Below are 56036 nucleotides of genomic sequence, written 5' to 3'. Positions count from 1 at the left end.
CTCCGCCTTCTTCATCGCGGGCATCATCGTCGTCTCCCTGGTCTCGCACGTCTCCCGGACCACCGAGCTGCGCGCCGACCGCATCGTCTTCGACCAGGAGGCCCGCCGGTTCATCGACGACACCCTGGCCTTCGACAGCGCCATCAACCTCATCGCCAACCGCCGTCAGGCCGGCGACGCCGCCGAGTACGCCGACAAGGAGCGCGAGCAGCGCGGCGCCAACCCGGTCCCGGGCACGGCCGACGTGATCTTCCTGGAGATCGACGTGGTGGACCCGTCCGACTTCAGCGACACGCTGACCGTCCGCGGCGTCGAGGTCGACGGGTACCGGGTCCTGCGCGCCGACGCGCCCGCCGCCCCGAACGCCATCGCCGCGGTCCTGCTGGCCCTGCGGGACGCCACGGGTGTGCAGCCGCAGTGCCACTTCGCCTGGGCGGAGGGCAGCCCGCTGGTGCACATGGTCCGCTACTTCCTCCTCGGGCGCGGCGACACGGCCCCGGTGACCCGCGAGATCATCCGCAGCCACGAGCCGGACCCGGACCGCCGCCCCGGCATCCACGTCGGCGGCTGAGCACCCGTACGGGCCCGGCGCCGGCCGAACGCGGGGGGCGGCCCCCCCCGGGCCCCCGCCCCGCACCACCGCGGCCGCCCCTGTCCCTGCCCCGGCCCCGCCGCCCGGAGCGCCGCTCACGCCAGCAGGTTCACCGCACGCGCGAACACCCCGGGGAACCGCGCCGCCGCCGGGGCGATCAGGGGCGCCAGCCGCGGCTGGTTGCGGGCCCACAGCAGGGACCGCGTCAGCACCCGGTAGCTCCGCGACAGCCGGCACCAGGCCCCCTCGTACGCCTCCGGGCGCCCCTCGCGCACGCAGCGCACCAGCTCGCCCGCCGAGGCCAGGGCCAGGGCGAGCCCCTCCCCGGTCAGCGCGTCGACGTACCCGGCGGCGTCGCCCACGAACAGCACCCGGCCGGCCACCCGGGTCCGGGCCTCCTGACGCAGCGGGCCCGCGCCCCGCACCGGCGTCCGCCCGGCCCCGCCCAGCCGGGACAGCAGCAGCGGGAAGGCCGCGAGCTGGGCGTCGTACGGGCCCTGCTCCGAGGTCAGGACGGCGATCCCCACCTCCCGCGGGCCCACCGGCGTCACGTACGCCTCCCGCCCCGCCGACCAGTGCACCTCCACCAGGTCGCTCCACGGCTCGACCGCGTAGTGGCGGCGCAGCCCGTACCGCGCCGGCCGCGCCCGCCCCCCGGGGCGCACCTCCAGCCCGAGGGAGCGGCGGACCGGCGAGTGCAGGCCGTCCGCGGCCACCAGGTAGCGGGCCGCGGTCCCGTCCGCCTCGACGTGCGTCGCGTAGCGGCTGACCCGGGCCACCCGGCGGGGGAGGACCGTGACGCCCAGCTCGGCGGCCCGCGCGGCGAGTGCCCCGTGCAGCAGCGTGCGCCGCACCCCGAGGCCGGGTCCCGCCCGGAACTCCGCCTCGGCGCACCGGTCGCCGGCCGCGTCCAGGTAACGGATGCCGCGCAGCGGCCGGCCCGGCGCCGCCACGCCGAGCGCGTCCAGCGCGCGGACCGCACCGGGCATCAGGCCCTCGCCGCACGCCTTGTCGACCGGGACGGCACGCGGCTCGGCGACCACCACCTCCAACCCGGCGAGCGCACCGTGGATCGCGGTGGCCAGCCCCGCCGGGCCGCCGCCCACGACGAACAGGTCGATCACCGCGCCGCGCCGGCGGCCGGCAGCGCACGGGCGGACGCCAGCGCGTCGTCCTCGCAGCGGATGCGCACGGACAGCAGCGCGGCGTTCAGCACCGAGAAGCCGACCGCGGTCACCCAGGCGGAGTGCACCAGCGGCAGCGCCGCGCCCTCGACGACGACCGCGAGGTAGTTCGGGTGGCGGAGGAGGCGGTACGGGCCCGAGGCGACCAGCGGCAGACCCGGGACGATCAGCACCCGGGTGTGCCAGCGCCGCCCGAGCGTGGCGATGCACCACCAGCGCAGCCCCTGGGCCGCCAGGACCAGGGCCAGCGCGGGCCAGCCGAGCAGCGGCTGGAAGGGCCGGTCCGCCACCCAGGGCTCGACCAGGCAGCCGGCCAGCAGCGCCGTGTGCAGGGCCACCATCACCGGGTAGTGGCCCGCCCCGTGCTCCAGCCCGCCCCGCGCCCGGCTCCAGGCGCCGTTGCGGCGGGCCACGGAGAGTTCCGCGAACCGCTCGGCGACGACCAGCAGGACCAGTACGACGTACGCCGTCATCCGCGCCTCACCAGCCCAGCAGCACGAGCTCGGAGGAGAACCCCGGCCCGAACGCGATCATCAGACCGGCCGCGCCGGGCGGCGGCCCCGCGGCGCGGGCGTCGCGCAGGATCTGCAGCACCGAGGCGGAGGACAGGTTCCCGGTCGCGGCCAGCGCCCGCCGGGAGGGGGCCAGCGCGGAGTCCGGCAGCCCGAGGGCATCGGCGAGCGCGTCCAGGACCTTCGGACCCCCGGGATGGCAGATCCAGGCGGCGACGTCCCGCGGCTTGAGGTCGTGACCGGCGAGGAAGGACTCGACCTCCTCGGCCACGTGCAGCCGGACGAGTTCGGGGACCTCCCGCCCCAGGACCATGCGGAACCCCCAGTCGCCGACCTCCCAGCCCAGCAGGTGCTCCGTGCCCGGGTACAGGCGGCTGCGCGTGGCCCTGACCACCGGTCCCGGCGCGGCGGCCGCGGCCCCGGCGTCCCGCCCGTCGCCCACCGCCACCAGCGCGGCGGCGCCGTCCCCGAAGAGGCTCCCCGCCACCAGGTTCGCCGTCGACGTGTCCGACGGCTGGAGGGTGAGCGAGCACAGCTCCGTGGACAGCAGCAGCGCCTTGCGCCCCGGCCGGCCGTCCAGCAGGCCGTGTACGCGGGCCAGCCCGGCGGCACCGCCCGCGCAGCCGAGGCCGAAAAGCGGCACCCGCTCGACGTCCGGCCGCAGCCCGACCCGCGCGGCGAGCCGGGCCTCCACGGAGGGCGCCGCGATGCCGGTCACGGTCGTGGAGACGACGACGTCGATCTCCTCGGCCCGCACCGCGGCCTCGTCGAGGGCCCGCTCCACCGCCTCGGCGCCCAGCGCGACGGCCAGGTCCACGAACAGCCGGTTGGTGTGCCCGAACCCGCCCAGCTCCCGGTACCGGTCCAGGGGGAGGGCCAGGTGCCGGGTCGCCACTCCGGCCGCCGCGTGCAGCCGGCGCAGGAGGGCGGCGTCGGCCCCGGACGGCAGGCGGGAGGCGAGGACCTCGGTGATCTCCTGCTGCGTGTGGCGGTGCGGCGGGAACGCCGTGGCCACCGCGAGGACGCGTGTCATCGCTCCAACATAGGGACCGGGGCCCGCCGCACCCCTGAACACGGCCGCGCCGGGCGCGCCGGGCCTCTTTCCCGGCCCTTCGGCGCGTACCGTGGCGCGGTGCCCGCCACCACCGACGAAGGTGCCGCAGAAGCGGCCGGGCCCGCTGTGGCCGCCGGCCCGGCGCCCGCCCCACGGCCGTCCGGCACCGCCCTCCTCCGGGGCGCGGGCGACCTCCTGCGGGCCTGTCATCCGGTGCCCGCCGCGGGGGTGACCCTGCTCGCCGCCCTGCTGGCCGCCGCCTTCGGGCTCACCCTCAGGACCGGTGCGGGCGCGGTGGCCGCGGTCGCCGCCGGTCAGCTGTCGGTGGGCTGGAGCAACGACCGGCTGGACCTCGGCCGCGACCGCGCGGCCCGCCGCCGTGACAAGCCCCTCGCCGCGGGCACGGTACGGCCCGCGGTGGTGACCGCGGCCGCCTCCGCCGCGCTCTTCGCCTGTGTGCCGCTGTCGCTCGCCTGCGGCACCCGGGCCGGGCTGGTCCACCTCGGCTGCGTGGCCGCCGCCTGGGCGTACAACCTGTGGCTCAAGCACACCGCCGCCTCCTGGCTGCCCTACGCCCTCGCCTTCGGCCTGCTGCCGGCCTTCCTGAGCCTGGCCTGCGCGCCCGGCCGCTGGCCCCCGCCCTGGCTGACGGCCGCGGCGGCCCTGCTGGGGACCGCGGCCCACTTCGCCAACACCCTGCCGGACATCGACGCGGACCGCGCCGCAGGCGTCCGCGGGCTGCCGCAGCGGCTGGGGCGGCGCGGTTCCCTCGCCGCGGCCGCCGGACTGGCCTTCGCCTCCGGTGCCGCACTGGCCCTCGGCCCGCCCGGGCCGGTGAGCCCCGCGGGACGGCTGCTGCTCCTGCTGACCGCCGCGCTGTCCCTCGGCGCGGCGGCGGCGCCCCCCGCCCTCGCACGCAGCCGGCTGCCCTTCCTCGCCGTCCTGGCCCTGGCCGGCGCGGACGCCGTACTCCTCGTCCTCGCGAGCCGGGACCTGGCCGCCCCCTGAAGCCCGGCGCGGCCCGGAGCGCGCAGCCGCCCCGGGCGATCCGGAGCAGCGCGGCGCTCCCGCGCCCCGCGGGCGTGATCCCGCCGGTTCCACGCCGAATCGAGCCGGCTCCGGCCGCCTGGTGGCAGAGTGGGCCACATGTGCGGCCGTTATGCATCCTCTCGTGCCCCCGAGGACCTCGCGGGCCTGTTCGACGCCGAGCTGGACCCCGCCCGCGGACTGCTGGGGCCCTCGTGGAACGTCGCCCCGACCGACGACGTGTGGGCGGTGCTGGAACGCGTCGACAAGGGTTCCGGCGAGGTGCTCCGGTCGCTGCGGCCGGTGCGGTGGGGGCTGGTGCCGTCCTGGGCGAAGGACCCGTCCGTGGGCTCCCGGATGATCAACGCCCGGATGGAGACCGTCCACGAGAAGCCCGCGTACCGCAAGGCCTTCGGCCGCAGGCGGTGCCTGCTGCCCGCGGACGGCTTCTACGAGTGGGTCGCCGTCCCCGCCACCGGGACCGCGAAGGCGTACAAGCAGCCCTACTTCATCCGGCCCGAGGACCAGGGCGTGATGGCGATGGCGGGCCTGTACGAGTTCTGGCGCGACGCCGGCGTCGAGGACGACGACGATCCCGCGGCCTGGCTCACCACGGCCACCATCATCACCACCGAGGCCACCGACGCCGCGGGGCGCATCCACCCCCGGATGCCGCTCGCCCTCCACCCGGACGACTTCGGCACCTGGCTGGACCCGGCCCACCACGACACCGAGGACCTGCGCGCCCTCCTGCACACCCCCGCCGACGGCGTCCTCACCACCACCGCCGTGACGACGGCCGTCAACAGCGTCCGCAACAACGGCCCCCACCTCCTGGACCCGGCCCCGCAGGCAGGCTGAACCCACGCCCGGCCCGGCCGGCGCGGCCCCACGCGAACGAGCCGGCCGCTCACCGGGGGCGAGCGGCCGGCTCCTGCAGGGGGGACTCCGCGGAAAGGTTTCTCCCTCCGCCCCTGCCCACCTTCGTCCACCCCATGCGTCACCTCCGCAGACGCGCTCCGGGGCGCCGCCCGGCAGCCCCCGCGGGGCGCCGGGGCACGCGCGGCACCGCACGGGCCCTGGCCGGCCCCGGCCGACAACACTCCGCAGCGGAAGGGAAGTTGGCCGCGGCAATCGGTCCGTGTGAGCTCCGGAGTCATGGGTACATGCGGGCAACGATCCACCGCGAGGCACCCGTCTCCGCGCCGTACCCGGCGCGAGGGTGTCGTCACCGGGCCCGACGGCCCAGGAAGGTTTCGACGATGATTCCGCTGCTCCTCGTCCTGCTCCTCGCCCTCGTCCTCTTCGGTGCCGGCTTCGCCGTGAAGGTGCTGTGGTGGGTGGCCATCGCCGTGCTCGTCCTCTGGCTGCTCGGCTTCGTCGCCCGCCCCGCCGGCCGCGGCGGGCGCTGGTACCGGTGGTAGCGCAGACCGGGATGCATGGCGGGCGGCGGCCGGGACAGACGCGGGGACGTGCTGAAATCACCCCTCCTGCTGTCCGCGGCCGCCGCCGGCGCCGCGGTCACCGCCGCCCTCGCCGCCTCGCCCTGGTGGTGGGCCGCGGCCCTGCCCCTGCTCCTGCTGACCGCCGTCGGCATCCACGACGTCCTCCAGCGACGCCACTCCGTGCTGCGCAACTACCCGCTGCTCGGCCACCTCCGCTTCGCACTGGAGGCCGTGCGCCCGGAGATCCAGCAGTACTTCGTCGAGCGCAACTTCGACGGCCGCCCCTTCGACCGTGACACCCGCAGCATCGTCTACGAGCGGGCCAAGGGCACCGACGCCGAAGAGCCCTTCGGCACGGAACGCGACCTCTACCTGTCCGGCACCGAGTACCTCGCCCCCTCCATGGCGCCCCGCCCGGTGCGCACCGACCCGCCCCGGGTCCGGGTGGGCGGCCCCGACTGCACCCAGCCCTACGACATGGCCCTGCTCAACGTCTCGGCGATGAGCTTCGGCTCCCTCTCGGCCAACGCCATCCGCGCCCTCAACGCCGGCGCCCGGGCCGGCGGTTTCGCCCACGACACGGGCGAGGGCGGCCTCTCCGAGCACCACCTGGGGCCCGGCGGCGACCTGGTCTGGGAGATCGGTACGGGCTACTTCGGCTGCCGCACCGACGACGGCGGCTTCGACGAGCGGCAGTTCGCCCTCAAGGCCGCACACCCGCAGGTCAAGGCGGTGACCCTGAAGATCAGCCAGGGAGCCAAGCCCGGCATCGGCGGCGTCCTGCCGGGCGCCAAGGTCACCGCCGAGATCGCGCGGGTGCGCGGCGTCCCGCAAGGACGGACCGTGGTCTCGCCGCCCTACCACCGTGTGTACAGCACCCCCCGGGAGCTGGTGCGCTTCCTGCACCGGATGCGGGAGCTGGCCGGTGGCAAGCCCGTCGGGTTCAAGCTCTGCGTCGGTTCGCGCCGCGAGTTCCTCGCCGTGTGCCGGGCCATGCTGGAGGAGGGCACGGCGCCCGACTTCATCGTGGTCGACGGGGCGGAGGGCGGGACCGGCGCGGCACCGCTGGAGTTCGCCGACGCCGTCGGACTGCCGCTCCGCGAAGGCCTGATGACCGTGCACAACGCCCTCGTCGGCACCGGGCTGCGCGACCGTCTGCGCATCGGGGCGAGCGGCAAGGTCGCCACCGGCGGCGACCTCGTCCGCTGCCTCGTCCAGGGAGCCGACTACACCAACGCGGCCCGCGCCATGATGTTCGCCGTCGGCTGCATCCAGGCCCAGCGCTGCCACACCAACACCTGCCCCGTCGGCGTGGCCACCCAGGACGCGCGGCGGGCCCGCGCCCTCGACGTGGCCGACAAGGCGGCGCGGGTACGGCGCTTCCAGGAGGCCACGGTCCGCAGCGCCCTGCAGATCATGGCGGCGATGGGCGTCGACGGCCCGGAAGGGCTGCGCCCGCACATGCTCGTCCAGCGGCTCGACCCGCACACCGTCCGCTCCTACGCCGACCTGCACGAGTGGCCGGCTCCCGGGCAACTCCTCGCATCCCCGCCCGCATCGTGGGCAGCCGACTGGGAGGCGGCCGACCCGGACCGCTTCACCGGCTGAGTCCCCCGCCCGACAACTCCCCGCAAGCCCCCTGGAGGTTCCACCCATGGCCCGCACCGTCGCCCGCGTGATCGTCGAAGCACTGCGGGAGCTGGACGTCCGCCACGTCTTCGGCGTGGTCGGGGACGCCCTGAACCCGCTCACCGAGGCCATCCGCACCACCGACGGCCTGGAGTGGGTCGGCTGCCGGCACGAGGAGGCGGCGGCCTTCGCGGCCGGCGCCCAGGCCCAGCTGTCGGGCACCCTCGGAGTGTGCATGGGCACGGTCGGACCCGGTTCCGTGCACCTCCTCAACGGCCTCTACGACGCCGCCAAGAGCCACGCGCCCGTCCTCGCCGTCTGCGGCCAGGTCCCGCTGGCCGAGATCGGCAGCGACTACTTCCAGGAGGTCGACAACGACCTCCTCTTCCGCGACGTCGCCGTGCACCGCGCCACCGTCACCTCCCCGGACCAGATGCCCCGGGCCCTGGAAGCCGCGGTGCGCGCGGCCGTCACCCGCGGCGGCGTGGCCGTCCTCACCGTGCCCGGCGACATGGGCGGGCAGGAGGTGCCGGAGGACCGGCCGCCCCGCTTCGCCCTGGACCGGGCCGTCACCCGGCCCGACGACGCCTCCCTCGCCCGCGCCGCCGCCCTGCTGAACTCCGCCTCCCGCGTGACCCTGCTTGTCGGCGCCGGCGCCCGAGACGCCCGTACGGAGGTCCTGGACGCGGCGGACCGGCTGGCGGCACCCATGGTGCTCACCCTGAAGGCCAAGGAGGGCTTCGAGGACGACAACCCCCACCAGGTCGGCCAGACCGGCCTCATCGGCAACCCCGCAGCCGTCCACGCCCTCGACGCCGCCGACGCCCTCCTGATGCTCGGCACCGACTTCCCGTACCGCGACTGGTACCCGAAGGACGTCCGCGTCGTCCAGGTCGACGCGCGCGAGGAGCACCTGGGCCGCCGCACCCCCGTGGACGTGGGCCTGGCCGGCGACGTGCGCGTGACCCTGGAGGCCCTGCTGCCGCTGCTGGACCGGGTCGCCGACCGGAAGCACCTGAAGGACGCGCGCGAACGCTTCGAACGCTGGCAGGAGGGGCAGGCCCGGCTGGCCGACCCCGCCGCCGAGCGCCGCCCGGCCCGGCGGCTGCGGGCCGCCCTGGACAACCCCGGCCACGCGGTCCGCCCCGAGGCGCTGGCCGCAGCCGTGGCCGATCTCGCCGCGGACGACGCCGTGTTCACCTCCGACACCGGGATGGCCACGGTCTGGCTGTCCCGCCACGTCCCCATGCGCGGGACCCGGCGCCTGATCGGTTCCTACAACCTCGGCTCCATGGCCAACGCCATGCCGCAGGCCCTCGGCGCCCAGCTGTGGGCACCCGACCGGCAGGTCATCGCCTTCTGCGGCGACGGTGGCCTGAGCATGCTGCTGGGCGACCTCCTGACGATCCGCGCCTACGAGCTGCCGGTGAAGCTGGTGGTGTTCGACAACCGGAGCCTCGGCATGGTCAAGCTGGAGCAGGAGCAGGTGGGGCTGCCCGAGTTCGGTACGCGGCTCGACAACCCCGACTTCGCGGCCGTCGCCACCGCCCTCGGCCTCACGGGCATCCGGGTCACCGACCCCGCGGACCTCCGCGACGGCGTGCGCCGGGCCCTCGAAACGCCCGGCCCGGTGCTCCTGGACGTGCTCACCAACCCCGGCGAGGTGGCCGTCCCCGCCAAGCCCACCCTGGCCCAGGGCTGGGGGTTCGTACGGGCCAAGGCCAAGGAACTGCTCTGACCCCGGGCGGTGCCCGGCTCCCCGGCCCCCGGCCCCACCGGGGCCCGGCGGGGCCGGGTCCCGCCCGGCGTCAGCCGCTCGCCTCCCAGGCCGAGGTCAGCCCGTCCAGCCACGCCGGCGGCAGCTCCGCGGCGTCCCACTCCTCGCGCAGCGCGGCCTCCGCGGCGGCGAGCCGTTCCAGCACGGCGACGCTGGTCGCGGAGTGGACGAGCGAGTAGCGGCCGTGGACCGCCACGCCGCCGCCGGGCCCGTACGCCGCGTACAGCCGCTCCAGACGGGCCCGGTGCCGCACCGCGAACTCCTCCAGACGTCCGGCGTACGTGGCCCGCTGCCGGGTGTCCAGGGTGCCGAGGGCGGCGGTGAGGACCTCCTCCGTGACCTCCGGGTCGAGGTCGGAGGCGGTGGTGAACGACAGGTAGAGGGCCGTGACGGCCACCTGTGTCCGCTCCACCTCCATCTTCCGCACCGGAGGCAGCCGGTCCGGGTCGGCGTCCGCGAGGCTGGTGGCCAGCGCCCGGCGCAGGGCCGCCTCCGCCAGCTCGCCGAGGGCGTCCGCGGCCGCCCCCGCCCCGTCGAGCCAGCCGTGCGCGTACAGTTCGCCCTTGTCCCGGGGCGCGTCCGGGGCGCCGCCGAGGATCTCCTGGTGCGCCAGGGCCAGGGAACCGGCCTCCACCAGACCGATCAGCTCCTCCGCGTCGCCGGGGACGACGCCGGCCCTGGCGAGGAGCATCAGCAGGGTCCTCCTGGCGTTGACGACGCTGGCCGCGTCCAGCTGCTGCCGTCCCTCTTCGGCGGCGTTCATCAGGTTCTTCCTCCTCGCATGGCAGGTGGCGCCCCCACGAACGTATGCGATGACCACCTCCCGGCGGATCATCAGGGGGCCCCTGAGCCGCCCCGCGCCCCCGTTCACGTCCGTACGCCTCCCCGCCACGCCGTGCCGGAGCCCCGGGCCACGACACCGCCGCGCGACACCCGCCTCCGCTACGCCTCGCGCTCCAGGGACACCTCCAGATCGGCCTCGAACCCGGTGCCCGCGACGCGGAACGTCCACGTGCCCGGCGCGCCCCCGGCGGCCGGCGCCATCCGCTGCACCTCCGCGCCCTCCGCCGCCGCGGCGGCCGCCACCATCGCGGGCGTGATGTCGGGGCCGAGGAAGGTCTCGCCGGTGTGGAGGTAGAGCGCCGGCGTCCCGTCGGCCTCGGCCACGGCCTGCACGTAGTACTGCTTGCCGAAGACCAGGTTGTCGGAGAAGCCCACGCCGAACGAGTCCCGCTCGCCGACGTACACCTCCAGGCGCAGCACCAGGCTGTGGTCCAGGCTGCCCGCCGGCTTGGCCGAGGCGTCCACCCACCCCTCCCAGACCAGCCGGCCGGGGCCGGCCCAGCCGGTGGTGGCGTCACCGGACTCCGACAGTGGGCGGGTCAGCTCCGTGGCGAGGTCGGGGAGCGGATCGGAGAAGTCGTCGGTGTGGAAGGGGCCGTAGCAGTTCTCGGCCTCCTTGCTCTGGTGGAACAGCTCGAAGTCGACATACCGGGGCTTGACGGACACCCCGAAGAAGAACTCGCTCTTCCCGAAGATGTCGTGACCTCGCTTCACCTCGGCCCGCGCCAGCCTCAGCCGGACGTGGTGCGTGCCGTGGAAGAAGCGCATCGCGATCTCGTACGCCTCGCGCGAGGTGACCAGCGAGTCCCGGCCGCCGTGGCACTTGTGGACGAAGGTGCGCGGCGCCCCCGGGATCTGCGCGGAGGCGTGCTTGACCAGTCCGTCACTGCGGTTGTAGGCCAGGGTGCCCTCGTCGATCAGCGTGGCGAGCCGGTTGCCCAGGTTCGCGAATCCGTTGGCGTACTCGCGGTGGTTGGTGCCGACCACGGTCAGGATCCGCGGAGCCGGGAAGGGGATGCCGCGGATGTCCGTACGGCGCGGGTCGAAGGCGGCGATCTCGTCGGCGAGGCCGAGGGGCAGACTCCTGGCCAGGGCCGCGGGCAGGAGCTGGAAGGCGATGCCCCGGTGCGGCGTGCCCAGGGTGACGATCCGGTGGACGAGGTCCCCGCTCCGCCCGCCCAGACGGGTCAGCGCCGCGCGGAGCACCAGTCCGCCCATGCTGTGCGCGACGACGTCCACGCCGGTGAACTCCTCGCCGGCCCGTCGCGCGCCCTCCTCGATGATCTCCAGGAGTCTGACGAGTCCCTCTCCGTAGCGCTCCAGCGAGCGGGGGAGCAGGTCGTAGAAGCGGTACACCCACAGGGTGCCGGCGACTCCCTCCGCGAGGACCGAGCGCGCCGTGGGCACGTCGACGATCACGGTGCCGCGCAGCAGGTCCTCGGGCCAGCCGTCGGTGTGGGGGTACGGGGCCTGCTCCCGCTCGTAGTAGCCGACGACGTTGGTGGCGTCCCGGTACGGGTGCCGGGCCGACTTGAGGCAGCGCAGCACGAAGCCCTCGTAGAGGTAGCCCTCGCCGCGGCGGCCGGGATAGGAGGTGCCGTCGTTGAAGCCCTGGTAGACGTTGCTCCGCTCGTCCTGGACGTCCGCGCCCCCGAAGCCGCGGATCAGGACCAGTGGGCGAGGACGGTTTGTCATCGGGACCACCCCGGGTGTTTCGGTGCACACGTGGCGCGGCGCCGGCCGCACGGACGCGGACCACTGTGCTCGGGTCCTCCGGGAGGGCGGGGGCATTATCGTTTCCACAGGCGTGTCGACCCCCCTCCACCGCCGCGTCGTCCCCCGCTCCGTGCCTTGGTGCCGCCGTGCCTTCGTGTCCCCGCGCCCCTCGGGCCGCCGGACGCCCCGGCCGCCGCCCGCCATCGCACGGTCCCGCTTCACCCGCTCGGGGCGCCTCCGGCCTCCCCACGGTGAGGCGCATCGCGACGGGCCTCCGCCGGGTCCAGGCTCGGTGGGGCCCGGCCGCCCCGACCGGGGCCCGTGCGGAACGCAGGAGGCGATGGATGCCCGGACGTCGGATCGGTGCCCGTGCCTTCGTCGTCGCGGCCCTCGGCGGCGTCCTCGTCGGCCTGGTCGGCGGTGCCTTCCGCTGGTGCCTCGCGCACGCCGACGCCCTGCGTGCCGAGCTCCTGGAGTCCGGCGCCGGGCTCGGCCCCGCCGGCCGGCTGCTGCCCGTCGTGGTCACGGCCGCCGGTGCCGCCCTCGCCTGTGCTATCGCCCGGCGCGTCCCGTACGCCGCCGGCAGCGGCGTCCAGCACGTCGAGGCCGTCTGGCGCCGGGAGTCGGACGCGCTCGCCCTGTGGCTGCTGCCCGCCAAGTTCGCCGGCGGCGTCGTCGCCATCGGCTCCGGCCTCGTCCTCGGCCGCGAAGGCCCGATCGTCCACATGGGCGCCTCCGTCGGGGCCCTCGCGGGCCACCACACCCGCCAGGACCCCGAGGACACCCGCATGCTGCACACCGCCCTCGCCGGCGCCGGCCTGGCCGCCGCGTTCACGGCCCCGCTGGGCGGCCTGCTGTTCGTCTGCGAGGAGGTCACCCGCAGCGTCCGGCCCCGCCTGGTGCTGCTCACCATGGTCGGTACCGTCGCGGCCGCGCTGAGCTGCCGGCTGCTGGTCGGCGACGCCCCGGTCCTGCCGATGCCGGACCTGCCGCTCCCGCCCACCTGGAGCATGCCGCTGTTCCTGCTGCTCGGGGTCGCCGCCGGGGTGCTCGGCCCCGCGTACAGCGCCCTCGTGGTGCACACGCTGGAGACCGTCGAGGGCGTCACCCGGATCCCGCCCGTCGCCAAGGCCGCCGCGATCGGCGCCGTGGTCGGCGCCCTGATGACCGTGGAACCGCTGCTCGCCGGCGGCGGCGACGAACTCAGCGAGCGCCTGCTCACCGGCCACCTCCCCGCCGTGGGCGCCCTGCTCCTCTACTTCGCCGTACGCTTCGTCGCCGGCCCCCTCAGCTACGCCGCCGGCACCCCCGGCGGACTGTTCGCCCCGCTGCTGGCCCTCGGCGCCCTCCTGGGCACCCTCACCCAGTCGCTGGCCGCCCCCGCCCTCCCGGCCGGGGCGCCGGGACCGGCCGCTTTCGCCGCCGTCGGCATGGCCGCGCTGTTCACCGGCGTCGTGCGCGCCCCGCTGACCGGCGTCGTCCTCGTCCTGGAGATGACCGCGTCCGCCCCGCTCCTCATCCCCCTGGTGCTGGCCTGCTTCGCGGCCGCGCTCACGGCCACCCGGCTGGACAGCGCCCCCCTCTACGACACCCTGCGCCACCGCATGCTCCAACGGCCCTGAACCCCCGCCACGGAGCCGCCGGAGGGAGCCGCGGGAGAATTTCCGGCCGGCGATGTCGAGATCCCGCGACCGGCTCCGTCCCCGGTGTGAACGCGACCACAATGGCCGTACCAGCGAGGAGAACCACGATGGCCAAGTACCTGCTGCTCAAGCACTACCGCGGCGCCCCGGCGGCGGTCAACGACGTCCCGATGGACCGGTGGACGCCCGAGGAGATCTCCGACCACATCGCCTACATGAGGGCCTTCGCCGCCCGCCTGGAGGAGACCGGCGAGTTCGTCGACGGCCAGGCGCTCGCCCCCGAAGGGACCTGGGTCCGCTACGACGGGGAGGGCCGCCCGCCGGTGACCGACGGACCGTTCGCCGAGACCAAGGACCTCATCGCCGGCTGGATGGTGATCGACGTCGACAGCCACGAGCGCGCCGTCGCGCTGGCCGGCGAGCTGTCGGCCGCGCCCGGCGCCGGAGGGAAGCCGATCCACGAGTGGCTCGAACTGCGTCCGTTCCTGGCCGAGCCGCCCACCGTCACGGAGTGACGCCCGCGATGGACGAGGCCCTGCTCCGCAGCCTCACGCCGGGCGTGCTCGCCGTCCTCGTCCGCCGCGGAGCCGATTTCGCGGCGGCCGAGGACGCCGTCCAGGACGCCCTCGTGGAGGCGCTCCGCGTCTGGCCGGCCGACCCTCCGCGTGACGCGAAGGGCTGGCTGGTCACCGTGGCCTGGCGCCGCCACCTCGACGCGGTGCGGGCCGACGCCGCCCGCCGCCGGCGCGAGGACCGCGTCGACGAGGAGCCGGCACCGGGACCCGCCGCGGCGGTCGACGACACCCTGGCGCTCTACTTCCTGTGCGCCCACCCGTCGCTCACCCCGTCGTCCGCCGTGGCCCTCACGCTCCGCGCCGTCGGCGGGCTGACCACCCGCCAGATCGCCCGGGCCTACCTGGTGCCCGAGGCGACCATGGCCCAGCGCATCAGCCGGGCCAAGCGCACCGTGTCCGGCGTGCGCCTCGACCGGCCCGGCGACGTCGCGACCGTCCTGCGCGTCCTCTACCTGGTCTTCAACGAGGGCTACTCCGGCGACGTCGACCTCGCCGCCGAGGCCATCCGGCTCACCCGGCAGCTCGCGGCCGCCGTCGACCATCCCGAGGTGGCGGGGCTGCTCGCGCTGATGCTGCTCCACCACGCCCGGCGCGCCGCCCGCACCGCGGCCGACGGCAGCCTGGTGCCACTCGCCGAGCAGGACCGCGGCCGGTGGGACACCGCGCTGATCGCCGAGGGCACCGGGATCCTCCAGCGGGCCCTCGCCCGCGACCGGCTGGGCGAGTTCCAGGCCCAGGCAGCCGTCGCGGCCCTGCACGCCGACGCGCCCACCGCCGAGGAGACCGACTGGGTGCAGATCGTCGAGTGGTACGACGAGCTCGCCCGCCTGACCGACAGCCCCGTCGTCCGGCTCAACCGCGCGGTCGCCGTGGGGGAGGCCGACGGACCGCGGGCCGGCCTGGCGGCGCTCGCGGAGCTGGACCCGTCCCTGCCCCGCCACGCCGCGGTGGCGGCGTACCTCCACGAGCGCGACGGCGACCTGGCGACGGCGGCCCGGCTGTACGCCGAGGCGGCCCACCTGGCGCCCAGCCTCGCCGAGCGCGACCACCTGACCCGCCGGGCCGCGCGGTTGAACGTACGGCTCGACGCCGGTCGCGACGGCGGCCGCGAGTCCTGACGCCCCCGCTCCCTACGCCTTCCGGGCGTGCAGCGTGTGCGCGCCGAGGGGCAGCGGGGTGTGGCCGGCGAGTTCGAGGCCGCACTCGCCGAACAGCCGGGCGTAGTGGCCCGCGGTCCGCTCCCGCCCGCCGGTGTTGCACAGCATGTGCAGGTCCCACGCGGTGGCCAGGGACGGGCTGCCGTCCTCGGGCAGGAGGCGCTCGACGACCAGGAGGTCCGCGTGCCGGGGCATGGCCTCCGCGCAGTGGCGCAGGATGGTCCGGCACCGGTCGTCGTCCCAGTCGTGCAGGACACGGGAGAGGACGTACACGTCGCCGCCCGGGGGTACGTCGGCGAACGTGCCCGCCGCGAAGGTGCAGCGGCCGGCGGCCGCGGTGCCGGCCAGGGCCGCGCGGGCCGCCTCGGCGACCTCGGGACGTTCCAGCAGGATCCCCCGCAGGGCGGGGTGGGCGGTCAGGATGCGTCCGAGGAGCTCACCGGTCCCGCCCGCGACGTCCACGACGGTACGGGGCGTGCCGGCGGCTGCCGCGGCCCCGGCGGCCCTGAGCACCGGATGGTCGGGCAGGGGCTCGAAGAGGGCGGCGCCGGCCGCCATGGACTGGTCGAAGAGGGCGGCGAGTTCGGGGTGCCGGACGAAGTAGTCGAAGTGGTTCTCGCCGTAGAGGTGGTCGAAGCCGGGGCGTCCGGTGCGCACGCTGTGGGCCAGGTGCGCGAACGACTGGTAGAACGCACCGCCGTACATCAGGGCCAGTGGCCGCATCGAGGCCGGCGCCGCCGAGTCCAGCAGCGCGCCGACGGGGGTCAGCCGGAAGCCGTCCGGGCCCTCCGCCACCACCCCCAGCATGGCGAGGTACCGCAGCAGGGTCGCCAGACTCTGCGGGTGGGCGCCGACGGTGCGCGCCAGCTCCGCCGCTCCGATGGCGGTGTGGAGGTCCATCGCCTCGGGCAGCCGGAGCCGGGCGCAGGTGGCCAGGGCCTGCGTGGTCCAGGCGCCGGTCAGCAGCCGCAGGAGTGTCTCGGCCGGCGGGGAGGCCTCCGGCTGCCTGACGGCGGGACGGGCTTCCGGAACCTGGCCCCGCTCGGCCGCCGCTTCACCGGAGCGTCCGGCGGGCAGCGCCGCGTACCGGCCCGCGAGGTGCTCGGCCAGCACGTCGCGGTGGTCGCCGCTCGCGTAGAGCTCCACCCGCCGGTACGCCGTCTTCGTACCCGCCGGGGCGGTGAGGTAGAACACCGTCCCGTCCTCGTGCGGGTTGTAGCCGCCGCCGTCGGCCGCCGCCCCGTGCCGCACGAAGCTGGCCAGCAGGCCGCGCAGCACCAGCGGGTCGGGCCGGGTCACGTCGAAGGCCAGGTGCGCCTCGTGGTCCGCGCTGCGCTCGTGCGCGGCGACGCCGGACAGGTCCGAACCCGGCGGGGTGGTCAGCGCGAAGACCTCCACCGCCCGCCGCTCGCCGGCCGGACCGTGTACGGCCGGGCGGAGAATCCTTACGTCAAGATCGGCGGCAGCGAGCCGGTGACGGGTGGCCAGGCGACGGCGGACGACGACGCTCGGCTGCGGAGGCGCGTCCGGCGCCAGGCCGCACGAGGTGAGCTGCGTCCGCAGCGTGTGCTCGTCCGGCGGGAAGACCAGCACCGCGGCGTGCGCGAAGGAGCACTGGTCGGTCAGCGCCCGCAGTTCGGGTCCGTCGAGGCCGGGCAGCACCCGCGACAGCAGGGCGGACGTGTCCTGCTCCCGGACGAATCCGGCCGTCGCGCGCAGTCGTGCCGTGTCGTCGACGGCGCTCACCGTCGACGACGGCGCGGGAATCGTGAAGGTATCCATGGAACGCGTTCACCGTCCGTGTGGGGAGGAAGGGGGCAGAGGAACAGCGCGGGCCGCCGGGCGGGCAGCGGTGAGCGGCACGGCGCTCCGCGAGGTGCGGGGACGCCGGGCGGTGACGAAGGAAGGGGGAACGGGGCTGCGGGGGAGGGGATCAGACCCCGACGTAGTGCTCCGCGAACCAGTCCTGCCGGCTGCGCGAGTCGCGCAGCGAGGCGATGCGGGTACGCCGCAGACGCTCCAGGAAGGGCGAGGGCCCCTGGGTGTGCGGTGCTTCGTGCAGCAGGCCGATCATCCAGTGGGAGAACTCCTGCGCCCGCCAGATGTGGGCCAGGCACCGCTCCGAATAGCGGTCGAGCGGGCCGGGGTCGCCCTGGCGCAGGGCCGCGGTGAGGGCCTGGGCGAGGATCTCCGCCTCCAGCACCGCGAGGTTCGCGCCCTTGGCCGCGGACGGGCTGATCAGGGCGGCGGCGTCACCGACGAGGAAGAGGGAGCCGTGGCGCAACGGTTCGAGCACGTCGGACTCGTGGTGGACGACGGCGCGCTGCGCGACCGGGCCGCGCAGCAGCGGACCGTACTCGTCCGCCCGCATGCGCAGGGCGAGTTCGTCCCAGACGCGTTCGTCGGCCCACTCGTCGGGGCGGGCGTCGCGCGGGACTTGGAGGTAGTAGCGGGTGACCTCCGCGGAGCGGGCCATGTGGCCGGCGAAGCCGCGGGGGTGGACGGCGTACCCGACGGCGTCGATGCTGGGCGGGGCCTCGGCCAGCAGGCCGAGCCAGGACACGCCGTGGTCCCGGTGGTGGCGGCGTACGGTGCCGGGCGGGAGCGATCGCCGGCCCGCGCCGTGGCGGCCGTCGCAGGCGGCGACGTACCGGCCGCGCCACCGCTCGGGGCGCCCGTCCGCGCCGCGTACGGTCACGGACGGGGCCGGACCGTCCGGGCCGGAGACGGCGACGGCTTCCGTCTCGAAGCGGATCCGGCCGCCGGCGCCGACGTAGGCCGCGAGCAGATCGGTGACCAGCTCGTGCTGGGGGTACACGGTGTGCGGCTCGCCGCGGCCGAGCCGGCGGTAGTCCAGGCGGAACCGGCCGTCCTCGGTGCGGAACTCGCAGAGGCCGTGCTGCCGTCCGCGTAACCGCAGCCCCTCGTCGAGGCCGTTGCGCTCCAGGACGCGCACCGTGTGGGGGGCGAGGAAGCCGGCTCGCGCGCGGGTCTGGACCTGCTCGCGCCCGGCGCGCTCCAGGACCACGCAGTCGATCCCGGCCCGGAGTAAGAGGTTCCCCAGCACCAGCCCCGCGGGCCCCGCCCCGAGGATGACCACATCAGCCGAGTCGTGGGCGACCCGGTCGTACTGACTCTCTGTCACAACAGTGGATCATAGGCAGCGAATCCCGCCCACCCCGACCAAGATCACCCGTATGCCCCACACCAAGAGAAAAGGATTCTTCCGGGCCGTCGGGCCGTGCCGGCCCGGTCACGGCCGCACCCCGGCCGGCCGGGGCGGGGACCCGGCGGACCGGGCCACGGTGTGCGGAATGGCGGTCGGGGGCCGAGCATGGCAGGGGTACGCCCCGGTCAGATGCTCCCGCGCCCTGGAGGAACCCCATGTCGGACCTCAAGTTCGAGCACAAGCGCTCGCTGTCCCGTGTCGAGGCCGCCGATCAGCTCGCGGCGCTCGCCGAGGCGCTCCGGGAGGGCGGGAAGACCGACGTCCCGCTCGGCTCGGGCGTACTGAGCCTGCGCGTCCCCGACGAACTCCGCAGCGAGGTGGAGATCGAGGTGGACGGCGACGAGATCGAGCTCGAGATCGAGCTGAAGTGGCGCACCGGCCGGCCCCGGACCTCCGCAGCCGCCCCCGCGGCGCAGAAGGCGGAGCAGGCCGGGGAGCCGGAGCCCGGGGCGGCCCCCGCGAAGCAGAAGCAGACGCCGGCCGCCCCCGCCAGGACCAAGAAGGCCACCGCCCCGTCCCGGGCCCGGCGCTCCGCCGCGAAGCGCGCCTGAGGCGGGACCGCCCCGTCAGACCGGGAGGGGCGCGAAGCGGTGGAGCGAGTCGGCGCCCGGGTGCACCACGCCGTAGCTGTGCTCGGGCACCTCGTTCCACGCCCCGGGAAGGTCGCCGAGCGGCTCCGACACCACGAGCCTGGTCTCGTCGGACACCTCCTGGAGGAAGGTCAGGTCGGGGTGCAGCGCGCGCAGGGAGTCCACCCGCGTGCTGTAGTACAGCGACCTGGCCTTGCCCGCGCTGGCGTAGCGGAACGCCCAGACCGTCGTGCCGTCCGTCACGGCCACGGTCATCTGCATCGGGCTCTCCACGCCGTGCGCCCGGCCGGTCTTCTCCACCAGCCCGACCATCCTGGCCACCGCGCCGGGCGGGTCCTCCTCCAGGCCGAAGGTCAGGGCGAGGTAGAACATCGCCTCGGAGTCGGTGGTCCCCTCCATCTCCAGGTACAGGGCGGGATCGACCGCCATGTTCAGTTCCCTGCGCATGCCGTGGAAGCCGGCGATGGAGCCGTTGTGCATCCACATCCACCGGCCGTGCCGGAAGGGGTGGCAGTTGGTCTGCTGCACCGCCGTGCCCGTCGACGCCCTGATGTGCGCGAACATCAGGGGGGACTTCACGTGCTGCGCGATCTCCCGCAGGTTGCGGTTGTTCCAGGCCGGGCCGACGTCCCGGAGGATCGCGGGTGTGTCCAGCTCCGCTTCCCGGGCGTACCAGCCGATGCCGAACCCGTCACCGTTCGTCGTCTCCACGCCGAGCCGCGAGTGCAGGCTCTGGTCGATCAGGGAGTGCGCGGGTCTGTACAGGATGGTGTCGAGGAGGATGGGCGTACCCGAGTAGGCCAGCCACCGGCACATGGGCGATCACCTCTTCCTGGCACGTGCCGCCGCCCGGGCGAGAGCTCCCCGGGCGCGTACGTCACCCATCGAGCGTAACCGCCGGCGCCGGGGCCGGCTCGGTACGCGGCCGGGGCGGCGGTGTGCGGGGCGAGCGGGGTCCCGTACCCGGCGCGGCCCCGCACCGGGGTCAGACCTGGCGGGCCCCGCCGTCCACGAAGAGCTCGGCGCCGGTGACGTAGCTGCTCTCGGACGAGGCGAGGAACAGCGCGGCGGCCGCGACCTCCTCGGGCCGGCCGGGCCGGCCGAGCGGCACCCGGCGCGCCGCCTCCTCCACGACCCCGGCGGGGGCCCGGTCCAGGGACGGGGTGGCGATCGGGCCCGGGCTGAGCGCGTTGACCCGGATGCCGCGGCCGGCCAGCTCCAGGGCCAGGCTGCGGGCCAGCGACCGTACGGCGGCCTTGGTGGCGGCGTAGACGCCGAAACGCGCCGACCCGCCGGAGCCGGCCGCCGAGCCCAGCAGGACGATCGAGCCGCCGTCCGCGAGGAGCGGCAGGGCACCCTGGACGGTGAACAGGGTCCCCCTGAGGTTCAGGTCCACCGTCGCGTCGAACCCGTCCCGGGTGACGTCGGCCAGCGCGGCCGGACGGGCGCCGCCCGCGTTCGCCACCAGGACGTCCAGCCCGCCACCCGCCGCCTCCACCACCCCGTAGAGGCGCGCCAGGTCGGACTCCCGGGTCACGTCCCCGGGGACGGCCGTCACCGCACTGCCCAACTCCGCTGCTGCCATGCGGAGTTCTACTTCCCGGCGCCCGCTGATGAAGACCCGCGCCCCTTCCCGGACGAAGCGCCGGGCCGTGGCCAGCCCGATCCCGGCCGAAGCGCCCGTGACCACCGCGACCTTGCCGTCGAGCTGTCCCATCCCCGGCTCGTCCTCCGCGTCGTGTGGGGCCGCCGGCGCAGCGCGCGGGGCGGGTGCGCCGAGGGTGGGTCAGCGGCCCGGCGAAGTCAAGGAGCAAGCGGGGCGCACGCGGCGGCCGGTCGCCCGGGGCCTTCCGGCCGACCGGGTGAAGCCCGGGGGCGGCACGGCGATGAGTCCGGCCACTCCCGGCGGTCTACTCCTTGATGGAGGACGACCAACGTCTCGGGAGAACACCATGGGCCTCATCCACATCGCGCTGTTCGCGACCCTCGACCTCGTCGGGCAGGCGCCCGGCGGCCCCGACGAGGACCCCGAGGGGTTCCCGTTCGGCGGCTGGCAGGCGCCCCTGCTGGACGAGGTCTCCGGCGCGCAGATCGCCGCCGCGTACGAGGGCACGGACGCCCTCCTGCTGGGCCGGCGCACGTACGACATCTTCGCCTCCTACTGGCCGCACCAGGAGGGCGGCGAGGACGACGGGTTCGCCAGGCTCTTCAACCGGATCCCCAAGTACGTCGCCTCCCGCGGCCGGCCCGACCTGAGCTGGGCCGGTTCCACGCAGCTCGGCCCGGACCTGGCGGGTGCGGTGCGCGAGATCCGCGACCGGCACGAGCACGTGAAGGTCGTGGGCAGCCTGGACCTGGTGCAGAGCCTGCTCCGCGAGAAGCTCTTCGACCGCCTCGACCTCTGGGTGCACCCGATCGTGCTGGGGGTCGGCAAGAAGGTCTTCGACGGCGGCGAGGTGCCGACCAACCTGACCCTCCTCGAACCCCCGGCGGCCGGCTCCAAGGGCGCCGTGCACCTCCGCTACGGGATCGCCGGGGGGACGCCCGCGACGGGGGACATGAGCGCACCGGACCGCGGGCTCGGGGACGGCGCCTGAGGCGCCGGCGGGCGCCTCCTGCCGGGACGCCCGCCGCGTCACCCGCCGGCGTCACCCGCCGGCGTCGCCCCCGAGGTCCGTCACGCGCGGTCCGTCACGCGCGGCCCAGCAGGGCGGTGCCGGCCGTGCTGTCGCCGCGCGCCGTGAAGAAGTCGGTGAAGGCGGCCACGAACTCGTCCTCGGAGATCCGGCCGTCGCCATCGGCGTCCAGTTCGCGGAACCCGTCGTTCAGTTCGGCCGGGTGCACCCGTGACCCGCCGAACAGCACGCGGTACTCGTCGGCGCACAGGTGACCGCTGCCGTCCGCGTCGGCCGCGCGGAACAGCACCCGCATCGCCTGGCCGAGCCCGGCTTCGAGGTACTGCGGGTCACGGTCGAGTCCGGCCGTCATCGCGGCCACGAACTCGGCGCAGTCCACCGCGCCGTCCCCGTCCCGGTCCACGTCCGCGCAGAGCTGCTTCCACCAGGTCTCGAAGGCCGCGTACAGCAGGTCCTCGCGCTCGGTGGGCAGTTCGAGCCGCCAGCAGACGTTGTGCGCCATGGCCTGCAGGTCGTGCGTGTCCACCCGGCCGTTGCCCGTCTGGTCGAGCACCTGGCGGAAGAAGGTCTCCAGGCGGGCCTGCCGGGTGTCCGCGCTGCGGGCCCGGGGCAGTCGGGCCGCCGGCGCCCGCCGCGGGCCGGACCGCTGCCCGTCCTCCGACCTGTGCCGGTAGCGCAGGTGGTCCGGCAGCCGGGTCATCACCACGCGCAGGCCGCGGTGGAGCGTCCACGACAGGGCGGCGGCCGTACGGGGCCTGCGCGTCCCGAAGCGCTCGTGCCAGGCCGGCGGCAGGTCGGCGACGGTGAGGGCGGTCAGCGCACGGGCCGTGATGGCCCGCAGCAGCGGCCAGGCCGGCCCCAGCAGGCCGAGCCGGCGGGGCGCGGGCGCCTCGTGGAGCATCTCGTGGAGCAGGTACCGGACCTCGTCGCCGTGCTCCAGCACCTCGCGGACCGTCCGCTCGACGTACGCCGGCACGTCCGCGGCCGTGGGCGGGAGGACCTCGCCGGGGATCCGGAGGTCCGTGCACACCTCCCTGAACTGGCCGTACAGCAGGTCCTGTTCGGCGGGGCCGAGGGGAGTGCCGGCCAGCTCGTGCATCGCGGTCATCGCCTCGTACAGCGTGACCATCACCCAGGCCCGGACCTCGGGGTCCTCCGCGCTGTACGCGCGGCCGGCGCCGTCGGTGCCCCGGATGCGGCGGTGCGTCCGCTCCAGACGGGCGATCTCCAGGGCGCGCTCCTCGGGCCCGGCGAAGAACAGCCGGCTGCCGCTGTCCATGGTGTGCTCGATGCGGCGCCAGGGGTGTGCGCGGTAGGTGGAGTAGCGGCTCATGCCGGCCGCGACGGCCGGGTGCGCGATCTGCAGGACGAGCAGCCGCCACGCCACCAGTCCGATCCGGCGTTCGGCCAGGGTCCGGCGCAGGGCGCGGTCGGCAGCGGGCGGTAAGGGGCTCGTCACGTGGGTCTCCCGGGGCTGTGGTGTGGTGGTCGTGTGATCGTCTGCACCTACAACGTCACGAACGCCCCCCGGGCCCGCGGACGGGCCCGGGATCACCCACACGGGTGCGTCGCCCCGGGGAGCCTCAGCCGGCGGCCGGTCCGCTCGTCACGTACGTCCAGCGGCCGCCGCTCACCGTGTACACCGTCAGCCGGCGGTTGACCGTGTCCCCGCTCGCGTCGAAGGCCACGGGCCCGGTGACGCCGTCGAAGCGCAGCCGTGCCACGGCCGGGGGCAGTTTCGTGCGGGCGTCGTCCGGGAGGGTGCCGCGGTGGGCCGCCACGACCGCCTTCACCGCCTCGATGAGGGACCAGGCGGCGTCGTAGGCGTACGGCCCGTACCAGCCGGCCGCCTCCGGGTACCCGGCCTTCCGGTACCGGGTCAGGAAGTCCTGTCCGGCCGCCGATTCCTCCGCGGCCACGCCGATGTTCGTCGCGAGGTCGCCGTCCGCCGTCGGGTTCATGGTGAGGTACTGCTGGTCGTAGATGCCGTCGCCGGCCATGAAGGGGACGCGTACGCCGGCCTGCTTGAGCTGCTGGGAGAGCGCGGCCGCGGTGTCGTAGTAGCCGCCGAAGTAGACCGCGTCGGCGCCCGAGGACCGCACCTTCGCGACGAGGCCGGCGAAGTCGCGTTCCGTGGGGTCGACGTGCTCGGCACCCACGACGGTGCCGCCCAGCCGGGTGAGCTCGGCGGCGAGACCGGAGGTGAGGGAGGTGCCGTGGGCGCTCCCGTCGTCCACCGCGTACACCTTGGACTTCTTCGCCTCGCCGTGCAGGTACCGGGCGGCGAACGGCCCCTGGTCCACGTCCGTGGCGACCGTGCGGAAGTACGAGGAGTGCGGGCGCGTCCTGGTGCCGGCCGCCCAGTCGGGGCCGAGCGTCAGCACGGGGTCGGTGTTGCCGGGTGACACGACGGCCAGGTTCGCCCGTACCAGCGGCCCCACCATGGTCTTGGCGACGCTGGAGTTGAGCGGGCCGACCACGCCCAGCACCTTCTCGTCGGCCGCGAGGAGGGCGGCGTTGGACGCGCCCTTGGCGGGGTCGGCCCCGTCGTCCACGGCCTTGATCTCGAACTTCACGCCGGGGACGTGCCGGGTCTCGTTCGCGGTCCTGACCGCCAGTTCCGCCGAGTTCCTGATCCCGGCTCCCATGACGGACATCCCGCCGCTCAGCGGTGCGTCCACTCCGATCACCACCGTGACGGAGGAGGCCGCCCCGCCCTTGCCTGCCGCCTTGTCCCCGCGGGGCGAGCCCTCGTCACCGCTGAGGGTCCAGGCCAGGACGGAGCCGGTGGCGAGCGTCGCGAGCACCGTGGCCAGCACCACGGCGCGCCGGGCCAGGGGCCGCCGGGGTGCGGCGGCCGGCTCGCCGTCCGCCATCCGCCGGGTCCGTTCGAGCGTGACCGGCTCCTCGGCCGGGGGCACGGTCACGGGCGGGACGGTCGGCCGGTCGGGTTCGGGGAGCTCCGGCGTACCCGCGTCGGCGGCGCCGGGGTCGAGGACCGTCGGGGGGTGTGAGGGAGCCGGCCCGGGCCCGTCCTCGACCGGTGTTCCGCCACCGGGCGCGGCGGTTCCGGGCACGGGGGTTGCGGACGCGGCGGTACGCAGCACCTCCGCCAGCATCTCGGCCGCCTCCGCGGCCCCGGCCCGCTCCGCGGGGTCCTTGGTGAGCAGCGCGTCCAGCACGGGCGCCAGCGGGCCGGCGTGGACGGCCGGCCGGTGCGGCCGGGTGAAGACGGCCACGGCCAGGGCGTGCAGCCCCTCCGCGTCGAACGGCGGGCGCCCCTCGATGGCGTGGTACAGCGTCGCACCCAGCGCCCACAGGTCGTTGGCGGGCGTGGGGCGCTTGCCCTCCAACTGCTCGGGCGGCATGTAGTGCGGCGTGCCGATGACGCTCCCGCTGTGGCTCAGCCGGGTCGTGGCGTCCGCGAGGTGGGCGATGCCGAAGTCGGTCAGGACGACGCGGTCCCGGGTCAGCAGCACGTTGTCGGGCTTGATGTCCCGGTGGACGATGCCCGCCGCGTGCGCCTCCGCCAGCGCGTCGAGCACGGCGGCGCCGATCTCGGCCACCCGCCGCACCGGCAGCCGGCCGCCGGCCCGCACGACCGCGGCCAGGGACTCGCCCCGGACCAGTTCCATCACGATGACCGGAGCGCCCGCGTGCTCCACGACGTCGTGGATGGTGATGATCCCGGGATGGCTGAGCGTGACCGCCGCGCGGGCCTCGCCGATGAACCGGCGGACCAGCGCGGCGCGGTCCTCGTCGTCCATCCCTGGCGGGAAAAGGATCTCCTTGACCGCGACCTCGCGTCCGAACAGGTGCCGGTCGAGGCCGCGCCACACCCGGCCCATGCCGCCCTGTCCGATGCGTTCCACCAGCTCGTACCGGCCGGCGACGAGTTCGGGATTCTGCTCGCTCACGCGCACACTCTAGGTCCTGCTGACCCGTTCAGGTGACGAGACCCTGGCTTGATCACGCCTACGGGGCGGGGCAACCCGAACCTCCGCACCGGCGTCTTCCCCCGTGCCGGAGACGATCAAGCACAGACGGGGGAGCGGCGGACGATGCGCGACCGGGTGGCCGACCACGGCACGGCCTCGGGGCCGAAGGGCGGAGACGGGACCGGACCGGGCGGGCCCGTCCGTGGGGCGTCGGTCGGCGGCAACACCTGGCCCGTCCTGTTCCTGGGACCGGCCCTGGCGCTGCTCCGCTTCTTCGGCGAGCAGACCTGGGCGTACCGGAGCGCCGTCGCACTCGCCGCGGTGGGCGTGCCGGCCGCGGCGGTCGGCATCGCCGTCACCGTCCGGGCGCTGGCGCGCGGGCGGCAGCCGCTGGTGGCCCTGTGGGTCATCGGCCTGCTGGCCGGCGGCTCCTGGGTCCTGCTCCACCGGCTCGTCTCGGCCTGACCCGGCCCGCCAGGGCCCCGGCCCCGCCCGGACCCCCGTCCCCGGCCCGCCGGGGCCCCGGCCCCGTCCCCCGTCCGCCACGTTCCCGGCCCCCCCGGCGGCCACCCCGTGACGGGGGGAAATCCGCAGGCCGTCGGGGACGCGGCCCGCTAGCATCGGCACCCACCCCGATCACCACGGTCCGCCGGAGGCACCGATGACCCAGGCCCCGTCGCGGCCCCCCCGCCGATCCCGCGGCCCCTCCACCGGCGCACCCCGGCCACCCAGGCCATCCCGAACTCCTGGACGCCGGACACCCCTTCCGGCAGTGGAAGACCTGGCGGATACCCGGGACCGGGCTCACGCTCACCGGGTACTCGCGGGCCAACGACAAGACGTTCTTCCACGTACCGGAACTGCGCTGCGCGCTCGATGCCGGACTGGCCGAGGGGCGCCGGCCGGAGACCGTCTTCCTCACCCACACCCACAACGACCACTCCAAGGACCTCGACCACCTCGCGGCCCGGCCCGGCGGAGTCGACGTCCACCTGCCCGCGGCCTCGGTCCCGTACGCCGAGGCCTTCCTGAAGGCCTCGGCCGAGCTGAACCACGGCCCCGCCTACGACCCCGGCCTGGCCGCCGGCTGCCGGCTCCACGGGGTGCGCGGCGGCGACGAGTTCACCTTCGGCCGCGCCGGCCACCACGTACGCGTGGTCGACTGCGTCCACAAGGTGCCGTGCGTGGGCTACGCGTTCTCCGAGCGCCGCAAGGCGCTGCTGCCCGAGTACCAGGAGCTCCGCCGGGAACTCGTCGAACAGGGGCGGGGCCGGGAGTTCGGCCGTCTCGTGGCCGAGCGCCGCGCGGCGGGCGTCGAGACCGAACGCGAGGTGCGCAGACCGCTGTTCGCCTTCCTCGGGGACACCCACGTGAGCGTCTTCGAGGACAACCCCTGGCTCTTCGACTACCCGGTGGTCGTCACCGAGTGCACGTACCTCGACGACGCCGAGGCGGAGCGGGCCGACCGGGTCGGGCACACCGTGTGGAGCCGGCTGCGGCCCGTGGTCGAGGCGCACCCGGACACCCTCTTCGTCCTCACCCACTTCAGCCTGCGCCACTCGGACCGCGAGGTCCTCGACTTCTTCGGCGACGACCGGCCGGGCAACGTCCTGCTGTGGGCCCACCCGCAGAGCCGGCTGCCCGAACAGCACCGCCACGGCGGCTCCGGATGAGCGGCGGTCACGGCCGGTGGCAGCCGTACCCGAAGATCCCCTCCCGCACCCGCCTGGCCGAGTCGGCCGGGGTACGGGAGTGGGTCGCGCTGGAGAAGGTCCACGGCGCCAACTTCGCCGTCGTCTCCGACCGGACCGGCGTACGGCCCGCCAAGCGCCGTGAACTGCTCGGCGAGGGCGGCCTCGACGACTTCTTCGGCGTGGCCAGGATCTGGCCCGCCCTGGCCGTCGCCGCCGGCCGCTGCGCCGACGCCCTGCGCCGCCGGTACGGTGCCAACCCCGCCGCCCCGGTCACCGTGTACGGCGAACTGGCCGGCGGCGGCTACCCGCACCCCGACGTACCGCCGGCGCCCGCGGCGGAGCCGGTGCAGACCGGCGTCTGGTACGCCCCGGACCTGCTCTGGCTGCCCTTCGACGCCACGGTCACCGGCGCCGCGGACGCCCCGGACGGCATGCTGTGGGCCGGCGACCGCGAGCTGCGGCAGGCCGCCGGTGCCGCGGGCCTGCACTGCGCCCCGCTGATCGCGCGGGGACGGCTCGGCCGGCTCCAGGAGGCGAGCGCGGAGTTCACGACCCGGGTGCCGGCGCTGCTGGGGCTGCCCGAGCTGCCCGGAAACCTCGCCGAAGGCCTCGTGATCAGGCCGGCCGGGGCCTGGTCACCCGCCCCGGGCACCGCGGCTCCCGCGGCCCGCCCGGTGGCCAAGCTGAAGCACCCCGCCTTCGCGGAGGACGCGCGCTACGACGGTGCCCGCCCGTACCGGGCCCCGTCCGGCGGCGCGGCGGGCGTGCCGGGCTGGCTGCTGGGCGAGGTCACCGCGCTCCTCACCCCGAACCGCGCGGCGGCCGCCGTGAGCAAGCTCGGCCCGCGCACCTCCGAGGAGGAGCTGGCCGCCGAGATCGCCCAGGACGTGGTCGAGGAGGTCACGGAGGCCCTCGGCGGCCTGGAGGACGACCTGGCCCCGGCCCTGCACGAAGCCGTCCGGGCCGGCGCCCTGACCCTGGCCCGCTTCGAACTCGCCGACCGCCGCACCCCGCCCCGCCGCACCCCCTGACCCCCGCCCGCCGCCCGCACCCGGGGGGCCCGCCACGCCCCGCCCGCGGAGCCCACGGCCTCAGCGCGCGTCCAGTCGTACCGCGAGGGCGGCGATGTCGTCGTCCAGGCGGCCCCTGCTGTAGCGGAGGAGGTCGCTGTGGAGGGCCGCGAGGAGTTCACGCGGCGGCGTCGGCGGCTGCCGGCCCATCCAGGCCGCGAGCGGGAAGAACTCCCCGTCGCGGGCGCGGGCCTCGGCGATCCCGTCGGTGTAGAGCAGCAGCAGGTCGCCGGGGCAGAAGTCGAAGGAGTCCACGTTGTAGTGATCGCCTATCAGTTCCGCGAGGCTCAGCAGCGGGGAGGGGGTGGCGGACTGGAGGATCCGCACCCCGCCGGGACGCAGGAGCAGCGGAGGGGGATGGCCGCAGTTGAGGATGTCGATGCGCCCGCCCTCGTGCGGGATCTCGGCCAGCAGCGCGGTGGCGAAGCGCTCCATCGGACCCTCCGGGGGGAAGGCGGAGTTGTAGCGCGTGCTGCTGGCGTCCAGTCTGCGGGCCACGTCGACCATGTCGGCCTCGGCGAAGGCCGCCTCCCGGAAGGCGTTGACGATCGCCGCCGCGGCTCCCACCGCGGGCAGCCCCTTGCCCCGCACGTCGCCGATGAGCAGCCTGACCCCGTACGGGGTGTCGACCACCTCGTAGAAGTCCCCGCCGATCCGGGCCTCCGCCGCGGCGGCGAGGTACAGCGACTCGATCTCGACCCTGCCGATCCGGCGCGGCATCGGGCTCAGCACCACCTGCTGCGCCGCGTCGGCGACGAGCCGTACCTGGAAGAGGGTGCGCTCGCGCTGGAGCCGTACGTGGCTGCCGTACGCCGCCGCCACGGTGACCGCGATGATCCCTGCGGCCGTCCACCACGTGCCCAGGTCGGGGAAGACCAGGCTCAGGCCGATCATCAGGATGAGGCAGACCGTCCCGATCAGCACGGTCGGCAGGACCGGCCACATGGAGGCGGCCAGGGCCGGCGCCGCGGGCAGGAGGCGGCTGAAGGCCATTTCCGGCGGCGTGGTGTACGCCAGGCTGGCGATGACGACGGTCAGGATGACCGGCGACAGCCGCACGAGCGTTCCCGGGCCGGGGTGCCGACGGTGCCGCGGCCGTCCGGACTCGATCACATGTCACAGAATATCCAGGTAATCGGCTCATAGCGCTCCGACGTCCGCCCGCGCTCGCCCCCGCAACCCCCTGGCCAGCGACGATCCCCGCCGCACCCCCTCGAATCAAACGTGCGTACGAAATCGATCGGGCGTACGGCCCTCCGCCCCGGGGCGGAGTCGATCACCGCACGACATCGCCCCGGGCCCTCGCGACGGGTGGGGGTCCCGGCCGCCGGGCCGCGGCCGGCGGGACTTGACGACCTCCTGCGACGCCGCTTCCTTCCGGGAACCATCCTGCCTTTAACCTGCGTGTTCACAAGGGCGTTGAGGGGGAGCGAGGCCGGGTGCGGCCGTGCCGGGTTCCCCGTCACACCCGTCTCTCCCGTCCTCTAGACCTCCGAGGTGTTCATGTATCCGCCGACGTCGCGCTCCGCTCCGCATCCGGTACCCACACCGGACGGCACCGCCGTCCCGGGCACCGGGACGGTCCGCGGGAGACTCGACGGTTTCGCCGATCCCGCCACGCGGCTGCTCCTCTGCAGCGACGGCCTGACCACCCCCCTCCTGGAGGCGTGGGTCGGCGCCGGCGTCTCGGTGCGCGAGATGAGCACCCGCCTGGTCCGGGCGGCCGAGGCCCCGACGGAGTCGGTCGAGCTGCTGGCGGCCGACCCCGGGGAAGTCCTGCTGGAACGCCGCTCCGTTCTGGCCTCGTCCGCCGGCGTGGACCTCTCCCGGAACGTGGTGCTGGCCCGGTGCGGGCTCACCGACGCCGTGGAACGCTGCCTCACCGACGGTTCGGCCACCATAGGCAGGCTGCTCCGCGAGGCCGGTACCGGCCACCGCCGCACGATCGTCGAAGCCGGCCTGGGCGCCTGGGGCGGTGCGCCCGCTGCCTTCAAGACGTACGTCCTGTGGCACGGCGAGCAGCCCCTCGCCACGGTCACCGAGCTGTTCAACCCGGAGGTCGTCCCCGCCGTCCTCCGGTCCGTCCCGGCCCTGGCGGGCCGGTCGTGAGCGCCCCCCGCCGCCGCGTGCAGGTGGCCGTCGTCGGCGCCGGTCCCGCCGGGCTCGTCCTGGCCAACGTGCTGCACCGGGCCGGGATCCCGGTCGAGGTGCGCGAACGCCTGGGCCGGGCCGAGCTGGAGCAGCAGGCCCGCGCGGGCCTCATCGAGCACCGCGTCGTCGAGTACCTGCGCGAACAGGGCCTCGCCGACCGGCTGCTGGCCGAGGGCGGCCGCCACGAGTGGTGCGAGTTCACCGTCGCGGGGGAGCGGATCCACATCCCGTACGGCGCGCGGTCCGGCGGCGCCGGGCACTGGGTGTACCCGCAGCAGCTGCTGGTCCGGGACCTGATCGCCGCGTACGAGAAGGCGGGCGGCGCGATCCGGTTCGACTGCCCCGTCCTCGACGTGGACACCTCCGGTCCGGTCGCGCTCGTCCGGTGCGAGGACGACGTCCTGGAGGCCGGGCACGTCGTGGGCTGCGACGGCCCGCGCAGCACCGTCGCCCGTGCGTTCCCCGCCGGGCTGGACGGCGCGCTCGAACGGCGTTACCCCTACGACTGGCTGACCGTGCTCGCCGAGGTGGACCGCCCGGTCGAGGGCATCCGGTACGCCCTCCACGAGGCCGGCTTCGCCGGGATGATGCCCCGCACGTCCCGGCTGGCGCGCTTCTACCTCCAGGTGCCGGCCGACGCGGACCTCGCCGAGTGGCCCGAGCCGCGGATCCGCGCACAGCTGGCGCTCCGGCTGGGACTGCGGCCCGAGTCGGGCGACCCGGACGTGGGCGCGCTGACCGAGGTCGGCATGCTACGGCTGCGCGGGCGCGTCCGGGACCACGTGCAGGCCGGCCCGCTGCTGCTGGCGGGCGACGCGGCCCACGTGCTGACCCCCTCGGGCGCCAAGGGACTCAACCTCGCCGTGGCCGACGTCGCCGACCTCGCCGACAGCCTCCTGCGGTACCACCGCGACGGCGACACGCAGACGCTGGCGGGCTACCAGGCGCGCCGCCACGAGGCCGCCTGGACGACGCAGGAGTTCTCCGACCGGCTGCTGGACCTGATGCACCTCCCGCCGGGCGACGCCGCGGAGTCCGCCTTCGGCCTGCGGCTGCGGCGCGAGCGGCTCGCCCGGCTGGCCGCACCCGGCCCGGAGGGCGGGACGTTCGCCCGCGCCTACGGCGGCGCGGGCCGCCTGCACACGGGGCCGGCACCCGCGGCGGCGCCGTAGCACCCCGTCCGTCCTTCCGCCGTGCCGGAGCCCGGGCCGAACCCGGGCTCCGGCACGCGGGCCGCATCAGTCCGCGTCGACGACCTTCACGGTGACCGGCGTCCCCGCCTCCACCGTGCGGCTCACCGTGCACAGCCTGTCGTGCGAGGTCTTCACGGCGCGCGGCAGGATCGCGCGGGCACGGTCGCCGCCCTCGCCCTCGGGGAAGGCGACCGAGAACACGACCTCCAGGTCCGTCATGCTGTTGCCGCCCTCGTCCTGGACCTTGTGGCCGGCGGCGACGAGCGAGAAGGTGCTGGGCTCCGCGTGCCGGCCCGTCGCGGCGTCCACGTCGGCCGCGGAACATCCGGCGATCGCCGCGAGGAAGAGCTCCACCGGGGTGAAGCCCTCCCCGGAGCCGGTGCCGAAGGTGAGCTTCTCGCCGCGCGAGTTGGTCGCGGTGAACCGGCCGGGGCCGGTCCGCTCGACGGTCACGGAGCGGAGTGAATCGGTAGTCATGGACCTGACGTTAACCCGCCCGGCGTCTCCCCGCCCGCCCCTCCCGCCCCGCGTCACCGCCCGGCGGGGTCCGGCGCCGACCAGCTGCCCAGCAGACGCAGCGCGTGCGCGGACGGGCTGTCGGGCTCCGCGGTGTAGAGGTGCAGGGCCTGGTCGGGGTCGTCGGGGAGGGTGAGGCACTCGTAGTCGAGGGCCAGTTCGCCGACGAGCGGGTGGCGGTGATGCCGGGGGCCGTGGGTGTGCTCCAGGACGTCCTGGTCGGCCCACCACCGGCGGAAGTGCTCGTCGTGCACGGACAGCTCCCCGACCAGTTCGGCCAGCCGGGCGTCGTGCGCCTGCCGGCCCGCGTACCGGCGCAGGGCCGCGACCGTGCCGCGCGCCGCGGTCTCCCAGTCCGTCAGCAGGTCGCGGGCGGCGGGGTCGAGGAAGACGAACCGGGCGAGGTTGCGCCCGCGGAACGGCAGCGCGTCGAAGTCGGTGTACAGCGCCTTGGCGAGGGCGTTGGCCGCCAGTACGTCCAGCCGGCGCCCCACGATCATCGCGGGGGATTCGGGCAGCGAGTCCAGCAGCCTGCGCAGCCCGGGGCGCACCCGCTGGGGCGCCGCCGTACGCCGCCGCCCGGCACGCGGCCCGGACCGTGCCAGATCGAAGAGGTGGGCACGCTCCGCGGTGTCCAGGCCGAGGGCCCGGGCCACGGCCTCCAGCACCGGCGCCGGGGCGTTCGGATGGCGCCCGCGTTCCAGCCGTACGTAGTGGTCCACGCTGATCCCGGCCAGCCGGGCCACGTCCTCGCGGCGCAGCCCCGCGACGCGCCGGCGGGCGGGCTCCTCGCCCAGGCCGACGTCCGACGGTCTGGTCCGGGCCCGCCGGGAGCGCAGGAAGTCGCGCAGCTCCAGGTTGGGCTCGCGCCCCGCCGACGTGGTCATCCACCCAGGCTAGGGCGCGCCCCGGCCCTCCCGCGCGCCGGAAGCGGAGTACGGCGTACGCCCCCGCCCCGCCCCATCCCGCTCCCGCGCCTACGCCCCGCCGCCGGCCGCACCACGCCACCAGCCGCGGGATCGGTGGTGCCGCCACGGGCCAGGAGGCCTGACCCCCACCGCGCCCTCCCCGCCTCTCCCAGCGCTTCCCCGCCCCTCCCCGCGCCTTCTCTGTCCCTCCCCGCGCCGCGGCCGGTCCCGGGCCCGTCACCGGACCCACGCGCCCCCGGCCACCTTCCCGCACCCTGCCCTGCCCCCTTCCCGTGCCGCGGTCGGCGCCCGGCCCGTCATCGGACCGGGCACCGCGGCTTCCCAGGCGCCCGGCGCGGTGGGAGCATGTGCCCACCGGCGGCACCCGCCAACGTGGGGGTGTGCCCGCCCGGAGTCACCGTCCTGGAGTCCCCGTGAACCTTCGGCTCCGGCCCACCCGCCCCACCCGCCTCCTCCTCGCCGCCGCGACGGCCGGGCTGCTGCTCGCCGGCTGCGGAGCCGCGCCCACGACCCCGGCGCCGACCACCGCGCCGCCCGCCACCCCCCGTACGACCTCGGGGCCCGGTGCGGGAACCCCGCCGCCCGCCCCTCCCACTCCCGCACCCGCCACCGCGGCACCGGGCGCCGCCGAACCGGCCCTGGGGCCCGGCCTGCAGCCGGTCTGGCCGTTCACCACGCTCGCGCAGGCCCAGGCGTGGCAGCGCGCCCACCGCGAGGGCGGCCACCAGCCCTGGCACCTGGACGCGGAACAGACCGCCCTCTCCTTCGTCCAGGGCTACCTCGGCTTCCGGGAGATCGACCGCGTCTCCTCACGTTCCGTCAGCGGCCGGCACGCCCGGATCGGCGTGGGCCTGGGGAACCCCGAGGAGGCGCGCCGCGGCACCGCCGCGGTCATCCACCTGGTCCGGTACGGCACCGGAGCGGACGCCCCCTGGGAGGTCGTCGGCACCGACGACACCACGTTCTCCCTGACCCGGCCCGCGTACGGCTCCCGGGCGTCCTCCCCGCTCAGGGCGGGCGGCCGGATCACGGGAGTCGACGAGAGCATCAGGGTGGAGGTGCGCCAGCCGTCGTCGCCACGCCCCCTCGGCACCTCCTGCTGCACCCCCGCGGGCGGCTCCGGCACCGCGTGGAACGCCACGGTCCCCTTCACCCGTCCGACCGATCCGGTCCTCACGGTCGTGGCCTCGACCGGGGGCCACCTCGCGGAGGTCGAACGCTTCACCGTCACCGCCGTACGCACCCGCTGACCCGGGGTCACCCGGCGGCGGTGCCTCCCGCGAGCCGTTCGCGGAGCCGGTTCCGGTCGGGCTTGCCGGCCGGCGTGAGGGGGAGCCGGGGGACGGCGTGCACGAACCCGGGGACGTGCACCGGGCCCATGCGCCCCGCGACGAACCGCCGCAGCCCCTCCGGGTCGGGCCGGTGGCCGGGGGCGTGCACGACGGCGGCGTGCACGTGCTCCGTCTCGTCCGCGTCACGGGCACCGAACACCGCGCACTGGGCGACCGAGGGATGGGCCAGGAGGACCTCCTCCACCTCCGACGGGTACACGTGCCCGCCGGGCACGATGATCACGTCCGAGAGCCGGTCGACGAGGTACAGGTAACCGTCCTCGTCGAGGTACCCGACGTCCCCGGTGCGCAGCCAGCCGTCGCGCAGGACCCGGGCGGTCAGCTCGGGCTGCTTCCAGTAGCCGCGCATGACGCCCGCCGAGCGCACCTGGATCTCGCCCTCCCGGCCGGGCGGCAGGTCCCGCCCGGCGGGGTCGCGGATGGCGATCTCGACGCCCGGCAGGGCCCGGCCCACGGTGATCCGGCCGCCCGCCCCGGTGTGCGTGTGCTCGTGCGGGGCGAGGGCGGTGATGCTCTGCGCCTCCGACTGTCCGTAACCGCCCGTCAGGACGGGTCCGAAGACCTCCAGCGCCCGGCGCAGCCGGCTCGCCGAGGCGGTGCAGCCGCCGTACAGGATCCGGCGCAGGCTGGACACGTCGGTCCCGGGCAGGGCGGGATGGTCCAGGAGCTGGTGGAGCAGCGGCGGCAGCAGCCACAGGTGGGTGATCCGCTCGCGCTCCACGGCCGCGAGGACCTCGCCCGCCTCGAAACCGTTCTGCAGCACGACCGAACCACCCCGGTACAGGTGCAGATCGGCGTGGAAGCCGGCGAGGTGGGCCAGCGGCGTGCAGGCCAGGAACCGGGACGGACCGTCCTCGGCGAGGGGCGAGTCCAGGGCCCGCCGGTACGGGCCGTGCAGGCTGAGGATCCCCTTGGGCACGCCGGTGGTGCCGCCCGTGTGGCGGATCGCGAGCTCGTCGTCGGGACCGATCCGCACCTCCGGGACCGTGGCCGGCTGCCCGGCCGAGGCGGCCAGCACGTCCGGGCCCGCCGGCCCCGGGCCCAGACCCAGGACGGCCGGCACCTCGACCAGCGGCAGCAACCGCCGGGCGGACTCGTGCCGTTCGGCGTCGACGAGCAGCATCCGGGTCTCCGCGCCGCGGACGGCGGCGGCCATGGCCTGCGGGCCCGGCCCGTCGTGGAGGGCGACGACCCGGGCACCCGTGAGGCTCGCGGCGTACCGGGCGGCGAGCCCCTCGGCCGTGTTGCCGGTCAGCAGCGTCACGGTCACGCCCCGGCCCGCGCCGCGCGCCGCCAGCTCCCTGGCGAGCCGGCAGGTGGTCCCGTGGAACTCGTGCGCCGTGATCCGCCTTCCGCCGGCCGTCGTCAGCACGGTGCGTTCCGGCGTCGCGGCCAGCCTCTCCAGGACGGCCGCGGCGTACGGCGTGAACCCGGCGGTCACCGCCCGCACTCCGCCGCCGCACCGGCCGGGACGGACGGCCGACCGGCCGGCCCCGGTGCTGCCCACGCGGTGTGCCGCGGCACGGATACCTCCACGCAACCCTCCCACGGGAACGAGCCGGCCGGCGGGCCCGGTGGGAGACGTCCGCCGGGCCCCGCGTCCGCCTCCACCATCGTCCGCCTTCACCATGCCCAGCGCGACGACCCGGCCAACCCGGTTCCGCGGACGGGCTGCCGCGGGTCCGGCCGGGCACCGCGGGCCGCCCGGCGGGTCTGCCGTACGTGCGCGGCCGAACGCCGTTGCGTCAGCGGTTGGGCGGACCCACCGGACGCCAGGGGGACAGGGCCGCGCCGGGACCGGGGGAGGCGGTGGCCCAGTACAGCCGCGCGTCGGGGCCGACGGCGGCCACGCCCACCGAGCGGTCCGCGCCCACGGCCGCGGACGGCGAGCCGTCGAACAGCACCACCGGTGCCTGCTGCCAGGGCAGCCCCGCGCCCAGCGACGCGCCGAGGCCGCCGCCGGACGACCGCCCGGCCACCACGTCGCCGGCCGCGGTGACCGGCCCGTAGCCGCCGGCGCTGCCGTCCACGTCGGTGACCGGCGAGAGCGCCAGGATCTTCTGCACGACCGAGGCCACCGCGGTACGGACCGTGCCCGAGCCGGGCTTGCGGAACCACAGCCGCACCCCGGATCCGTCCGGCACCGCCGTCAGCGGCAGGGTCGTCGCCGGCAGGCCGGTCGCCCCGGGCCCGGTGAGCCGGCCCGCCTCGCCGTCCCACACCCAGCCCAGCACCGTCGCGGGCGTGTTGACGAACACGTAGCTCCGGCCGTCCGCGTCCACCGCGGCGGCCGGGTTGCCCTGCAACCCCTCCCCGCCCAGGTGCTCCCAGGGACCCCAGGTCCCGTCCGGGGCCTGGACCGCGGCGCGCAGAGTGTGGGCGCCGTCGCGCACGTACACCGTCGCACGGCCCGAGGCGTCGAGCGTGACCGCGGGGGCGCTGATGTCGGACGTCCACTTCGCGTCGTCCGGCTCCGGCGAGCCCAGGGACCGCCATTCGCCGAACGCCCCGCCGGGCGCGGTCTGCACGGCGGTCACGACCTCGCGCCGGTAGTCCGCCCCGGTGAGCCCGAGGACGGTACGGGTGCCGTACACCGCGATCCGCCCGTCGGGGAGCCGTACCGCCGTCGCGCCCTGGTCCATGCCGGCGCCGGGGAGGAACGACGGACCGGCCCAACGGGCGTTCGCGTCCGCGGAGTCGGGGCGCCGCCAGACGGCCATCCGCCCGTCGAGGACGGCGAAGGCCGTGGCGGATCGGCCGGGTCCGGGGACCAGCCACCCGGTGCCGTTGTCGCGCGCGTAACGGATGGTCTCCGCCCAGCGGTTGCCGCCCGGACGCGCGGCGACGTTCAGGTCGCCGCAGCCCGACGGGCTGTGGCAGTAGTTCTGCCGGTCCATCCAGGCGTACGTCTCCAGGACGTCCAGCTTGCTCCGGTGCAGCTCGGGGGCGAGCGCGCCGGGCAGGGAGCCGGTGAGGTAGCCGAGGTAGTTCTGCACCGTGAAGTGGGTGCGCCGCCCGGCGTCCGACGCGTACCGGGCCAGCGCCGCCTGGAGGAAGCGCGCCCCGTACATGTGGTCCTGGTGGTCCGTGAGGCGCCCGGTGTCCGGGTGGCGGCCCGGGGTGGGGTCCTGGGAGCGGACGAGGGTGGGCCGGAACCGCTCCAGGAGGCCGACCAGGGTGCTGACGACCTGGTCCTTGGTGTACGAGAAGGTGCCGGTCACCGGGGTGCCGGCGGACAGCTGCGTGCCGAGCGAGCCGGTCGCGCCGTCCCAGAGGCCGGTGAGGCTCTCCGGCTTCGGCCGGTACGGGTCGCCGGCCTCGCGTATCTGGAGCCACACGAGCTGGACCGTGGGCTTCGCGGTGAGGACGTCCAGCTCGGCCTGCCCGCCGCCGGCGGTCGGGATGACGGTACGGGTCCAGCGCGCGGCGCGGTCGCCGGTGGCCATGCGGGCGTAGGCGGCGCGTATGCCGTTCTGGCGGGCCTCGGCGTACGCGGCCTTGTCGGCGGCGGGCCGGACCGCGACGGCCTGGCGGGGTATGCCGGCCCCGCGGCCGCCCTCCCGGGTACGGGCGGCCCGGCCACCGGCCTGAGCGGGCACGGAAGCCCCGGGCTGCGCGGCGCGGGAAGCTCCGGGCTGCGCGGCGCGGGAAGCTCCGGTGTCCCCGGGAGCGGCCTCCCCGGCAGCGGCCGTACCGGCTCCGCCGGTCGCCGCCTCACCCGAGCCGGCGTCCCCTGACCCCGCCTCGCCGGCAGCGGCCTCCCCGCTCCGTGCCGCGCCGGAGCGCATGTCACCGGACCCCGGCTTCCCGGAGGCGGCCTCCGCGGCCCCCGCCCCGCCGGAACCGGTGTCTCCGGTCCCCGCCTCTCCGGAGGCGGCCCCGCCGGAACCTGCGCCCCCGGGAACGGCCGCTCCGGCCGCCCCGTCCGCGGCGGCGGGTCCGGCCGGCGCCGGCGGCCTGCCCGTCTCGCCCGCCTGCCCGTTGATCCCGTCCGACTCGCCCGCGGTGAGGAACACGGTGGTCAGCGCGTGGCCGGCGCTGATCGAGCGCTCGATGTCCGGGTTCATGAAGTACAGGTCGTCGTCGGGGTGGGCGACCACCTGGAGCACGGTCCCGGTGCCGGGTATGCCCTCGGGGGAGTCCTGCGCGGCACGCGCGTCGGCGCCCGCGGCGCTGTCCGCCGCCCCGAGACCACCGGTGGCCGAGGCGACCACCATCGCGGCGGCGCCCACGCAGGCCGCGGCCGTCAGCGCGGCGGTCCTCGTGATGCGCTTGCGCCGGTCGGCGGCGGCGCGCTCGCGCCCAGTGGTCATGACGGGTCTCTCCCTGCGGCTGACGGGACCTGTTCCGTCTCCTGGCGCCGCAGAGGGCGCACGAGTATGGGCGTCACACCATATGTGATGTTCGGAATGGGTCATTCCGCCCAGGTGGGCGGAGGGCGGGCGATCCCCAGCGATCACGGGCCTCCCGCCCGGCCCGGTGTGATGCCTTTCACGCGTCGGCCGCCCCCCACGGTGCTCCGCGAACCACGGACTGCGGGGGCGCGACTGGCGGTGCCGTCGCCGCCGGCGGAATCCGGGCGTCCGCCGCCCCACGGCCGACGGCCCTCCGACAGCCCGCCCGGACCGCCCCGTCCGTCCGCGCGCCTGTAGCCCTGGCCCGAGCCTCGCCTGTCCGCCGGACCCAGGTCGCCCCCCCCCGGGGCCTGTCGGGGCGGCGGGCCCCCGGCGGGGGCCCGCCGGTGAGCCGCCGGGGACGGGCGGGGCGCCCCTCGGCTCACCCCAGCCTGCGCGCCACGAGGTACGCGCGTTCCGTGTCCGCCTCGCCGGGGTACGGCCCCCGCATCAGCGTCGCCTCGACCGAGAAGCCGGCAGCGGTGAGGCCCGCGGCCACCTCGTCGGGGCGCAGGGCGAAGAAGTCGAGGGCGACCGGCCGGTCGAACCAGGAGTCCAGGTGCCGGGTCTCCTCGCCCGCGTGGAAGGCGGCGAGGACGAGTCCGCCCGGCCGCAGCACCCGGGCGAACTCCGCGTAGGCCGCGGGCCGTTCGTCGACCTGCAGGTGGATCAGCGAGTAGAAGGCCACGACGCCGGCCAGTTCCCCGTCGCCCAACGGGAGGTCCAGCATCGATCCGACCCGCACGTCCAGTCCGGGCCGGCGGGCCCGGGCCACCTCCACCATGCCCGGCGACACGTCCAGGCCCAGGACCGGAACGCCGAGGTCGGCCAGGTAGCACGCCACCTGGGCGGGCCCGCACCCCACGTCCGCCACCGGAGCCTCCTTCGGGACCTGCTCGGAGAAGGCCGTGAGCATGGCCCGGTCCAGCGGCTTGGAGGCCAGGTCGGCGGTGAAGCCGCGGGCGTACACGTCCGCGACCGCGTCGTAGGAGTTCCGGATCGAGGTGCTGTCCATCCGCCGAGTATCCGACCGGCCTCCGGCCCTCCGGCCCGCGGGGGCCCGCCAGTCGGGCCCCGCCCCGAGGGCGGGCGGGGTCAGGTCAGCACCCACTCCGGCGGGTGGCCGGGGTCGGCCGGGCAGGTGAAGACGTGCAGGTCCCGGTCCCGGCCGAAGCGGAGCCGGGTCGGTCGTACCAGGGACGCCCAGCCCCGTACGGAGGACCTGCCCCGCAGGGTCGGGTCGCGGTCCTCCACCGGCACCCAGCTGTGCGAGTCCGCGTCCGCCTCGTCGCCGCCCGCGGTCAGCAGCAGCCGCGACTCCGCACCGCAGGACCCGCAGCCGATGGACATCGGGCCCGTCGAGGCCCAGCCGGGAAAGCCACCGACCCGCCAGCCGGGCGGGATCGACAGGTCCCCCTGGTAATGGTCAGAGCATCGGCCCGCCGACATGGCTGTCCCGCACACCGGGCCGCCCCGGCCTCGGGTGCAGGCGTGTCGTCCGGCCCCGGTGGCGGGCCAGTTCGGGGAACACGGCCTCCACGGGCACCGGCCTGGCCGGCGTGGTCCTGGTCATCCGCGGACCGTACGCGGACGGCCGGCCACCACGCGACCGCATTCCCGCGCCCCGGTACGGCCCGACCGCCCTCCCGTACGCGGCACAATCACGGCATGATCGGCGAACCCCCCCCGCCGACCGCACCGCATCACCCTCCCCGCCCCAACCGCCAAGGAGACCCGTGGAGTCCGAGCCGTACACCTCCGCCCCCGCCCCGCTGCCCGCCCGGAGCCGGGAGGTGGCGCGCGCCCTGGCGGCCGCAGGCATCCCCGGCCGGGTACGGGAACTCGCCGAGTCCGCCCGGACCGCGGCCGAGGCCGCCTCGGCCCTGCGGTGCGAGGTCGGCGCCATCGCCAACAGCCTGGTGTTCCTCTCGGGCGACCAGCCGGTCCTGGTCCTCACCAGCGGCCGCCACAAGGTGGACACCGCTGCCCTGGCCGCCCGCTGGGAACGCCCCGCGCTCCGCCGCGCCACTCCCGAACAGGTCCGCGAGGCCACGGGCCAGGCCATCGGCGGCGTCGCCCCCGTCGGCCACCCCAGCCGGCTCCCCACCGTCGTGGACGAAGCCCTCACGGAGTACCCCCGCGTCTGGGCGGCCGCGGGCACCCCGCACACCGTGTTCCCCACCACGGCCGAGGAGCTCCTCCACCTCACCGGCGGCCTCCTGCTCCCGGTGGGCCCCACCCCCTGACGGCCGCGCCCGCCGGTCTACAGGTCGACCAGCTCCACGGTCACCGCCGCGATGTCGCCGACGTCGAGGGATTCGGCCCGGCGCACGGCACGCTTGACCGGGAGGACGAAACACCCCCGCGCGCTGTCCGGGAACACAGAGGTCAGCCAGGTGCTCCCCCCGACCGTGACGCGCACCCGCCGCGACCCGAACCCACGGCGGGTCCCGTCGCCCAGATCCCGGATCTCCTCGGACACGTCGCCGGGCAGACTGACGAACACCCAGCTGTCGTCCCGCCGGGCATCCCAGATCCACAACTCGGCCTCGAAGCTGAACTCCACATCCCCAGCATCCCACGCGGCCGCCGGACGGCCCCGAACCCTCCGGAAGGCACGGAGACCCGACATGGACTTCCAGGACCACCAGCAGCTGCACGTGACCGTCGTCGGGGTCGCCCCGGTGGGCTCCAGGGTGGAAGTCGAGGGACTCCCCGGCGTGTTCGGATTCATCGACCGGGTGAAGCCGGGACGGGTCAGCCCCTCGTGACCCCGGGGCCGGTGTTCCAGCCGGTGGCGCGCAGGGTGCGGCGGCCGCCTCGCGCAGGTGGTCGCGTACGGCCGGGCCGGCGTCCAGGGTGGAGTCGGCCGGGAGGCCGGCCAGGGTGCGGGCGATGCGGGGAGGGCGTCGTCCGAGGCGTCGACCAGGCAGGTGGTCCGCTCCAGTGGGCGGACGCGGGTGGCCAGGTGGAGGGCGTGGGCGGGTACGTCGTCGGCCGGGCCCGGGCGGTGGCGACGGCCCGGTGCCGGGTGGGTGCCGCGGACAGCCGTGCGGCGACGTAGGCGCCGGGGCATGACCTGGCCAGGGCGCGCAGCAGCGGCGGCAGGCCGGTGCCCGCGGCGAGCCGGTGACCGCCGGCGTGGCCCCGGGCGCAACGGCCGCCGCCCCTCCCTGCGGGCGGCAGCCGAGCCCCGCGAAAGCCGCCGGCTACCGGCTGAGCGTGCTCAGCGCGGCCGCGTCGTACGGCTTCAGCTCGTCGAAGCGGTTGCCCAGGACCTTGGCCGCCCACTGCGGGTCCTGGAGCAGCGCCCGGCCCACGGCGACCATGTCGAACTCCTCGCGCTCCATGCGGTCCAGCAGGTTCTCGATGTCGCCGAGCGCCGCCCCCTCGCCCGCGAAGGCACGGATGAAGTCGCCGTCGAGGCCGACCGACCCGACCGTGATGGCCGGCCGGCCCGTGAGCTTCTTCGTCCAGCCCGCCAGGTTGAGGTCCGAGCCCTCGAACTCCGGCAGCCAGTAGCGCCGCGTGGACGCGTGGAACGCGTCGACGCCGGCCGCCGCCAGCGGCGCCAGGATCGCCTCCAGCTCCTCCGGGGTCTCCGCGAGCCGGGCGTCGTACGCCTCCTGCTTCCACTGCGAGTAGCGGAAGATCACCGGGAAGCCGGCCGAGACGCGCTCCCGCACGGCGGCCACGATCTCCGCAGCGAACTTCGTACGGGCCACCGCGTCGCCGCCGTAGGCGTCGGTGCGGCGGTTGGTCCGCTCCCACAGGAACTGGTCGAGCAGGTAGCCGTGGGCACCGTGCAGCTCGACGCCGTCGAAGCCGATCCGCTCGGCGTCCGCGGCGGCGTCGGCGAAGGCGCCGATGACGTCGTCGAGGTCGGCGCGGGTCATCGCCCTGCCGGTCCCCTCGGTGCCGTCGACGCGGATGCCGGAGGGGCCGATCGCGGGCGCCTCGGCGTACGGCTCCTGGCCCTGCTTGCGCACCATGCCGATGTGCCACAGCTGGGGCACGATCGTGCCGCCCGCCTCGTGCACGGCCGCGGCCACCTTCGCCCACCCCGCGAGCTGCTCCTCGCCGTGGAACCGCGGCACCCGGTCGCTCTGCCCCGCGGACTCGTGGCCCACGTAGGTGCCCTCGGTGACGATCAGGCCCACTCCCGCGGCGGCCCGGCTGGCGTAGTACGCCCGCACGTCCTCGCCGGGCACGCCGCCGGGGGAGAACATCCGCGTCATCGGGGCCATCGCGATGCGGTTGGGGACGGTCAGGCCGTTCAGCGTGACGGGCCGGGAGAGGATCTCGGCCGCGCGGGAGGCGGTGGACGTGGTGACGGTCATGCGGGTCCTCCGGGTTGAGGCTGTGGCTCGTCGGGTGGCAACGAGAAGTGCATAGTACACACGCTATGTATCATGCATATTGCCGCACCCCGGCGGGGTCCCGGGGCCGCCGGGTCGGCGATAATGGGGCGCCGGAAGGAGCGGGAGGCGTAGTGCTGGAGAGACTGGAGCGGGAGCTGATGCTGCTCTCGCGGCACCAGGTGCTGGCCCGGCGCGAGCGCGACCCCGAGCGCCTGGAGCGGTCCGCGTACCTGCTGCTCAGCCGGATCGACACCCAGGGCCCCATGTCCATCGGGCAGTTGGCCGAGGCCTTCGGGCTCGACACCTCCACCGTGAACCGCCAGACGGCCGCGCTGCTGCGCTGCGGACTGGCCGAGCGCGTCGCCGACCCGGACGGCGGCATGGCCCGCAAGCTGCGCATCACCGACGAAGGCGGCCGCCGGCTCGCCGGAGACCGCGAGGTGAACCGGGCGTGCCTGGCCCGGGTGGTCGCCGACTGGTCCCCCGAGGAGGTGCGCGAGCTGGAGGACGTACTGGTCCGCCTCAATCGCAGCGCCGAGGGCCTCGAAGGCCGCTACTGGCCCCGCCCGGAGGACGCCGAGCCCGGTGCCGTACGTCCCGTGCCGGCCGGGCAGGAACCCGTCACGCCCGCACCCTAGGCGCGCCGCGCGCATCCCGTTGCGGGCCCGCGGCAGTTGACGTGTACCCGTGGCGGGAGAGGTGGGAAACTTGATCATGCCCACGACGAATCCTTGGCTGGCGGGCCCGCCCCCGAAGAAGCCCCTCGACCGCGGCCGCCTGGAAGAACGGATACTCAACCTGCTGTCGTCGCAGAACATGTGCGTGCTCGCGACGGCCGGACCGGACGGGCCGCTCGCCACCCCGGTGCGGTACTTCCACCTCGACTTCGCGGTGATGTTCTCCACGGCCCCCGGCTCGCCGAAGATGCGGAACCTGGCCGCCGATCCCCGCGTGTCGGTGGGAGTCTTCGCCCCCCTGGTCGGCCAGGCGAGCAGCCGGGGCGCCCAGCTCTTCGGCCGGGCCCGTGTCCTGTCCGAGACCGACCCGGAGTACGAGCGCTACTGGCCGGCCTTCCGCTGGCAGTCCGACCACGTCGAACGGTCGCGCTCGCTGGACGAGCCCCCGACCGGCCCGCTCGTCGTCATCGAGGCCGAGCGCATCGTCTACACGGAGCACTGGCTCCGGCGCGAGGGTTTCGCGCCGCGCCAGTTCTGGACCCGAGCGGAGGGGTAGCCGGAACCCTCCGGCCGATCGCGCGGGTGATCAGGGGCAGGTCTCGTCGGTCTTGACGACGGTGAACGCGACGGGCCGCCCGTTGAGCTTCGTCCCCGCCCTGGGGTCCTGCGTGCAGACCTTCCAGTTGGACTCCTGAAGGACCATGCGGCTCTCCAGCGCGTCCGTCACCATGATCGACGCGTTGGAGGGCAGGGAAGCGCGGACGGCCTTCATGCCCTGGCCGACGAAGTTCGGCATGGTCGCGCCGACGGGCTTCGGCCCCGGCGCGTCCACGGCGGGACAGGTCTCCTCCAGCTTGACGGCGCCGAAGTCGATCGTGGTGTCGGTGTCCACAACGCCGCCGCCGGGTGGGGTCTGCGAGCAGACCTTCCAGTTCCGGTCGAGGGCCTGGAGCCGGTCGCGGCCGAGCGCGTCGTGCGACGTCAAGGCGTGGAAGCCGGCGGCCTGCGCCTCGTCCTGAGCGGTCTGGAGCCCCTTCCCGACGAGGTCCGGCAGTGTGTCCGCCTTCGCGCCCGGCGTGGCGGCGCCGGGTGCGGAGGCGGTCGGAGAGGGCGAGCCGGGCTCTGGGGCCTTGCCGTTCCCGTTGGCCTGCGGCGTGCAGGCGGTGATGGCCAGGGCGGCGGCCGCCACGAGCACGCCGGCGGTGTGGTGTGTGCGCATCGCGCCATGGTCGCGGGCGCAGGGCGGCCGTGTGGTGTCCGTGACCGGTCTGTGACGGGGGAGAGGCCGGCGCGGCTGCGCTACTCGTCGCGCGCACCGGCCTCCCGCACGACGTGGCGCCCCACCAGCGGCAGCGCGCGGAACGCGTGGTCCCGCCAGAGCCTGCGCGAGGCCTCCTCCGGGTACGCGGCCACGGCCGGCCCCGTGTCGAGGAGCAGCACGGCGCGCCGCCCCGGGTCGTACGCGGGCCAGCCCGGGTCGCCGCCGGCGGCGAAGGCCGTCCACGCGGCGCGCATGCGCGCGGACAGCTCCTCCGCCTCCGGGTTCGGCCCCTCGCCGATCAGCACCGCCGGCCGGCCGCGGTCGAGGTTGCCGAAGACCAGCGGCACGTCGAGACCGTGGCAGGCGCCGAGGGTGCCGCCCATGCCCGGGGCGGCCCAGGCCAGCTCGTACACGTGCGCCCGGCCCCCGGCGGCGGCCTGCGCCTCCGCGAGATGGAGGGACGGCATGCGGAACAGCCAGTCGGAGCAGACCAGTTCGTACAGTTCCTCCGGCCCCGCGTCGGGGAACGCCTCGCGGTAGCGGAGCGCGGCGTCCGGGCCGGGCCCGTAGACGCGCAGCGCGGCCTCCGCCTGCTCCGGCGTGACCTGGCCGAGCACCCCGTCGAGCGCCGCCAGCAGCCGGGTCTCGTGCCGCGTGTGGCCGACGAGGAGGTCGACGTCCCGGCCGGCGCCGTCCGCCAGGGCCCGCCAGGGCGTGGCGGCCAGGCTCTCGCCGTCGACGACCGGCGAGAAGGGGATCGCCCGGTGGGCGGCCGGCCCCCAACGGTCCGCCCACTGACCGGCCTTGGCGCCGATCGCGTCCCCGGCGGCGGCCAGCCGGGCCGGGTCCACCCCCGAGAGGTCCGCCGCGGTGGGCCGCAGCCCCAGCTCGGCGGCGCAGGCGCCCGCGATGTCGGCGGCCAGCTCCGGTGTGAAGAACGTGCCCTGGACGCTCTGCGCCACGGCCCGCCGGAACAGCCCGGCGGCGCGCCCCGCGCCCAGCAGCGCGGCGACCGATCCGGCACCGGCCGACTGGCCGAAGACGGTGACCCGGCCCGGGTCCCCGCCGAACGCCCCGATGTTCTCGCGCACCCACTCCAGGGCGGCGATCTGGTCCAGCAGGCCCCGGTTCGCGGGCGCCCCTTCGAACAGGCCGTAACCCTCCAGCCCTACGCGGTAGTTGAACGTCACCACCACGACGCCGTCCCGCGCCAGGCGGCCGCCGTCGTACTCGGGAAGCCCGGACGTCCCGATCGAGTACGCGCCGCCCTGGATCCACACCATCACCGGCAGACCCGCGCCCGGGCCGGGATCGGGCGACCAGACGTTGACCGTCAGCCAGTCGTCGCCCGCCGCGTCCGCCGCCAGCGCGTCCATGCCGAAGTGGCCGCCCTGCGGGGGCGGAGGACCGTACGACACCGCGGGCCGCACCCCGTCCCAGCCGCGTACGGGCCGTGGCGCGGCGAACCGCAGCGCTCCGACCGGCGGCTCCGCGAAGGGGATGCCGCGGAACACGGCCACCCCCGCCTCGCGGCACCCCCGCACCAGCCCGCCCGCCACCCGTACTGCGGGCAGCTCTCCCGACGGCTCGGACGCGGCAACGCTCATCACGACGGTGCTCCCTCACTGGGCGGCGCGGACGTGCGGGATCATCCCCCGCCGCCGCGACCCGCGCCAGTCAATTGGCGCCCGCGTCCCCGCGCGGGCGGCAGGCCCTCCTGCACGCACGTTCGAATCGCGGCCGAGTGGGTATAAGGACAAGTTCGGCGCTGCCGACACGCCCTCCCCACCCACCCCCCACTCGGTTCCACCAGGTGAGCAACGATGTCCCAGTGCAAGACCCCCGACTACCGCACCGGCCACCGCGGCCGCCACTGGACCCACGCCCTGCGCAGCGCCCAGAAGTCCGGCGCGGTGATCGTCACCGACGAGACGGGCGAGGTGGTCGGCTACAGCCCGGAGAGCACGGGCCCCGGCCGCTTCCGCCCCTGGATCACCCCGGCGGGCACCCGCTACGACAGCCACGACGTCCACCCGGAGTGGTAGCGCGGCGAGGCGGTAGCGCGGCGAGGCCCGGCCCGCCGCGTCAGGCCAGGAGCGCGGCCGCCTGCTGCCGTGCCTCGGCCAGCCACGCCGCGCGCTCCACGTCCGACGAGTCGGTGACCGTGCGGAACACGGTCCGCCGTACGTCCTCGACCCCCACGTACGGCAGGACGCATGCCGCCCAGATCCGGTGCAGCGGGTCCCCGAACTCGCTCGCCTCGCGGTCCGCGGGCGTGTCGGAGGTGTTCAGCACCAGTGCCCGCCCCGCCCGCAGCAGCCCGGCGGGTTCCCCGTCCGCGGTGCCCAGCTTGTACGCCACACCGGGCGCGAGCACGCGCTGCACCCAGCCGGTGAGCACGGCGGGCGGCATGCCCCACCAGTTCGGGTGGACGAACACCAGGGCGTCGAGCGTGGCCACCTCCGCCCGGTGCAGCGACACCTGGGCGTCGTGTGCCCGCGCCGCCGCCCCGACCGTCTCCGTCTCGTCCGCGGACAGCACCGGCGGGAACCCCTCGGCGCACAGGTCGTGCGCCGACACCGCCGCCCCTCGCGCACGCAGCTCCCCCACCACGGCGTCGAACAGCGCGTGGTTGAAGCTCCCTGCCCGCGGGTGTGCGAGGTAGACCCCTATGTGCATCGTTCCCCCTGTTGACGCGGACATCGCCGGCTCCTGGCGGGACGAGCCTCTCACGGCCGCCCGGCCCGCGTCGGCCCGCGTCCGCCACGTCGCGGGCCTCACCGCCGGCTGCTGATCCGCGGATGGCAGGATGGCGACGCGGATGCCGGTCGTCAGGGGATGGGGAAACACATGCGGCAGCGGCTCAACCTGGTCCTCCTGGGCGTGCGCGACGTCGCCGCCTCGGTCGCGTTCTACGAGGCGCTCGGCTGGCGGAGGTCCGCGGCGGGCTCGGAGGAGTTCGCCCTGTTCGAACTGGGCGGGGTCGCGGTCGCGTTCCAGTCCCGGCCGGCCTTCGCGGCCGACGCCCGCCTGGAGGACGGGGGACCGGGCGGCTTCGCCGGTTTCGCCCTGGCGTACGTGGCCCGCAGCGCCGACGAGGTCTACGAGGTCATGGCCAGGGCCGCCGGGCTGGGGGCCGTGGTCACCCGGCCGGCCGGACCGAACGCCTGGGGGCACAGCGGCTACTTCACCGACCCCGACGGCCACCTGTTCGAGGTGCTGTACGAGGACGGCTGGATCTTCGACGAACACGACGACCTGGTCCTCTGACCGCCCCGCCGTTCCGGCGGTGCGTGCCGCGGGGGCCGGCCCGGCCGGCCCCCGCAGGTGTCTCACCCGGTCCGGGTGGAGACGCTCACCCCGCTGAAGTCCTGCGCGGCGGCGAGGCTGAAGTACACCCAGCCGGACGGCGGGTTGTCGATCGTCAGCGTCTCGCCGTTGCCGGCGGTGACGGACTTCGCCTGGTGGCTGCCGGTCGTGGCCCAGCTGGTGCCGCCCCAGTACAGGTCGGCGTTGCCGGTGCCGCCGCTGCTGGTGATGGTCAGCCGGCGGACGCCGGCCGGCAGGTACACGAAGTGGTAGCTGTAGTTGCCGGCGGAGGCCGACAGGCCGTCCCGGCGGCAGTTCTCGCTGAACTGGCGGGTGTCGGCGAAGGTGCACAGCGGCGCGGACGGCGCCTGCGCCTCCGGCAGCGGGCCGCAGTCGTCCGTCGCGCAGGCGGTCGCCAGCCAGGTGGCGAAGCCGGCGTCGTAGCGGGTGCCGATGGTCTGCTTGAGGAAGGTGCGGGCCCCGCTCCAGTCACCGGCCCGGTACCTGCCGAGCACCGTCTCCACGTCGGCGCGGTGCGCCTGGAGCATGTACCGGACGGCGAGGAAGCCCCAGCGGTAGACCCGGTCCGAGTTCACCTGCGGGTCCTCCTCCTGGCCGTAGACGGTGTCGAACAGCTCGCTGAGCCGGTACGTCTGCCGTCCCGCCGCGGCGATCGCGTCCGCGTTGCGCTCGCCCCGGTATCCGAACGAGATGTTCTCGGCGATCCCCTCGACCCACCAGATGGTGGGCGTGGTGATGCCGGCTTCGAAGTCGCCGGCCATGTTGTGGCGGCCGTCCAGGTAGTGCGTGTGTTCGTGGTTCAGGTTCCAGATCTGGAAGTCCGGGCGCAGCCAGTGGGCCTCGTGGGCGATGAAGCGCGCCTGGTTGCCGGGGACGGTCGGGTTGCCCTCCTCATACATGCCGCCGTTGTCGACATCGATGTCATAGATCGCCCAGGCGTACAGCGCGTACTGGGTGTAGTCGTCGAACACGACCACCTCCAGGTTGGTGTTCACGTCACCCGGGATCGGACCCGCGTCGCCGATGACCCGGTGGAAGTACGCGTCCTGGCCGACCAGGCTGGTACAGGTGCCCGCCAGCTGGCCGGGGGACATGTCCTGGGCGCGGATCCGCAGGCCCGCGTTGCAGGTGTGCTGGATCGGCAGGACCGCCGGGAGCACGCGGGCGCCCAGGTCGCAGAGGGCGTACGCCGCGCAGTTGCCGCGGTCGAAGCGGCGCGTGTACCAGCCCAGGTTCATGGTGATCGGCGCGGTGGGGCCGACGTTGGGGTAGCGGTTGACCAGGTCCTTCAGCAGCGGCCGGACCCGGTCCTTGAGCTCGGGGACGTCGAGGGCGTGACCGAGGTGGCGGCCCACGTTGCTGACCACGTCCAGGCGGTTCAGCTGCGCCCCGTTGCGCGTGATGAAGCCTGCCCAGGTGTCGAGGATCGCGGGGTCGGCCTTGAGGGCGGCGCGCCAGCCGCGGCCGTCGTCCTTCGCCTTGAAGCCGTTCTCGACGACCCACTCGACGTGCTGCATGGCCAGGTTCATCTGGGCCGGCCACGTGCCGTCGTAGGCGCCGAGCATCCACTTGACGACACCGGCGTGGCGGCCGGCCGTGTGGGCGCTGTCGATCAGCGTGACGACCTCGTTGAGGATCTCGCCGTTGGCGTCCGTGACGTCTCTGCTGCGCGGGGAGGCGAAGAAGGCGTCCAGCGCGCCGCGGGCGGCGCCGTCCAGCGCCGTGCCGTAGTCGCCGACCACGTCCGCGTGGTTGTCCTGGACGTAGTAGCCGGCGCGCAGGAACAGCACCAACTGCCCCACGGCGCCGCTGTTGTTGCCCGGGTAGGTGGCGGAGGCGTCGCGCAGGGCGTCCGCGACGGTCACCATCTGGGCTTCGCGGAAGGCCTTCCGCGCGCTCTCGCCGGTGAGGCCGAACAGCGGGTACGTGCAGGTGATCCGGGGGAGGGCCCTGAGCTGCCGGACCAGAGCGGCCCCGGTGGCGTTGACGACGCCCGAGAGGTCGCCGCACTCGTCCGCGGCGACGGCCGAGGACGCCTGGCCCGTCTGGTCGGCCTTCTTCGGCTTGCCGGTCGTGGCGGGCTTCAGGACGGGCGCGGGTGCCGGGGAGGATTCCTCGGCGCTGTCGGCCGCGGAGACCCGGAAGCGGCCGGTGCCCGTGGCGTGGGGCGACCTGGGCACCGGGATCGACCGCGGTGCCGACGCCGCGGCGCCGCCAGCCTTCGTTCCGCCCGGGCCCGCAGGGGCGAATGGAGCGGCGTGGCCCTGCGGTGTGAACAGTCCGAGGGTGAGGAAGACGGCTGCGCCGAGCGCGGGAAGTCTGCGCGCACGAGCCCTCGATATGCGGATGGGGAGCATCGGTGGGGGCCTCCGGGGCCGGGTGGGGCCGCGTGCCGGGGCACGGGCGACTGATGTGTGACATGTAAAATTTCACATGTCGCATCACGCCGGAAGTCTTCCGGCCGGATTGCTCCGGCCGAAATTGAAACGTTGTCAACTTCCGGCCCGCCCACGGGGCCTGTCGTGCGCGTCGACGGCAGACGGGTGGCGCGGGGCGGGGGCCGCCCCGCGCCACCCGAGGGGAGCGCGCCGTCGGGTCAGCCCTTGTCGGGCCGGTCCGTCACGCGCAGGGTGTTCACCAGCGGTTTGCCGAAGCCGCTGTGGGTGACGAAGCGGATGTTCAGCACGCCGTCGGTGACCGTCACCGTGTAACTCCGGCTGACGGCCGCGTACGAGCCCGCCTCCAGCGCGATGTCCAGGGAGGGCAGCACCTGCACGCCCTCGGCCAGGACGTCGAAGACGCGCTTGTCCGGCCTGGTGGACGCGAGCTCCGCGAAGCCCAGCTCCACCGTGTACGTCCCGTTCGGGACGCCGTCGAACCGGTACTCGTACATGCCCTCACGGGCGTTGCGGAACAGCCGCTGGTCGTCCGTGCCCGCGATGGCGCGGCCGGTGGACCGGACCGACGAGCTGCCCTGGTAACCGTAGGAACCCGCCTGGTACTTGCGGTCCGGGGACCAGCCGTCGCCGAGCGCGTCGGTGCCCGGGTAGTCGGAGCCGGCGTCCAGGGCGACCTGGTAGCGCGGCACCACGACCTTGACCGGGACGCTCAGCACCGGCGAGCGGCCGCTGGCGGAGGCGACCTTCAGATCGGCCGTCAGGACCGTGCCGGGGGCCAGGCCCGCGGTGTCGAAGGCGAGGGCGAGCGGGGCCCTTCCGCCGGTGGGCAGGTTCCCGGTCGCGGGTGTGACCGTCAGCCAGGCCGCGTCCTCGGTCACCGTGAAGTCGGTGCCGAGCCCCGGGTTGGTGAGGTCGAGGGTGCGGGTCCGCTTCTGGTCCGGCGGCAGCACCGCCTCCACGGCCGGCCTGGCGGCCGTCACCTTCCCGGTGCGCAGCGACCGCGTCACCGCCGACACGTCGGCCGCCGTGATGTCGACGGTCGCCGTGGCGGACTCGTACGCCGGGGCCGAGAAGGCCACCGCCTGGGAGCCGGAGGGGCTCTGGACGACGTACCCGCCGTCCGCGGCCGTGATCGCGGACACCGCCGTGTCACCGGTGCCGACGGTCACCGTGGCGCCCGCGACGCCCTTGCCGTCGTTCGCGTCGAGGACGCGTCCGGCGACCACACCGCTCTTGGTGGTCCGGAAGGCGATGGACAGGCCGTCCGTGATGACCGCGGTGTTGTACGAGTACTTGAAGGCGTCCGTGCCGGTCGCGTTCTCCACGCCCACGGTGGCCGTCGAGCCGCCCTTGATGCCGGTGCCGCCCGTGCCCTTGTAGGAGTACGTGACGGTGCCGTTCTCGCCGATCGCCGCCGAGAAGGAGAACTTGTCGTTCTGGGTGGACCAGTGCGCGACCTCGCGCCACTCGATCACGAAGCTGCGGTGCGGCGCGGTGCCGGTCACCGCCGTGAAGACGCCCGAGCCGCTGCCGGCCGCGCCGACGACGAGGTCGTCCCAGAACGGGTAGAGGGCCGCGTTCGGGGTGCCGGCGCTCGGGATGTCGCCGTTGATGTCACCGGTGTGGTTGCCGCCGAAGCTCACCGTGCCGTTCGTGCCGATCCACGCCTGCGCGTACGTCTTCCCGTACAGCGGCAGCGGGAAGGGCAGGTCGACGCGCTCGGTGGTGTTGTCGCCGGTCAGCGCGAGCTGCCGCTCGCCGGCCTGGTACGGGCGGTCGCCCGCGGTGGCGCAGGCGTAGCCGTAGCCGTCGGTCCGGGCGGGCAGCACCACCGCGACGGTGGTGTCGCCGGCCACCGTCGCCCGGGCCGTGCCGCCGGTGAGGCAGCGCGAGGAGTGGGCGGCCTTCACCTCGTACGTGCCGTACGGCAGCGTGACCTCGAAGCGGCCCTGCGCGTCCGCGGTGGCGGTCACCGGGGTGTCCACGATGGTGACGGTGGCGCCCGCGGCGGGCCCGCCGGCCGAGGAGACGGTGCCGGTCAGCTTGCCGGTGGCGGCCTGGGCCAGCGCGAAGTCGCTCGTGGTGGTGGCGTTCTCGGTGACCGTGGCGGTCGCGGCCTGCTGCCCGTAGCCGAACTTGGCCGCGGTCAGGGCGTATTCGCCCACCGACAGGGAGCGGAAGCTGTACGTGCCGTCGGCCGCCGTGGTCGTCGTACGGTCGATCGGGCCGTCGGCGGTGATCCTGGCACCGGCGACCGGCTCGCCGGTGCCGGAGCGCACGGTGCCGCCGAGGGCGCCGGTCGCGCCCCGGGGAGCCGCGGTCACCGCGGCGAGCGCGTCGAGCTTGCCCTCGCCGAAGACGTTGTTGTCGGCGGCGTTGCCGCCGCACTGGCCGTTGTCGGTGTCCAGGGCGGTGCCGTCGAGCAGCGCCTCGGTCTGCGCCACGTCGCCCTCGAGGGCCGGGGCGGCGGACCAGATCAGCGCCACGGTCGCCGCGGTGTGCGGCGAGGCCATGGAGGTGCCGGAGAAGGACGCGTACTCACCGCCGGGGACGGAGGAGCGGACGTTCACGCCCGGAGCCGCGATGTCGGGCTTGACGATGCCGCCGGGGCCGGCGCCGCGCGAGGAGAAGGAGGCGATGGTGCCGTTGATGTCGAAGGCGCCGGAGCTGTAGGAGCGCGCGTAGTCGCCCGGCGAGCCGCTGGTCGCGCAGCCCGGGCCGGAGTTGCCGTTGGAGAAGGCCGGGAAGATGCCGGCCGCGCGCCAGGCGTCGACGATCTGCTGGTACCAGTCGTCGTGCACCGAGCTGCCCCAGGAGTTGTTCACCACGTGCGGGGCGAGGTCGGGGCGCGGGTTGCGGCCGCCCAGGTCGGTCGGGGCGACGATCCACTGGCCGGCGGCGAGCAGCGAGGCCTCGGAGCAGCTGCTGCTCTCACAGCCCTTGGCGGCGATCCACTTGGCTCCGGGGGCGACGCCGGTCTTGTTGGCGCCCCCGTCGTCGCCGACCATCGTGCCCATCGTGTGGGTGCCGTGGTCGTTGTTGTCGCAGGGCGCGGCGGTGGCGCAGACGCCGGCGGGGTCGAACCAGTTGTAGTTGTGGTCGTACGAGCCGTCCGCGTTCCGGCCCCGGTACTGGCCGTTGACGGCGGGGTGCGTGTAGTCGACACCGCTGTCGATGTTGGCGACGACGATGCCCTCGCCGCGCACGCCGAGCTGCTCCCACACCTGCGGGGCCTTGATGCGGTCGACGTTCCACTCGACGGCGTCGGTGGCCTTCTCCCGGCGGCCCTCGGCCGGCTTCGGGAGGGTGACGGCGTCGTCGGTTTCGATCCGGGAGACCTCGGGGCGCTCGGCGAGGGTCCCGGCGAGCTTCGCGCTGCCGACGACGCGGACCGCGTTGACGATCCAGTACGAGGTGTAGTCGGCCTTCGCGCCGTCGAGGGCCCTGATCACCTCGGCCTGGCTGCGCGTGGCGTGGTCCTTCTTGAGCCGCAGCACCGTCGCGGCCTTCGCGGCGCGGGTCTGCTGCTCGCCGGCGGCGCTCAGGTCGGCGGCGCTGTCGAGGTAGACCCAGAAGGCGGTCTTGGCCGACTCGTCGAGCTGGGCGCGGAGTTCGGGTTCGATCTTGCGCTCGGCCGCGCTCGGGGCGGGGCCGGGGTCCGGCGCCGCCGCGGCGACGCCCGCGCCGAAGGGCAGGAGCAGGACCGAGGTGAGGGCGGCCAGGGCCGTCCGTAAGGATCGCCTTCTGTTGCGTTGGGGCAATGTCGTCTCCTCGTACGCCGTGTGCAGTTGGTGAAGGAAAGGAGTGTGCGACGTGCGCGGGTCATGGTGAGGGAGTGGTCATGCCCCCTACAAGAGCGCCTCGTCGGCCACCCGGCCCCGCGCGCCCGCGCCCGTGGAAAATCAAGCCTGGGCGCCAGGCTGATGTGACCCGGGAGAGGCTTTCAGTGGCTCTCTGCGGCTGTATGGCGGAACTTTCGTAGGGGGATCAAGGGGCTCCCCTGTTCGTCCCTCTCGGCGCCTCCTGGAGGCCTTCTGGCCCCAACGGCGACCTGGTGGGGCGGTACAGTGGGGGAGTTCGGTCGCGCGGTGCGCGGCCGGAATCCAGTGGCCCACGGGGGTGCTTCGTCATGCCCGGGAGTGGCCCACCCGTCAGCGTCCCCAGCGCTGTCGTGCGTGCGCGGCAGCGGAGTTCGTCGTGTCCGAAAGTGAGCATCGCCTTGACCGAGACCGTCGTTCCGGCCCCCGGCCCCACCCTGCACACCACCGACGCTGCCCCCGCGCCCGGTTCCTACGACGCGCAGGCGATCCAGGTCCTGGACGGCCTGGACGCCGTACGCAGGCGCCCCGGCATGTTCATCGGCTCGACCGGACCGCGGGGCCTGCACCACATGGTGCAGGAGATCGTGGACAACTCCGTGGACGAGGCCATGGCCGGCGTCGCGGACCGGATCGACGTGACGATCCTGGCCGACGGCGGCGTGCGGGTCGTGGACAACGGCCGCGGCATCCCCGTCGGTCTGCACGCGGGCACGGGCCGCCCCGCGCTGGAGGTGGTGCTGACGGTCCTTCACGCGGGCGGCAAGTTCGGCGGCGGCGGTTACTCCGTCTCCGGCGGCCTGCACGGCGTCGGCCTGTCCGTGGTCAACGCCCTGTCGACCCGCCTGACGGCGGAGGTCCGGACGGACGGCTTCCGGTGGACCCAGAGCTTCGAACACGGTGAGCCGGCCGCGGCGATCGCCCGCCACGAGGAGACCGACCGCACCGGCACCACGATCACCTTCTGGGCCGACCCGGACATCTTCGAGACCACCGAGTACTCCTTCGAGACGCTCTCGCGCCGCTTCCAGGAGATGGCCTTCCTCAACAGGGGCCTCACTCTCACCCTCACCGACGAGCGTGCCGGCGCCTCCGCGGCGGACGGCGGGGACGCGGGGGCCCCGCGCACGGTCGCGTACCGGTTCGACGGCGGCATCGTCGACTTCGTGCGGCACCTCAACTCGCGCAAGGGCGAGCCCGTGCACCCCACCGTGATCGCCATGGAGGCGCACGCGCCCGGGCAGTTGCTGTCGGTCGAGATCGCGATGCAGTGGAACAACGGTTACACCGAGGGTGTGTACTCGTTCGCCAACATCATCCACACGCATGAGGGCGGTACGCACGA

50 protein-coding genes (1 of these 50 running past the window's edge) are annotated in these 56036 nt (G+C 75.2%); 24 read left to right on the top strand and 26 right to left on the bottom strand.

Annotated elements, in window-relative coordinates:
• On the top strand, positions 1 to 571 hold the final stretch of the coding sequence (locus ACIQUR_RS29845) for an amino acid transporter (protein ID WP_403670807.1). 1388 nt of this gene lie to the left of the window's left edge; the window shows 571 of its 1959 coding nt (coding positions 1389-1959); its start codon lies off the left edge, out of view; the stop codon is at positions 569 to 571.
• Between the two features lie 116 nt (positions 572 to 687).
• On the opposite strand, the gene ACIQUR_RS29840 is transcribed toward ACIQUR_RS29845, so the two are convergent.
• Genes ACIQUR_RS29840 through ACIQUR_RS29830 form a run of 3 tightly spaced genes read right to left on the bottom strand, consistent with a single transcriptional unit; the run spans position 688 to position 3321 of the window.
• On the bottom strand, positions 688 to 1716 hold the full coding sequence (locus ACIQUR_RS29840; RefSeq protein WP_403670805.1) for an NAD(P)/FAD-dependent oxidoreductase: 1029 nt from the start codon (positions 1714 to 1716) through the stop codon (positions 688 to 690).
• Positions 1713 to 2249, bottom strand: a complete 537-nt coding sequence (locus ACIQUR_RS29835) for an isoprenylcysteine carboxyl methyltransferase family protein (protein WP_403670802.1) — start codon at positions 2247 to 2249, stop codon at positions 1713 to 1715. Before ACIQUR_RS29835 ends, ACIQUR_RS29840 begins: the two co-directional genes overlap by 4 nt.
• A 7-nt stretch (positions 2250 to 2256) precedes the next feature.
• Complete coding sequence (locus ACIQUR_RS29830) at positions 2257 to 3321, bottom strand: type III polyketide synthase (protein WP_403670799.1); 1065 nt, start codon at positions 3319 to 3321, stop codon at positions 2257 to 2259.
• A 99-nt stretch (positions 3322 to 3420) separates the two neighbouring features.
• On the opposite strand from ACIQUR_RS29830, the gene ACIQUR_RS29825 reads away from it, so the two are divergent.
• The 5 genes from ACIQUR_RS29825 (at position 3421) to ACIQUR_RS29805 (ending at position 9180) form a co-directional block, all read left to right on the top strand.
• Positions 3421 to 4350: a UbiA family prenyltransferase gene (locus ACIQUR_RS29825; RefSeq protein ID WP_403670797.1), complete on the top strand. Its 930-nt coding sequence runs from the start codon at positions 3421 to 3423 to the stop codon at positions 4348 to 4350.
• A 138-nt stretch (positions 4351 to 4488) separates the two neighbouring features.
• Entirely contained in the window at positions 4489 to 5229 is a 741-nt protein-coding gene (locus tag ACIQUR_RS29820; protein ID WP_403670794.1) for an SOS response-associated peptidase, read from the top strand.
• Positions 5230 to 5630: 401 nt separating this feature from the next.
• Positions 5631 to 5792 (top strand): hydrophobic protein, encoded by a 162-nt coding sequence (locus tag ACIQUR_RS29815; protein ID WP_403670791.1) that lies wholly within the window; start codon positions 5631 to 5633, stop codon positions 5790 to 5792.
• A gap of 48 nt (positions 5793 to 5840) precedes the next feature.
• Positions 5841 to 7421, top strand: coding sequence for an FMN-binding glutamate synthase family protein (locus ACIQUR_RS29810; RefSeq protein WP_403670788.1), 1581 nt, complete (start codon positions 5841 to 5843; stop codon positions 7419 to 7421).
• A 46-nt stretch (positions 7422 to 7467) separates the two neighbouring features.
• The gene (locus ACIQUR_RS29805; protein WP_403670786.1) at positions 7468 to 9180 is read left to right on the top strand and encodes a thiamine pyrophosphate-dependent enzyme; all 1713 of its coding nucleotides are present in this window, start codon (positions 7468 to 7470) and stop codon (positions 9178 to 9180) included.
• 70 nt (positions 9181 to 9250) lie between these two features.
• Here the strand turns inward: ACIQUR_RS29805 and ACIQUR_RS29800 are convergent, their stop codons facing one another.
• The gene (locus ACIQUR_RS29800) at positions 9251 to 9982 is read right to left on the bottom strand and encodes a hypothetical protein (RefSeq protein ID WP_403670783.1); all 732 of its coding nucleotides are present in this window, start codon (positions 9980 to 9982) and stop codon (positions 9251 to 9253) included.
• A gap of 179 nt (positions 9983 to 10161) precedes the next feature.
• Complete coding sequence (locus tag ACIQUR_RS29795; RefSeq protein WP_403670780.1) at positions 10162 to 11757, bottom strand: esterase/lipase family protein; 1596 nt, start codon at positions 11755 to 11757, stop codon at positions 10162 to 10164.
• Positions 11758 to 12122: 365 nt separating this feature from the next.
• Between ACIQUR_RS29795 and ACIQUR_RS29790 the strand changes: the two genes are divergently transcribed.
• From ACIQUR_RS29790 to ACIQUR_RS29780, 3 genes are all read left to right on the top strand, one after another.
• Entirely contained in the window at positions 12123 to 13400 is a 1278-nt protein-coding gene (locus ACIQUR_RS29790) for a chloride channel protein (RefSeq protein ID WP_403670778.1), read from the top strand.
• Positions 13401 to 13528: 128 nt separating this feature from the next.
• Positions 13529 to 13936 carry a YciI family protein gene (locus tag ACIQUR_RS29785; protein WP_403670775.1) on the top strand — a complete coding sequence of 136 codons (408 nt, stop codon included), beginning with the start codon at positions 13529 to 13531 and terminating at the stop codon, positions 13934 to 13936.
• 8 nt (positions 13937 to 13944) lie between these two features.
• Positions 13945 to 15114 (top strand): RNA polymerase sigma factor, encoded by a 1170-nt coding sequence (locus tag ACIQUR_RS29780; RefSeq protein WP_403671133.1) that lies wholly within the window; start codon positions 13945 to 13947, stop codon positions 15112 to 15114.
• Positions 15115 to 15126: 12 nt separating this feature from the next.
• On the opposite strand, the gene ACIQUR_RS29775 is transcribed toward ACIQUR_RS29780, so the two are convergent.
• Positions 15127 to 16935: a methyltransferase gene (locus ACIQUR_RS29775; protein WP_403670773.1), complete on the bottom strand. Its 1809-nt coding sequence runs from the start codon at positions 16933 to 16935 to the stop codon at positions 15127 to 15129.
• Positions 16936 to 17086: 151 nt separating this feature from the next.
• Positions 17087 to 18298 (bottom strand): 4-hydroxybenzoate 3-monooxygenase, encoded by a 1212-nt coding sequence (locus tag ACIQUR_RS29770; protein ID WP_403670771.1) that lies wholly within the window; start codon positions 18296 to 18298, stop codon positions 17087 to 17089.
• Between the two features lie 239 nt (positions 18299 to 18537).
• Here ACIQUR_RS29770 and ACIQUR_RS29765 point away from each other — a divergent pair, with 239 nt between their 5' ends.
• Entirely contained in the window at positions 18538 to 18933 is a 396-nt protein-coding gene (locus ACIQUR_RS29765) for an amphi-Trp domain-containing protein (protein WP_403670768.1), read from the top strand.
• A 15-nt stretch (positions 18934 to 18948) separates the two neighbouring features.
• Here the strand turns inward: ACIQUR_RS29765 and ACIQUR_RS29760 are convergent, their stop codons facing one another.
• Positions 18949 to 19788, bottom strand: a complete 840-nt coding sequence (locus tag ACIQUR_RS29760; protein WP_403670765.1) for a class II glutamine amidotransferase — start codon at positions 19786 to 19788, stop codon at positions 18949 to 18951.
• Between the two features lie 169 nt (positions 19789 to 19957).
• Complete coding sequence (locus ACIQUR_RS29755; protein WP_403670762.1) at positions 19958 to 20689, bottom strand: SDR family NAD(P)-dependent oxidoreductase; 732 nt, start codon at positions 20687 to 20689, stop codon at positions 19958 to 19960.
• 235 nt (positions 20690 to 20924) lie between these two features.
• On the opposite strand from ACIQUR_RS29755, the gene ACIQUR_RS29750 reads away from it, so the two are divergent.
• On the top strand, positions 20925 to 21569 hold the full coding sequence (locus tag ACIQUR_RS29750; RefSeq protein WP_403670759.1) for a dihydrofolate reductase family protein: 645 nt from the start codon (positions 20925 to 20927) through the stop codon (positions 21567 to 21569).
• Between the two features lie 94 nt (positions 21570 to 21663).
• Here the strand turns inward: ACIQUR_RS29750 and ACIQUR_RS29745 are convergent, their stop codons facing one another.
• Entirely contained in the window at positions 21664 to 23067 is a 1404-nt protein-coding gene (locus ACIQUR_RS29745; RefSeq protein WP_403670756.1) for an oxygenase MpaB family protein, read from the bottom strand.
• Positions 23068 to 23191: 124 nt separating this feature from the next.
• Positions 23192 to 25525 (bottom strand): ABC transporter substrate-binding protein, encoded by a 2334-nt coding sequence (locus ACIQUR_RS29740; RefSeq protein WP_403670753.1) that lies wholly within the window; start codon positions 25523 to 25525, stop codon positions 23192 to 23194.
• A 144-nt stretch (positions 25526 to 25669) separates the two neighbouring features.
• Between ACIQUR_RS29740 and ACIQUR_RS29735 the strand changes: the two genes are divergently transcribed.
• The 3 genes from ACIQUR_RS29735 to ACIQUR_RS29725 all read left to right on the top strand — a co-directional run bounded on the left by ACIQUR_RS29735 (position 25670) and on the right by ACIQUR_RS29725 (position 28271).
• Positions 25670 to 26011: a hypothetical protein gene (locus ACIQUR_RS29735; RefSeq protein ID WP_403670750.1), complete on the top strand. Its 342-nt coding sequence runs from the start codon at positions 25670 to 25672 to the stop codon at positions 26009 to 26011.
• 281 nt (positions 26012 to 26292) lie between these two features.
• Positions 26293 to 27219 (top strand): MBL fold metallo-hydrolase, encoded by a 927-nt coding sequence (locus tag ACIQUR_RS29730; protein ID WP_403671130.1) that lies wholly within the window; start codon positions 26293 to 26295, stop codon positions 27217 to 27219.
• The gene (locus ACIQUR_RS29725) at positions 27216 to 28271 is read left to right on the top strand and encodes an RNA ligase family protein (protein WP_403670747.1); all 1056 of its coding nucleotides are present in this window, start codon (positions 27216 to 27218) and stop codon (positions 28269 to 28271) included. The genes ACIQUR_RS29730 and ACIQUR_RS29725 overlap by 4 nt, the downstream gene beginning before the upstream one ends.
• Positions 28272 to 28331: 60 nt before the next feature.
• Here the strand turns inward: ACIQUR_RS29725 and ACIQUR_RS29720 are convergent, their stop codons facing one another.
• Positions 28332 to 29369, bottom strand: coding sequence for a PP2C family protein-serine/threonine phosphatase (locus ACIQUR_RS29720; RefSeq protein ID WP_403670744.1), 1038 nt, complete (start codon positions 29367 to 29369; stop codon positions 28332 to 28334).
• A 444-nt stretch (positions 29370 to 29813) separates the two neighbouring features.
• On the opposite strand from ACIQUR_RS29720, the gene ACIQUR_RS29715 reads away from it, so the two are divergent.
• On the top strand, positions 29814 to 30419 hold the full coding sequence (locus ACIQUR_RS29715; RefSeq protein ID WP_403670740.1) for a chorismate pyruvate-lyase family protein: 606 nt from the start codon (positions 29814 to 29816) through the stop codon (positions 30417 to 30419).
• A complete protein-coding gene (locus tag ACIQUR_RS29710; RefSeq protein ID WP_403670737.1) occupies positions 30416 to 31633 on the top strand; it encodes an FAD-dependent monooxygenase in 1218 nt (405 codons plus the stop codon). Before ACIQUR_RS29715 ends, ACIQUR_RS29710 begins: the two co-directional genes overlap by 4 nt.
• 66 nt (positions 31634 to 31699) lie before the next feature.
• On the opposite strand, the gene ACIQUR_RS29705 is transcribed toward ACIQUR_RS29710, so the two are convergent.
• Positions 31700 to 32131 carry an OsmC family protein gene (locus ACIQUR_RS29705; protein ID WP_403670734.1) on the bottom strand — a complete coding sequence of 144 codons (432 nt, stop codon included), beginning with the start codon at positions 32129 to 32131 and terminating at the stop codon, positions 31700 to 31702.
• 53 nt (positions 32132 to 32184) lie between these two features.
• Positions 32185 to 33057 (bottom strand): helix-turn-helix transcriptional regulator, encoded by an 873-nt coding sequence (locus tag ACIQUR_RS29700; RefSeq protein ID WP_403670731.1) that lies wholly within the window; start codon positions 33055 to 33057, stop codon positions 32185 to 32187.
• A gap of 455 nt (positions 33058 to 33512) precedes the next feature.
• Between ACIQUR_RS29700 and ACIQUR_RS29695 the strand changes: the two genes are divergently transcribed.
• Complete coding sequence (locus ACIQUR_RS29695) at positions 33513 to 34349, top strand: hypothetical protein (protein WP_403670728.1); 837 nt, start codon at positions 33513 to 33515, stop codon at positions 34347 to 34349.
• Between the two features lie 7 nt (positions 34350 to 34356).
• On the opposite strand, the gene ACIQUR_RS29690 is transcribed toward ACIQUR_RS29695, so the two are convergent.
• The 5 genes from ACIQUR_RS29690 to ACIQUR_RS29670 form a co-directional block, all read right to left on the bottom strand.
• On the bottom strand, positions 34357 to 35892 hold the full coding sequence (locus ACIQUR_RS29690) for an AMP-binding protein (RefSeq protein WP_403670725.1): 1536 nt from the start codon (positions 35890 to 35892) through the stop codon (positions 34357 to 34359).
• Between the two features lie 304 nt (positions 35893 to 36196).
• Positions 36197 to 38764 (bottom strand): PIG-L family deacetylase, encoded by a 2568-nt coding sequence (locus ACIQUR_RS29685; protein WP_403670722.1) that lies wholly within the window; start codon positions 38762 to 38764, stop codon positions 36197 to 36199.
• Between the two features lie 463 nt (positions 38765 to 39227).
• Positions 39228 to 39860, bottom strand: a complete 633-nt coding sequence (locus ACIQUR_RS29680; protein WP_403670719.1) for a class I SAM-dependent methyltransferase — start codon at positions 39858 to 39860, stop codon at positions 39228 to 39230.
• A gap of 80 nt (positions 39861 to 39940) precedes the next feature.
• On the bottom strand, positions 39941 to 40195 hold the full coding sequence (locus tag ACIQUR_RS29675; RefSeq protein WP_403670716.1) for a hypothetical protein: 255 nt from the start codon (positions 40193 to 40195) through the stop codon (positions 39941 to 39943).
• A 76-nt stretch (positions 40196 to 40271) separates the two neighbouring features.
• Entirely contained in the window at positions 40272 to 40418 is a 147-nt protein-coding gene (locus ACIQUR_RS29670) for a hypothetical protein (RefSeq protein ID WP_403670713.1), read from the bottom strand.
• A gap of 163 nt (positions 40419 to 40581) precedes the next feature.
• Between ACIQUR_RS29670 and ACIQUR_RS29665 the strand changes: the two genes are divergently transcribed.
• On the top strand, positions 40582 to 41091 hold the full coding sequence (locus ACIQUR_RS29665; protein ID WP_403670710.1) for a YbaK/EbsC family protein: 510 nt from the start codon (positions 40582 to 40584) through the stop codon (positions 41089 to 41091).
• Positions 41092 to 41108: 17 nt separating this feature from the next.
• Here ACIQUR_RS29665 and ACIQUR_RS29660 read toward each other — a convergent pair whose 3' ends face one another.
• Complete coding sequence (locus tag ACIQUR_RS29660; protein WP_403670707.1) at positions 41109 to 41411, bottom strand: DUF1905 domain-containing protein; 303 nt, start codon at positions 41409 to 41411, stop codon at positions 41109 to 41111.
• 64 nt (positions 41412 to 41475) lie between these two features.
• Between ACIQUR_RS29660 and ACIQUR_RS29655 the strand changes: the two genes are divergently transcribed.
• The gene (locus ACIQUR_RS29655; RefSeq protein ID WP_403670704.1) at positions 41476 to 41616 is read left to right on the top strand and encodes a hypothetical protein; all 141 of its coding nucleotides are present in this window, start codon (positions 41476 to 41478) and stop codon (positions 41614 to 41616) included.
• 438 nt (positions 41617 to 42054) lie between these two features.
• On the opposite strand, the gene ACIQUR_RS29650 is transcribed toward ACIQUR_RS29655, so the two are convergent.
• Entirely contained in the window at positions 42055 to 43185 is a 1131-nt protein-coding gene (locus tag ACIQUR_RS29650; protein WP_403670702.1) for an NADH:flavin oxidoreductase, read from the bottom strand.
• A gap of 155 nt (positions 43186 to 43340) precedes the next feature.
• Here ACIQUR_RS29650 and ACIQUR_RS29645 point away from each other — a divergent pair, with 155 nt between their 5' ends.
• Positions 43341 to 43844: a MarR family winged helix-turn-helix transcriptional regulator gene (locus ACIQUR_RS29645; protein ID WP_403671127.1), complete on the top strand. Its 504-nt coding sequence runs from the start codon at positions 43341 to 43343 to the stop codon at positions 43842 to 43844.
• 76 nt (positions 43845 to 43920) lie between these two features.
• A complete protein-coding gene (locus ACIQUR_RS29640) occupies positions 43921 to 44439 on the top strand; it encodes a pyridoxamine 5'-phosphate oxidase family protein (RefSeq protein ID WP_403670699.1) in 519 nt (172 codons plus the stop codon).
• Positions 44440 to 44469: 30 nt separating this feature from the next.
• Here the strand turns inward: ACIQUR_RS29640 and ACIQUR_RS29635 are convergent, their stop codons facing one another.
• Positions 44470 to 45102 (bottom strand): hypothetical protein, encoded by a 633-nt coding sequence (locus tag ACIQUR_RS29635; protein WP_403670696.1) that lies wholly within the window; start codon positions 45100 to 45102, stop codon positions 44470 to 44472.
• An 80-nt stretch (positions 45103 to 45182) separates the two neighbouring features.
• Positions 45183 to 46751 carry a carboxylesterase/lipase family protein gene (locus ACIQUR_RS29630; protein ID WP_403670693.1) on the bottom strand — a complete coding sequence of 523 codons (1569 nt, stop codon included), beginning with the start codon at positions 46749 to 46751 and terminating at the stop codon, positions 45183 to 45185.
• 216 nt (positions 46752 to 46967) lie between these two features.
• Between ACIQUR_RS29630 and ACIQUR_RS29625 the strand changes: the two genes are divergently transcribed.
• Positions 46968 to 47189 (top strand): hypothetical protein, encoded by a 222-nt coding sequence (locus ACIQUR_RS29625; RefSeq protein WP_403670690.1) that lies wholly within the window; start codon positions 46968 to 46970, stop codon positions 47187 to 47189.
• 40 nt (positions 47190 to 47229) lie between these two features.
• On the opposite strand, the gene ACIQUR_RS29620 is transcribed toward ACIQUR_RS29625, so the two are convergent.
• Positions 47230 to 47847: an NAD(P)H-dependent oxidoreductase gene (locus ACIQUR_RS29620; protein WP_403670687.1), complete on the bottom strand. Its 618-nt coding sequence runs from the start codon at positions 47845 to 47847 to the stop codon at positions 47230 to 47232.
• A 147-nt stretch (positions 47848 to 47994) separates the two neighbouring features.
• On the opposite strand from ACIQUR_RS29620, the gene ACIQUR_RS29615 reads away from it, so the two are divergent.
• Positions 47995 to 48414 carry a VOC family protein gene (locus ACIQUR_RS29615; RefSeq protein WP_403670684.1) on the top strand — a complete coding sequence of 140 codons (420 nt, stop codon included), beginning with the start codon at positions 47995 to 47997 and terminating at the stop codon, positions 48412 to 48414.
• 62 nt (positions 48415 to 48476) lie between these two features.
• On the opposite strand, the gene ACIQUR_RS29610 is transcribed toward ACIQUR_RS29615, so the two are convergent.
• A complete protein-coding gene (locus tag ACIQUR_RS29610) occupies positions 48477 to 50654 on the bottom strand; it encodes a collagenase (protein WP_403670681.1) in 2178 nt (725 codons plus the stop codon).
• A gap of 416 nt (positions 50655 to 51070) precedes the next feature.
• A complete protein-coding gene (locus ACIQUR_RS29605; RefSeq protein ID WP_403670679.1) occupies positions 51071 to 54634 on the bottom strand; it encodes a S8 family serine peptidase in 3564 nt (1187 codons plus the stop codon).
• 368 nt (positions 54635 to 55002) lie between these two features.
• Between ACIQUR_RS29605 and ACIQUR_RS29600 the strand changes: the two genes are divergently transcribed.
• Positions 55003 to 56036 (top strand): ATP-binding protein (locus ACIQUR_RS29600; RefSeq protein ID WP_403670676.1); only part of this gene is annotated, 1034 nt, incomplete at its 3' end.

The sequence above is a fragment of the Streptomyces sp. NPDC101132 genome, from assembly GCF_044759225.1.
Classification (GTDB): domain Bacteria; phylum Actinomycetota; class Actinomycetes; order Streptomycetales; family Streptomycetaceae; genus Streptomyces.
The sequence above is the reverse complement of the archived record's forward strand: the minus strand, read 5'-3'. Positions and strand labels throughout refer to the sequence as shown.

Bases quoted from the DNA above. Each gene is read 5' to 3' on its own strand.
- ACIQUR_RS29655 (WP_403670704.1), top strand. From the start codon at position 41,476: ATGGACTTCCAGGACCACCAGCAGCTGCACGTGACCGTCGTCGGGGTC.
- ACIQUR_RS29640 (WP_403670699.1), top strand. From the start codon at position 43,921: ATGCCCACGACGAATCCTTGGCTGGCGGGCCCGCCCCCGAAGAAGCCC.
- ACIQUR_RS29685 (WP_403670722.1), bottom strand. From the start codon at position 38,764: ATGACCACTGGGCGCGAGCGCGCCGCCGCCGACCGGCGCAAGCGCATC.
- ACIQUR_RS29780 (WP_403671133.1), top strand. From the start codon at position 13,945: ATGGACGAGGCCCTGCTCCGCAGCCTCACGCCGGGCGTGCTCGCCGTC.
- ACIQUR_RS29725 (WP_403670747.1), top strand. From the start codon at position 27,216: ATGAGCGGCGGTCACGGCCGGTGGCAGCCGTACCCGAAGATCCCCTCC.
- ACIQUR_RS29755 (WP_403670762.1), bottom strand. From the start codon at position 20,689: ATGGGACAGCTCGACGGCAAGGTCGCGGTGGTCACGGGCGCTTCGGCC.
- ACIQUR_RS29735 (WP_403670750.1), top strand. From the start codon at position 25,670: ATGCGCGACCGGGTGGCCGACCACGGCACGGCCTCGGGGCCGAAGGGC.
- ACIQUR_RS29835 (WP_403670802.1), bottom strand. From the start codon at position 2,249: ATGACGGCGTACGTCGTACTGGTCCTGCTGGTCGTCGCCGAGCGGTTC.
- ACIQUR_RS29635 (WP_403670696.1), bottom strand. From the start codon at position 45,102: ATGCGCACACACCACACCGCCGGCGTGCTCGTGGCGGCCGCCGCCCTG.
- ACIQUR_RS29680 (WP_403670719.1), bottom strand. From the start codon at position 39,860: ATGGACAGCACCTCGATCCGGAACTCCTACGACGCGGTCGCGGACGTG.
- ACIQUR_RS29750 (WP_403670759.1), top strand. From the start codon at position 20,925: ATGGGCCTCATCCACATCGCGCTGTTCGCGACCCTCGACCTCGTCGGG.
- ACIQUR_RS29795 (WP_403670780.1), bottom strand. From the start codon at position 11,757: ATGACAAACCGTCCTCGCCCACTGGTCCTGATCCGCGGCTTCGGGGGC.
- ACIQUR_RS29790 (WP_403670778.1), top strand. From the start codon at position 12,123: ATGCCCGGACGTCGGATCGGTGCCCGTGCCTTCGTCGTCGCGGCCCTC.
- ACIQUR_RS29615 (WP_403670684.1), top strand. From the start codon at position 47,995: ATGCGGCAGCGGCTCAACCTGGTCCTCCTGGGCGTGCGCGACGTCGCC.
- ACIQUR_RS29705 (WP_403670734.1), bottom strand. From the start codon at position 32,131: ATGACTACCGATTCACTCCGCTCCGTGACCGTCGAGCGGACCGGCCCC.
- ACIQUR_RS29675 (WP_403670716.1), bottom strand. From the start codon at position 40,195: ATGTCCATCGGCTGCGGGTCCTGCGGTGCGGAGTCGCGGCTGCTGCTG.
- ACIQUR_RS29760 (WP_403670765.1), bottom strand. From the start codon at position 19,788: ATGTGCCGGTGGCTGGCCTACTCGGGTACGCCCATCCTCCTCGACACC.
- ACIQUR_RS29815 (WP_403670791.1), top strand. From the start codon at position 5,631: ATGATTCCGCTGCTCCTCGTCCTGCTCCTCGCCCTCGTCCTCTTCGGT.
- ACIQUR_RS29700 (WP_403670731.1), bottom strand. From the start codon at position 33,057: ATGACCACGTCGGCGGGGCGCGAGCCCAACCTGGAGCTGCGCGACTTC.
- ACIQUR_RS29800 (WP_403670783.1), bottom strand. From the start codon at position 9,982: ATGAACGCCGCCGAAGAGGGACGGCAGCAGCTGGACGCGGCCAGCGTC.
- ACIQUR_RS29830 (WP_403670799.1), bottom strand. From the start codon at position 3,321: ATGACACGCGTCCTCGCGGTGGCCACGGCGTTCCCGCCGCACCGCCAC.
- ACIQUR_RS29805 (WP_403670786.1), top strand. From the start codon at position 7,468: ATGGCCCGCACCGTCGCCCGCGTGATCGTCGAAGCACTGCGGGAGCTG.
- ACIQUR_RS29820 (WP_403670794.1), top strand. From the start codon at position 4,489: ATGTGCGGCCGTTATGCATCCTCTCGTGCCCCCGAGGACCTCGCGGGC.
- ACIQUR_RS29765 (WP_403670768.1), top strand. From the start codon at position 18,538: ATGTCGGACCTCAAGTTCGAGCACAAGCGCTCGCTGTCCCGTGTCGAG.
- ACIQUR_RS29630 (WP_403670693.1), bottom strand. From the start codon at position 46,751: ATGAGCGTTGCCGCGTCCGAGCCGTCGGGAGAGCTGCCCGCAGTACGG.
- ACIQUR_RS29715 (WP_403670740.1), top strand. From the start codon at position 29,814: ATGTATCCGCCGACGTCGCGCTCCGCTCCGCATCCGGTACCCACACCG.
- ACIQUR_RS29650 (WP_403670702.1), bottom strand. From the start codon at position 43,185: ATGACCGTCACCACGTCCACCGCCTCCCGCGCGGCCGAGATCCTCTCC.
- ACIQUR_RS29670 (WP_403670713.1), bottom strand. From the start codon at position 40,418: ATGACCAGGACCACGCCGGCCAGGCCGGTGCCCGTGGAGGCCGTGTTC.
- ACIQUR_RS29775 (WP_403670773.1), bottom strand. From the start codon at position 16,935: ATGGATACCTTCACGATTCCCGCGCCGTCGTCGACGGTGAGCGCCGTC.
- ACIQUR_RS29620 (WP_403670687.1), bottom strand. From the start codon at position 47,847: ATGTCCGCGTCAACAGGGGGAACGATGCACATAGGGGTCTACCTCGCA.
- ACIQUR_RS29785 (WP_403670775.1), top strand. From the start codon at position 13,529: ATGGCCAAGTACCTGCTGCTCAAGCACTACCGCGGCGCCCCGGCGGCG.
- ACIQUR_RS29625 (WP_403670690.1), top strand. From the start codon at position 46,968: ATGTCCCAGTGCAAGACCCCCGACTACCGCACCGGCCACCGCGGCCGC.